Below are 56,104 nucleotides of genomic sequence, written 5' to 3' on the forward strand. Positions count from 1 at the left end.
CAGGTCTTTTTCAAAGGAACCTCATCCACCGAAATGGACGGGGTATCAACTTTTGGCGTTGATTTTTGGCACGCTGTTGAGTTCTCAAGGAACGGGCGCTTCCTTTGTACTCACCCTCGCGGGTTTTCCTCCGGGCTTTCGTTCTGTGTTCTTGCGTTTCCGACTCTATCAGACTCTTTCGTGTCCGACTTCCTCGGTGCTTTCCAGTTCCAACGCTTTCGCGCTTTCCCTTTCCGGCGATTCCGACTCTATCAGCGATTTCCCGGCCCCTTGACCACTCGCCGTATTACCGAAAGGGCATACGAAAAGACAGAAAGGAGTTCAAGATCGTTGATGAAGAGGAGGAGGCCCGTCCATCTGCCGTTCGCGAGAAGTTCACACGAGGCGTCCTGGCGGGAGTCACGACAGTACAGGCCCCATGGTGCCCAAGCAAATCGATTCAGGCGTATGGTCTAGTCCACCGGTCTAGTCCACTAGTCTCCGTGCCGAAGGGCCAGCCCGGATCAGGACCAACATCGGGCGAACCCGAACATCAAGTGACATATCCTTCAGAAGAGTACGCCGTTCGCGACAGGCAGTGACGGCGACACGATGAGCCCCACCCCTGGGAGGCCCCCATGACCAGCGTGACGTCCCCACTTGCCGGGATCGCCATCGGACTCGCGGCAGTGCCGGATCCGGTGTTCTCCGGCGCGATGGTGGGACCGGGCACCGCCATTGATCCCGTGCGCGAGCCCTCGGAGGCGGTGTCCCCCGTCGACGGTGTGGTCGTGTCCCTGCACCCGCACGCGTACGTAGTAGTCGACAGCGAGGGCCACGGCGTACTCACGCACCTCGGGATCGACACGGTTCAGCTCAACGGCGAGGGCTTCGAGCTGCTCGTGAACAAGGGCGACACCGTGACCCGCGGCCAGGCCGTCATCCGCTGGAACCCCGCTGCCGTCGAGGCCGCCGGCAAGTCGCCCATCTGTCCCGTGGTGGCACTTGAGGCGACGGCCGAATCCCTCTCCGACGTCGTCGACTCCGGCGACGTGAAGGCTGACGACGCTCTCTTCAGCTGGCAGTGACGCTTTCGCCCGCAACGGGCGAATGAGTCGGACATCCACCGCGGCGGCTCGGCCCGCCGCTCAACCGGAGACGGGTGAAATGGAGACAACGCTGCGAGGCGTCGGCGTGAGCCACGGTGTGGCGATCGGCGAGGTGCGGCACATGGGCACGGCGGTTCTCGAGCCGCCGGCCAAGCAGATCACCGCGGACGAGGCGGAGCGCGAGCAGGGGCGCGCCCGTCAGGCCGTGAGTGCCGTGGCGGCCGATCTGATCGCGCGTGGCCAGCTGGCCGGTGGCGAGGCCCAGCACGTGCTCGAGGCCCAGGCGATGATCGCCGAGGACCCCGAGCTGATGGCGGACGTCGACCGGCGGATCGCCGTCGGCAGCACCGCCGAGCGGGGCGTGTACGACGCCTTCGCCTCCTACCGCGATCTGCTCGCGGGGGCCGGCGAGTACATGGCCGGCCGGGTGGCCGACCTGGACGACGTACGGAACCGCATCGTGGCGCGGCTGCTCGGTGTACCGATGCCGGGTGTGCCCGACAGCGACGAGCCGTACGTGCTGATCGCGCGGGACCTGGCTCCCGCCGACACGGCGCTGCTGGACCCGGCGCTCGTCCTCGGTTTCGTGACCGAGGAGGGCGGGCCGACCAGTCACAGCGCGATCCTCGCGCGGGCGCTGGGCGTGCCGGCGATCGTGGCGCTGCCGGGTGCCGGTGAGATCGCCGAGGGCACGGTCATCGCCGTCGACGGCAGCACCGGTGACCTGTTCGTCGAGCCCACCGCCGAGAAGAAGGCGGAGCTGGCGGCCGCGGCCGCCGAGCGCAGGGCGGCTCTTGCCGCCTCGTCGGGTCCGGGTGCGACGTCCGATGGTCACAAGGTGCCGCTGCTGGCGAATGTCGGCGGTCCCGCCGATGTGCCGGCGGCCGTCGAGGCGGGCGCGGAGGGTGTGGGTCTGTTCCGCACCGAGTTCCTCTTCCTGGACGACAGCAAGAAGGCGCCGTCCGAGGAGAAGCAGATCGAGTCGTACCGCAAGGTGCTCGAGGCGTTTCCCGAGGGTCGTGTCGTCGTGCGGGTGCTGGACGCCGGCGCCGACAAGCCGCTGGACTTCCTGACCCCGGCCGACGAGCCGAACCCGGCACTGGGCGTCCGCGGGCTGCGCTCGCTGCTCGACCACCCGGACGTGCTGCGTACGCAGCTCACCGCGCTGGCCAAGGCAGCCGAGGGGCTGCCGGTCTACCTCGAGGTCATGGCCCCGATGGTCGCCGACCGCACCGATGCCAAGGCTTTCGCGGACGCCTGCCGTGAGGCGGGCCTCAAGGCGAAGTTCGGCGCGATGGTGGAGATCCCCTCCGCCGCGCTCCGGGCGCGCTCGATCCTGCAGGAGGTCGAGTTCCTGTCGCTGGGCACGAACGACCTCGCGCAGTACGCCTTCGCCGCCGACCGGCAGGTCGGAGCGGTGTCGCGGTTGCAGGACCCGTGGCAGCCGGCGCTGCTCGACCTCGTCTCGATGTCGGCCGAGGCCGCCAGGGCCGAGGGCAAGAGCTGCGGTGTCTGTGGTGAGGCCGCTTCGGATCCGCTGCTGGCCTGTGTGCTGACGGGTCTGGGTGTCACCTCCCTGTCGATGGGTGCGGCGTCGATTCCCTATGTGCGGGCGACGCTCGCCAAGTACACGCTCGCCCAGTGCGAGCGTGCCGCGGCGGCCGCCCGTGCGGCGGACAGCGCCGAGGAGGCGCGCCTGGCCGCGCAGGCGGTGCTCTCCGGCGAGTAGCCGGACGGGGTGTGGTGTGGATCGAGGGGCCTTCGCCGGTGGCGAGGGCCCCTCGGTCGTTCAGTGGTGCGGGCCGGGGTCGTCGACCTCGTAGCCGGGGCAGTATTCGACCCCGGATTCCGGGGCCACGGGCTCCCCGGTGTCGGCGTCGGTGCAGTAGGCGTTGAAGACGGCCGCGGCCGAGAGTGCGGTGAGGCGGCCGCGGTCCAGGCGCCAGCCGTGGACCCGGTCGCGGTGGCCTTCGGTGGTGCTCCGCACCACCAGTCCCCCGGGTCCGCCCTGGGCGAGCCCGGCGGCGAGGACCGTCACGAAGTCGAGGCTTTCGCGGCCCTCGATGCGTGGTGGGGTGTCCGGATCTCCGGTGGTGTCGGCGTGGAGGACGGCGACGAGCTGTTCCGCTTCCGTCGGGATGCTGCAGACGAAGTGGTGGTGGCCGGGTCCGGCGCCGGCCACGAGGCGTTTGAGCGCGTCGGTGGCGCGGTCGAAGGAGGCGTGCCCGATGTCCTCGCCGCAGTCCGCGCAGCGGCCGATCCCGGCGAGGAGGGTGGTGGCGTACTCCCAGGTGGCCTGGCGGACCGCCTCGTCGATGAGGAGCGGGACGATCTCGTCGACGGGCTGGCCGCTGTAGGGCAGGACGGCGCTGCCGCCGGCCAGTTCCGCGGTGAAGCGGGTACGGGTGTCGGCCGTGTCGGGATCGAGGCCGTGTTCCCCGCAGTACGCGGCGTACGCGTCGGGGTCGAAGAGGGCGACGGTGGTGTGGATGCCGCGGGCCGCGAGGGACCGGAGCAGGCCGTCGACGTGGCGGAGGTACTCGGTGTAGTCGGCGGGGTGGTCGAAGGTGAAGCTGCGGTAGCCGCACATGGCCGCGAAGTCCCCGGCGTCGGCCAGCAGGCCGAGGGTGCTGGGGACCTCGCGGCGCAGCGTGCGGCGCCTGTCGGTGTCGTGGTCGTGGTCGTTCTTGCGCGGTGGCATGGCTCCCCCTGAGTGATGCGATCTACTGCTCACTCAGAGTAATCGTCACCACTGACAGTGACGGTTGGGTCGCCTCAGCCGCGGGTGCGGGCCAGCTCCTCGTAGAAGTGGAGGAGGTCGAGGTTGTCCACGGAGCCCGGGTTGACCGCCTTGGCCAGGGGGGCGCCCTGGAGGAGCCGCTTGACCGGGACCTCGATGCGCTTGCCCGTGAGGGTGTGCGGGATGCCAGGGACCTCGATGATCTCGTCGGGGACGTGGCGCGGGGAGAGTTCCTCGCGGATCGTCGCCTTGATCCGGGCGCGCAGGTCCTCGTCGAGGGTGGCGCCGGGGGCGAGGTGGACGAAGAGCGGCATCCAGTAGCCGCCGTTCGCCTCCTCCAGGCCGATGACCAGGGATTCCTTGATCTCGGGGAGCCGCTCGACGGCCTCGTAGATGTCGGCGGAGCCCATCCGGACGCCCTGGCGGTTGAGGGTGGAGTCGGAACGGCCGTGGATGATCACCGAGCCGTGGTCGGTGATCGTGATCCAGTCCCCGTGGCGCCAGACCCCCGGGAACATCTCGAAGTAGCTGTCGCGGTAGCGGCTGCCGTCGGGGTCGTTCCAGAAGTGGATCGGCATGGAGGGCATGGGGTTGGTGACGACGAGTTCGCCGACCTCGCCGATGACGGGCTTGCCGGACGGGTCCCAGGACTGCAGGTCGGTGCCGAGGCAGGCGGCCTGGAGCTCGCCGATGTGGACGGGGAGGGTGGGGACCGCGCCGGCGAAGCAGCTGCAGACGTCCGTGCCGCCGCTGACGGAGGCGATCCAGAGGTCCTCCGCAACCTCGTCGTGGAGCCAGCGGAAGCCGTCGGGCGGGAGCGGGGAGCCGGTGGTGGCCACGCACTTCACGGCGGAGAGGTCGAAGTCGCGCGCCGGGTGGACCTCGGCCTTGCGGCAGGCCATGACGTAGGCGGCGGAGGTGCCGTAGAGGGTGGCCTTCGTCCGCTCGGCGATGCGCCACTGGGCGCCCGTGTCGGGGTAGCCGGGGCTGCCGTCGTAGAGCACGACCGTCGTACCGGTGAGCAGTCCGGAGACGAGGAAGTTCCACATCATCCAGCCGGTGGAGGTGTACCAGAAGAACCGGTCCTCCGGGCCGAGGTCGCAGTGCAGGCCGAGCTGCTTGAGGTGTTCGAGGAGGATGCCGCCCTGGGACTGGACGATGGCCTTGGGCAGGCCCGTCGTACCGGAGGAGTAGAGGACCCAGAGGGGGTGGTCGAAGGGGACCGCCTCGAAGACGGGCTCCACGTCGGCGGCGGTGAGGGCGGACCAGTCGAGGGCGCCGTCGGGGGCGGGCGTGCCGAGGAGCGGGATGTGGACGACGGCGCGCAGGGTGGGGAGCTCGGCGCGGAGTTCGGCGACGGTGTCGCGGCGGTCGTGCTCCTTGCCGCCGTAGCGGTAGCCGTCGACGGTGAACAGGACGACCGGCTCGACCTGCTGGAAGCGGTCGAGGACGCTGCGGGCGCCGAAGTCGGGGGCGCAGGAGGTCCAGACGCCGCCGACGGCGGCGGTGGCGAGGAGGGCGACGGTGGCCTCGGGGATGTTGGGGAGGTAGCCGCTGACCCGGTCGCCGGGGCGTACGCCGAGGGCGCGCAGTTCGGCGGCGAGCGCGCCGACCTGGCGGCGGAGCTCGGCCCAGGTGACCGGGGTGACCTCGTGGGTCTCGTCGACGTACAGCAGGGCCGGGTCGTCGGCGCGGGCCGGGTCCTCGGCGGCGCGCAGGGCGTGCTCGGCGTAGTTGAGGGTGGCTCCCGTGAACCAGCGGGCGCCGGGCATGGAGCGGTCGGCGAGGACGGACTCGTACGGGGTGGTGAAGCGGACGTCGAACCACTCGGCGACGGCCTGCCAGAAGGTGTCGAGCTCGTCGACGGACCAGCGGTGCAGGGCGGGGTAGCCGCCGTCGGCGGGGGCTCCGAAGCGGGTCGCGGCCCAGGCCTGGAAGGCGGTGATGCGGGCCGCGGCGATCCGGTCGGGGCCCGGCGCCCAGAGGGGTTCCGGCTGCGTGGCTGAGGTCATGGGTCGGCTCCCGGTCAAGTCTGCGGCTCGCGCTTCGTGTGCGTACGGTGCCATCGCCCGGTGGGTGTCCGCGCGACGGCTCACAGGGACGATGCCATGTGATCGACAGTCGCACCAGAGTCGTCATCGCCGCTCACGGGGTCGGCGGTATGTGGGCCGCCGCTGGTCGCGGGCGGTCGCCCCACGGGTGAACGACAGTTGAACGCAGCACCTTCGGCCGGAGGCCGGTGGCAGGGTGATCTCCATGGACGGTCGTGATCTGGTGCGTGCGGTGAAGGACATCGGTTCGGAGCGCGGGCGGCGCGCCTGGCGTGCGGCGTGGCGCCACCGGCGTGCGGATGCGGTGGGGCTCCCGCGCCGGGGCGCGGAGCGGGCGCGCGTGCCGGGGCTGCTGACCGGTACGGAGTCCCGCCCGGGCGGGGGTGTGCTGCGGTTCGCGCGCTCGGAGCTGCTGGTACGGGTCATGGCGGGCGGCGCGGTGTTCTGGGGCTGGGACGGGGCCGGGCCGACGCCCTCGTACGCGGTGGTGGGCGACGGGCCGGAGCCGGATCCGCGGGCGGTGCTGGAGCCGGACACCGGGGGCGGCTGGCGGGTGGTGTCGGAGCGGGTGACGGTGGCGGTGTCCCGGCACGGGGCGGTGGAGGTGCGCACCCCGGGCGGGACGGTGCTGCGGCGGGAGGCGCCGCCGCGGTGGTGGGAGCCGGTTCCCCTCGCCGGGGAGGCTGCGGTGGGGGCCGGATCCGCTTCGGGCGGGACGCACCGCGCCGGCCCCGGCGGGGTGGGCTCTGGTGGGCTGGGCTCTGGTGGGGGGCGGTGGGTGCAGCGCAGTGAGGTGGCGGCCGACGCGCGGTTCTTCGGACTGGGCGGGCGGGCCGCCGGGCCGCGGCTGCGGGACGGGGCGTACCGGCTGTGGAACACGGACCCGAAGGGGGGCTTCGGGCCGGGCGTCGATCCGCTGTACCTCACGATGCCGGTGCAGATGGTGGTCGCGGACGCGGGCACGCACCTGGTGTTCCACGACAACTCGTGGGACGGGCGGGTGGTGCTGCGGGAGGGCGAGGAGGGCGCGGGCTCGGGCGCGGACCGCCCCGGGGCGAGCGAACTGCGCATGGAGGGCGGGCCGCTGCGGTGCTGGGTGCTGGTGGGGACGCCGGCGCGGGTGCTGCAGGGCTGGTCGGGGCTGACGGGCGCGGCCGCGGTGCCGCCGGAGTGGGCGCTGGGGTACCAGCACGCGCGGTGGGGGTTCGGGAGCGCGACGGAGGTGCGGCGGGTGGTCGAGGGGTACGCGTCGCGCGGGCTCGCGCTGTCGGCCGTACACCTGGACATCGACCACTACGACGGGCACCGGGTGTTCACCGTGGACGAGGAGGCCTTCCCCGATCTGCCCGGGCTGGCCGGGGAGTTGCGGGAGCGGGGGGTGCGGCTGGTCTCGATCGTGGATCCGGCGGTGAAGGCGGGGGACGCGGTGCACGCGTCGGGGCTCGCGGTGGGGGCGGAGGGCGCCTTCGTGCGGGACGCGCGGGGCGAGGAGGTGCGCGGTGAGGTGTGGCCTGGCGAGTGCGCGTACCCGGACTTCACGGATCCGGCGGTACGGGAGTGGTGGGGCGGGCTGTACGAGGAGCGGCTCGCGCAGGGCTTCGCGGGTTTCTGGCACGACATGAACGAGCCGGTGTCGTTCGCGCCGTTCGGGGACGCCACGCTGCCGCGGTCGGCGCGGCACGCGATGGACGGGGCCGGCGGGGACCACCGCGAGGGGCACAACGTGTACGCGCTGGGGATGGCGCGGGCGGGGTGGGAGGGGCTGGTACGGCTGCGGCCGGCCGAGCGGCCGTTCCTGTTCTCCCGGTCGGGCTGGGCGGGCATGCAGCGGTACGGGGGCACCTGGTCGGGCGATGTGGAGACCAGCTGGGAGGGGCTGCGGGCGTCGCTGGCCCTGGTGTTGGGACTCGGGCTGTGCGGGGTGCCGTACTCGGGGCCGGACGTGGGCGGGTTCGGCGGGTCGCCGTCGCCGGAGTTGTACGTTCGATGGCTGCAGCTGGGGGCCTACCTGCCGCTGTTCCGGACGCACTCGGCGATCTGGGCGGGGCGGCGGGAGCCGTGGGAGTTCGGGCCCGAGGTGGCGCGGCAGGCGGCGGAGGTGATGGCGGAGCGGGAGCGGCTGCGGCCGTACTTCGTGACGCTGGCGCACCTGGCCCGGCGGACGGGTGCCCCGTACGTACGGCCGCTGTGGTGGGGGGCGACGGAGGACCGGCGGTTGCGGGACTGCGAGGACGCGTTCCTGCTGGGTGACGCGCTGCTGGTCGCCCCGGTGCTGGAGTGCGGGGCGGACCGGCGGGCGGTACGGCTGCCGCGGGGCCGGTGGTACGACACGGCCACCGGGGCGGCGTACGAGGGTCCGGGCCAGATCCTGCTGGACGCACCGCAGGGGCGGATCCCGGTGCTGGCCCGTGCGGGGGCCTTGTTGCCGGTACGGGCCGCCTCCGGCGGCGGGGTGGAGCTGGAGGTCTGGGCGCCGGCGCGGGGGCGTACGGGTGGCGGGGTGGTGATCCGGGACCCGGGGCCGGGGTTCGAGGCGGGCACGGTCGAGCGGTACACCGTGCGGTGGGCGGGGGACGAGGTGGTGGTGGAGACCGAGGCGGGCGACTCCGTCGAGGGGGTCACCGTGCGGGGGTTGTAGGGCGGTCGCCGGGGCGAGGGGGTGGGTGCCGGTGCGGGATCGGGGCTCCGCCCCGGGCCCCGCGCCTCAAACGCCGGCGAGGCTGGATTTGCGCCCGGCGGCGCTGGAACGGTGCCGACGGGGCTGGATTGGTGGCCGGGGTGAGGGGGCGGGTGCGGGTTCAGGAGCGGGGCTCCGCCCCGGGCCCCGCGCCTCAAACGCCGGCGAGGCTGGAATGGCGGCTACGAGGTGTATTTGCCTGCGAACCAGGCGGTGGCGGCCTGGGTGTGGAGGGGGAAGGCCAGGGGGGACGGGGTGTGGAGGATGTGCCAGCCCGTGGTTTCGTCCGTCGGCTTGGAGGCCGGGAGGTCGGCGGCGGGGCGGGGCGGGAGGAGGCCGAAGAGGAGGAGGTGGCCCGCCGGGGAGCTCAGGGCGTCGGCCAGGGTGACCTCGGAGGCCGGGGCCGTGATGCCGGTCTCCTCGCGGAGTTCGCGGACGACGGCGTCGCGCCAGTCCTCGCCGAAGTCGATGAAGCCGCCGGGCAGGGCGATGCCGCCGAGGGCCGGTTCGATGGTGCGGGTGATGACCACGAGGCCGGTGCCGTCAACATCCTCGACGGGCAGGAGGGTGACGGCCACCGGGAGCGGGTTGCGGTAGGCGGTCGCCCCGCAGGCGGTGCAGGTACGGGGCCACGCATGGGTGGAGTACGGCGCTCCGCAGGTGGAGCAGTGCGAGTCCTTCAGCTGTGCCGGCATCCGGCGATGGTATGCCAAGGGGTATGCGGATGACGGCTGTTGTGGGTGTGCTCGCGGTGCTGGCCGGCGGGGCGGCGCCCTCCGGGCCCGGTGCCGGTTCCGGCTCGGGGCCCGGGTTCGTGGCGCTGCGCGAGGTGGATCCGAGTGTCCGGCAGGACATGCGGTACGCCGGTGCGCGGAATTTCACCGGCGCGGTGGTGGACGGGTACGAGGAGCCGGTGTGCCTGCTCGCCCGGCCCGCCGCCGAGGCGCTGCGGCGGGCGCAGCGGGGGCTGCTGCGGCGCGGCTACGCGCTGCGGGTGTACGACTGCTACCGGCCGCAGCGGGCGGTGGACCGGTTCGTGCGGTGGGCGCGGGAGGCGGACGGCCCGCAGGACCGGGCGCGGAAGGCGGAGTTCTACCCGCACGTGGAGCGGGACCGGCTGATTCCGGAGGGGTACATCGCGGAGAAGTCCGGGCACAGCCGCGGGAGCACCCTCGACGTGACCCTGGAGGAACTCTCGGGCCGGGAGGTCGGCATGGGGACGGCCTTCGACTTCTTCGATCCGCTCTCGCACACCGACGATCCACGGATCACGGGCGCCGCCCGCGCCAACCGGCAGTTGCTGAAGGGGGCGCTGGCCGAGCAGGGGTTCGTGAACCTTCCCGAGGAGTGGTGGCACTTCACGTACAAGCCTGAGGCGTATCCGGACACGTATTTCGATTTCCCCGTCACTGTCGCCGCCGTGCGGCCGTGAGTACCGTGCCCGCATGACTTTCAGCTCGTACGAGGAATTCTGGCCGTATTACGTCGCGATGCACTCCCGGGCCGCCACCCGCTGGATCCACCTCGCCGGCACGCTCACCGGTCTGGCCATGACGGCCTACGGGCTGGCGCGCGGCCGCAAGCGCTACCTCGCCGCGCTCCCCCTGATCGGGTACGGGACCGCCTGGCCGGCGCACTTTCTGATCGAGGGGAACAACCCGGCCACCTTCGGCAATCCGGGGTGGTCGCTGCGCGGGGACGCGCAGATGATCCGGATGATGCTGGCCGGGCGGGACGCGGAGCTGGGCGAGATCGCCCGGAAGTGGCTCGCCGAGAACCCGTGCCAGGGGTGCCCGCCCGTGACAGACTTCTGACGATCCGTCAGAAGTCTGGCTTGGGAGGGGTCTTGGCACGCACACGCACACCCGTCGTGAACGGGTGGTTCACCGAGAACGGTCCGGACGGCGGCTTCCGGCTGCTCGGCACCCGGTGCTCGGCCTGCACCGCGGTGTTCTTCCCGCGCGAGGACGCGTACTGCCGCAATCCGCACTGCCCGGGCGGCGGCGAGCTCGCCGAGGTGCCGCTGTCCCCGCGGGGGCGCGTCTGGTCCTACACCGACGGGCGCTACCGGCCGCCCGCTCCGTACGTGTCCGACCCGGACGCGCCCTGGGAGCCGTACACGCTGGTCGCGGTGGAGCTGGAGGCCGAGGGGATGGTCGTGCTGGGTCAGGCTGCGCCCGGAGTGGGGGTCGCCGATCTGGCGGTCGGGACGGAGGTCGAGGTGGTGGGCGGCGTACTGAACGAGGACTCCGGCACCGTCTGGACCACCTGGCGGTTCAAGCCGGTGGGAGGGACGGCATGAGCGTCGCCGACATCGCCGTCCTCGGGGCGGGCATGCACCCCTGGGGCAAATGGGGCCGCAGCTTCGTCGAGTACGGACGGACCGCCGCTCGGGCCGCGCTCGCGGACGCCGGGCTGGACTGGACGGACGTGCAGTCGATCGTCGGCGCCGACACCGTGCGCTCCGGATATCCGGGCTACGTGGCCGGTGCGACCTTCGCGCAGGCGCTGGGCTGGCAGGGCGCGCGGGTGACCAGCGTGTACGCGGCCTGCGCCTCCGGGGCGCAGGCGATCGGCGCGGCCCGCGCGCAGATCCTGGCCGGCCTGGCCGACGTGGTCCTCGTGGTGGGTGCGGACGCGGCGCCCAAGGGGTTCTTCGCCCCGGCGGGCGGCGATCGGCCGGACGATCCGGACTGGCTGCGGTTCCGCGTGCTGGGCGCCACCAACCCGGCGTACTTCGCGCTGTACGCCCGGCGCCGGATGGCGGTCCACGGGGACACCCCGGAGGACTTCGCGCAGGTCAAGGTGAAGAACGCGGCGGCCGGGGTGCTCAATCCGAACGCCCGCTACCGCAAGGCCGTCACCGCCGAGGAGGTCGCGGCCTCGGCGATCGTCGCCGATCCGCTCCGGCTGCTCGACATCTGCGCCACCTCCGACGGGGGTGCGGCGCTGGTGCTGAGCAGCATGGACTTCGCGCGCTCGCGCGGGGTGGCCGATCCGGTGCGGATCCGGGCGGTGTCCACGGTGACGCCCACGTATCCGCGGACGGTGCTGGACCTGCCGGACATCGCCACCGACTCGGCGGTGGCCGTGGACCCGGCGGCCGGCTCCTTCCGGGCCTCGATCGCGCGCGCCGCGTACGAGGAGGCGGGGCTCGGGCCGGACGAGCTGTCGCTCGCCGAGGTGTACGACCTGTCCACCGCCCTCGAACTGGACTGGTACGAGGACATCGGGCTGTGCGCGGAGGGCGAGGGGGCGAAGCTCGTCCGGGAGGGGGCGACGGCGCTGGGCGGCCGGATTCCGGTCAACACCAGTGGCGGGCTGGCCTCCTTCGGGGAGGCGGTGCCGGCGCAGGCCATCGCGCAGGTGTGCGAGCTGACGTGGCAGTTGCGCGGGACGGCCGGGGACCGGCAGGTGCCGGGGGCGAGGGCCGGGATCACGGCCAATCAGGGGCTGTTCGGGCACGGGTCTGCCGTCGTCGCCGTGCGCTGAACAGCTCGTGTTGTCCGAACGCTTGACGGCCCCCTGCGGCAGGTTCACACTCGCTCCACAGTCCCGCGCCGCGACCGGGACCCCGAACCCCCCGTGAGAGCTGCGGCCCGTACCCCAGTCGGCGGGGGTACGGGTCGCCTCGATGTCGGGCCCCTCGTACGGGCCGCCCGTCAGGCGCCCGCCGAGAGGCTGCGGCGCCGCTCGCGCGCCAGGGACATCGCGTGTTCCACGACCCCCACCAGCACGTCCTTCACGGACTCCCGGTCGCGTGCGTCGCACAGCAGCACCGGCACCCCGGGGTCGAGGTCGAGTGCGGTCCGTACGGTCACCACGGGGTGCCGGTCGGCGCCGTCGAAGCAGTTGACGGCGACCACGAACGGGATCCCGCGCCGCTCGAAGTAGTCGACGGCCGCGAAGCAGTCGGCGAGGCGGCGGGTGTCGGCGAGGACCACGGCGCCGAGCGCGCCCTGCGCCAGCTCGTCCCACAGGAACCAGAAGCGGTCCTGTCCGGGCGTGCCGAACAGGTACAGCACCAGGTCCTCTCGGAGGGTGATGCGCCCGAAGTCCATGGCCACGGTGGTGGTGCTCTTGCCCTCCACTCCCCCGGTGTCGTCGACGCCGACGCCCGGCTCGGAGAGCCGTTCCTCGGTCCGGAGCGGTCTGATCTCGCTCACCGCACTGACCAGGGTGGTCTTGCCCACCCCGAAGCCGCCCGCGACCAGGATCTTCAAGGTCAGCGGTTCGACCGGCGACACCGCGTGCATGGCACCGGTGCGGCTAAAGCGCCCGAAGGCCATCGATCACCTCACGCAGAATGGATTCATCGGGCAGTTCGGCCGGTGGTACCGGCCTGGTCACGTGGACCAGTTCCTCGTCGACCAGGTCGCCGATCAGGACGCGTACGACGCCGACCGCGAGGTCGAGGTCGGCCGCGAGTTCGGCGACCGACTGGGGTCCGCCCCGGCACAGCCCGAGGATGTGGGCGTGTTCCGGGGAGAGGGTCATGTCCCAGACCGGATCGTCGGCCGCCGTTTCGGCGACGACGAGCGCGATCAGGTCGAGGCGGTGCTGACCCGCGTGGCTGGTCCGGCCGCGGGTCATGGCGTACGGGCGTACGACGGGACCCGCGTCGTCGTCGAACCAGTGCGCGTGCTCGGGTCCGTCGGCCGACGGGTCGACGGGGAAGCCGAAACCGTCGGCGATGTCGGTGTCCGTATCCGTGTCCGTGTGGGTGGAGTGGTCCTGGCCTGATTCGCTCATGCCGTACGACTCACCCTCCGGCTGGCAGCCCGGTGCGCGGGGCGGTCGCCAGGTGGTCGCCCACTCGCTTGACCATCAGCGTCATCTCGTACGCGACCTGCCCGACGTCCGAGTCGGCGTCGGCCAGCACGGCCAGGCAGCTGCCGTCGCCCGCGGCCATGACGAAGAGGAAGGCCTCGTCGAGCTCGACCACGGTCTGGCGGACCCGGCCGGAGTCGAAGTGCCGGCCCACGCCCTTGGCCAGGCTGTGGAAACCGGAGGCGACGGCCGCGAGGTGCTCGCTGTCCTCACGGGTCAGGTCCTTGGAGCTGCCGGTGGGCAGGCCGTCGCCGGAGAGGACCACCGCCTTGCGGATGGAGCCGACCCGGTCGACGAGCTCGTCGAGGAGCCAGTTGAGCGGGCCGGAGCCGCGGCCCCTGGTGTCGTTGCCGGTCTGCGGTGCGGTCATCGACCGTCCCCTTCGTTCTCGAATCCGGGGCCTTCGGCGGCGGAGGTGCCTGCCTCGGTGCCGGACTGCTGCGGTGCGTGCTGGTTGCGGCCGGCCGTCCAGCCACGCTGGAGTGCGGACATGCGCGTGCGTACGTCTTCCGCGTCGCGGTCGGCCACCTGGTCGGCGGCGGCTTCGGCGGGTGCGGCGGACGGGGACTTCTTGAGCTGGGGTGCCAGGCTGGCCTGGCGGACCCGGCGGGGAAGCCCGCCGGTGCCCGGTCCGGGTGCGGGGTCCGTGTCACCGGATCCGGCCGCCGAGGCGGGGGTGGGCTGCGGGACCACCGACACCGGACGCTCCACCCGGCGGCCGTGCTCGGCGACCAGGGTCGGCGCGGGGCGGCGGCGCGGCAGCGGTACGGCCCCCGCAGAGCGGGGGCCGTCGGATCGCGAGGCCTCCACGCGCTGGGTCTCCACGCGCTGGGTCTCCAGCCGGACGGGTCCGGTGGGAGCGAGCGAGTCGCGGTCGCGGTCGCCCTTGCGGGCGCCGTTGCGTTCGGTATGCCGGTCCGTGTGCGGCCGGTCGGCCGGGCGCAGGCCCAGCAGGGCGCTGCGGGGGGTGCCGTTCGGCGGGGTCTCGTCGTCGAGGGTGGCCATGACGGGGCGGCCGGCGGCGCCGGGGCGGCCCGCGATCCCGGCGGCGGCTTCGTCCGGGGCCGCGGGGTCGTCGAGGCCGTCCAGCGGGTCCAGGCCGCGGCCCGCGAGCGGGGCCTCCAGCTCGACCGGGCCGCGCAGTTCGGCGGCGGGCAGCGGGCGGCCGGAAGCGGCACGCTCCACCGCGGCCGGCGCGGGCCCGCCGGCCCGTAGGGACGGGGCGGCCTCGCGGGGGCCGTCGAGGCGCACGCCGTTGCCGTTGGTCTCGGGGGCCTCGGTGAGCAGCGCCACGGGGAGGAAGACCACCGCGGTGGTGCCCCCGTACGGGCTGGGCTGGAGGACCACCTTGACGCTGTGGCGCTGGGCGAGGCGGCTGACGACGAACAGGCCGAGGCGGTCGGTGTCGGAGAGTTCGAACTCGGGTGTCTCGGCGAGCCGGAGGTTCGCGTCGAGCAGCGCCTCCGGGGTCATGCCGAGGCCGCGGTCGTGGATCTCCAGGGTGAATCCGTTCGCCACGCGCTCGCCGAGCACCTGGACCGCGGTGTGCGGCGGCGAGAACACCGTGGCGTTCTCCAGGAGTTCGGCGATGAGGTGGGTGATGTCGGCGACGGCGGGGCCGACGATGCCCAGGCGGGTGAGCCGGCGCACCTCGATGCGCTCGTAGTCCTCGACCTCGGCGACGGCGGCCCGTACGACGTCCATGAGCTGGACGGGCTTGCGCCACTGACGGGAGGGCGCGGCGCCGGAGAGGATCACCAGGCCCTCGGCGTGGCGGCGCATGCGGGTGGTCATGTGGTCGAGGCGGAAGAGGTCGGCGAGCTCCTCGGTGTCCTCGGTGCGGCGTTCCATGGTGTCGAGGAGCGTCAGCTGGCGGTGCAGCAGCACCTGGTTGCGGCGGGCCAGGTTGACGAACACCTCGGAGACGCCGCGGCGCAGGTCGGCCTGTTTGACGGCGGCCTCGACGGCGGCGCGCTGGAGGGTGTTGAGGGCCTGGCCGACCTGGCCGACCTCGTCCTTCTCGTATTCGAGGTGGGGCGACTCGGTCTCCACGTCCACCTGCTCGCCGGCGGCGAGGCGGCGCATCACGCTGGGCAGCCGGACGCCGGAGGCCTCGTGGGCCTCCTTGCGCAGCCGGGACAAGTCGCGGACGAGGTCGCGGCCGATGCGGACGGAGAGGACCAGGGAGACGATCAGGGCTATGAAGCCGAGCACTCCGGCGGCGGCGGCCTGGACCATGACGTCCATGGCCACGGGTTCAATGCGCTGCTGGTAGCGGTCGCCGGCGGCGGTGTTCATGGCCGCGAGGTCGTCGAGGACCTTGAGGGCGGCCTCGTCCCACTGGGCGGCGGTCACGCTGCGCGGCTTGTTGACGGCGCCGCCCGCGATGAACCGTTCCTCGGCGTCGCGCAGGGGCTTGCTCTGGGCGTCCTTCCAGTACAGCTCGAACCGCTCCCGGTCGTCGGCGGGGAGGGTCACGAGGTTGAACTCGTAGAGCAGCGTGCGGTTGGCGGCGAGGTCGGAGACCTGGCGCACGTCGGGTGCGGTGACGTTGCGCGCGGCGAGGGCGGAGGCGACGACGGCGTCCTCGCGGGCGAGCAGTTCGCGGGCGCGGCTGATGCCGACGAGGGCGCGGCCCTCCTTGTCAACCTCCACGTTGTCCAGGCCGTGGAGGTTCATGAGGAAGTCGTAGCAGGGGTCGATGAGCCGGCTGTAGAGCTCCAGGGCCTGGGTGGGGTCCAGGGCGTTCTGGTCGACGGAGCGGCGCATGGCGCCGATGCCCTGGAAGGCGGCGACGATGGAGCTCAGGCGCTGGGAGCTCTGCGAGCTCAGCTCGTCGATGACCTTGGGGTCGCGCGCGCTCACGCTGATCTGCTCGACGGCCTGGTCGGTTTCGGCGCGGCGCTTGGTGAGTTCGGCGGTGGCCGTGGCGGCCCGGGGGTCGCCGAGGACGACGAGGGTCTGGCGCCGTTCCTTCTGGATGACGCGGACGACGTCCTCGACGGGGTAGCCGACCTTGTCGATCACGTAGGCCACGTCGAGGAGTTGGAGTGCCTCACGACCGGTGATGACCGTGGCGAAGCCCCAGAGGGCGGTCAGGGAGACGAGCGGCACAAGGAGCAACGCCACGATCTTCCGGCGGATGGACTTCCCGCGAAAGCGCATGGCCTCCCCAGCCTCCCCCAGGTCAACCCCGTTACCGGGGGTCGGTGTTCCGTCATTTAAACGGCGTGAGCCTACTACTGCTCCGCAGCAGGTTCGAAGGCGTGTCCGGACGTTTTCGGCCTGACCCCCGGAGGAAGATCACCAGTTGTCCGACACTTCCGGTCAAGTGCGGCCCGATATGTGGCAGATGACACTTGGTGGGGCGTCAGTTCCCGCAACCTGATGGATGGCTGGAATTGTTTGTTCCGCGATCATCGCGGCCTGTGGAGGGATCCGGGGCGGTTCGGGAATCTCTCGGCGCCGTCGGACGTCTGTCTGTGCGAGGGCCGCGTCGGGGGTAGACGTGGTGGATGGACATGGCGAACCGCGGCGTGGGGAGTGAGCGGACCATGAGCAGTGACGAGGGTGGCGGCGGGGCGGGTTCGGGGGCGTACGCGGGGGTGGCGGGGCGGGGGCTGTGGGTGGAGGAGCCGGCCCGCCGGCGCCGGATGCCCGATCCGGTACGGACATCCGCGGTGCGGGCGGTGGTGATCGTGGCCGTGACCCTGACCCAGGCGACGATCACGTTCTTCCTGACCCTGACCGGGTCCTGGCTGGCCCTGCCGATGGCGCTCTGCGCGATCGCGGGGACGATCGTGGCCACCTGGGGCGTGCTGGACGTGTTGATCACCCGGCAGATGTGGAACCAGCGGTACGGGGTCCTCTCGGCGCCGAGCAGCACGGCGCGCCGGCGCCGCCGCGAGGCCCGCAGGGCGGCCCGCGGCGCGCGCGAGGCCGCCCCGGGGCGAATACCCCGCGAGGACGGCCCCTTGGCCGCCTCCGGGCCGTACACCACGCGCTGACGGCGGCCCGGCCTCTGCCCGCCTGCGGCGGGGCCGGCCGAGGTCACCTGCCCGGCGCGGCTGCCGCCCGCCCTCCGGAGGACGGAGTCCGGCGCAACGGGCCGAAGCCCGTGAGGCGCCCCGGCGCCGAGCGGTGCGAGGTGCGCCTCAGGAAGCGACGCCGCTGCGGCGGAACATGCGGGTGGCCGTGATCTCGCCGTGGATGGTCTCCTCCTCCGGGGACTGCTGCGGCAGACCCGGGCGCAGGTGTTCCTCGACGCTGATGTACTTCAGACCAGCCCGCAGGTCCGCGTCGTTGCGCAGCCGGATCACCAACGGGAACTCGGCGAGGGCGGTGGTGTCGAACAGGCCCGTCGTGTAGAGCAGCTGGACGCCCAGCGCATCGGAGACGGCCCGCTGGAGCTCCAGCAGGTACGTGGCGTTCGCACGGCCGATCGGGTTGTCGAGGAACAGCGTGCCCGCGTGGCGGTGCTTGTCGCGGCCGCGGTCGTTGCTGCGCAGCGCCGCCATCGTGCAGTAGAGGGCGATCGCGGCGGTCAGCAGCTGCCCGCCGGAGAAGACGTCTCCCATCTGGCCGACGGGGACGCGTTCGGCGCGCAGCACCGCGTCCGGCTTGAGGATCTCCACGGAGATGCCCTTGGGTTCGAGGGCCGCCTGGACGCCCCGCAGCAGCAGGGACATGCCGTCGCGGCGGCCCTCGCCGAAGGAGGCGGTGCTGTTCTTCTTCACGGCCGCGCGGGTGGCCTCGTCGACGACCTCGCCGAGCCGTTCCGTGAGCGTGGCCTGGTCCGGCTCCTCGAAGCGGATCCGCAGGAACTCCTGGCCCGACCATTCGCCCAGGCCCTCGGGGAGCTGGGAGAGGCGCTGCGCGGAGCGGAGCGTGGCCAGGGCGGATTCGACGAGGCCGCGCAGGCGGTCGACGATGCTGTCGCGGTTGCGCTCCAGCTGCGCCAGCTCGTCGGTGAGGACGCGCAGCCGGGGGGCGAAGGCCGCCGCCCAGGCCGCCGCGTGCTCGGGCAGGGCCGCGGCGGGCAGTTCCCGGATCTGCTGGCGCGCGGGGGTGCGTACCTGCTCGTAGCGGGTGGCGTTGGCGTGCCGGACCAGGATGTCGCTCGCCTCGCGCACCGCGGACTCGGCGGCCGAGAGGTCGGCCGCGCAGCCGCGCAGGGAGCGGCGGGCCTCGGTGGCCGACTGGCGGGCCTCCTCCAGGGTGCCCGGGTGCGCCACCGGCTCCTGCTCGTCCTCGGCGTGCGCGTGGTCGCGCAGGAGGTCGCGCAGCAGGGTGGCGGTCTCGTCGAAGCCGCCGGCGCCGTCCTCGGCGGTGCGGTGGGCGCGCAGCAGGTCCGCGTGGGCGGCGCGGGCGCCCTCCACGGCCGCGGTGTGGGCGGCGAGCTGGGCGGTGGCCGTACGGAGCAGGGCCTGGGCCTGTTCGACGTCTCCGGGGATCAGTTCCTCGGGCAGTTCGGTGTGCGCCTCGCCCTCGGCGGGGGCGTGCCGCTCGGCCTCGCCGCGCAGCCGGCCGAGCTGCTCGCTGGCGGTGGACGCGCGGGTCTCCAGCATCTGCACGAGGGACTCGGCGCGGGCGGCGGCGGCCTGCCGGGAGGGGCCGTCGGCGCCGTCGGTGCCTTCGAGGAGCTGGGCGGCGCGGGTGCGGACCTTGTTGGTGAGGCGGTCGAGTTCGGCGAGGGCGGCGCTCTCGTCGCTCTCGGCGCGGGCCTGTTCGGCGCGCAGGTCGGCGCCGACGCCCACCTTCTCGTAGAGCTGGGAGGCGGCGCGGTAGGCCTCGCGGAGGTCCGGGAGGGGTACGCGCGGGCCGTCGGCGTCGGGCAGCTGGTCGGGGGCGCCGGCGATCTCGGCGCGCTCGGCGCGCAGGGCGCGGGCGGTGCGGCGGGCGTCGTCGGCCGCGCGCTGGGCGGCGCGGCGGTCCTCGTCGGCGGCGCGGGCGCGGTCCAGGCAGACCTCGGCGCGGGCCTCGGACTCGGCGGCCTCGTCGGCGAGTTCGCGGAGCCTGGCCTGCCAGCCGGCCCGCTCGCGCAGGCGGTAGGCGAGGCCGGCGAGGGCGTCGGCGACGCGGCGGGCGCGCTGGGCGGTGTCCTGGCGCTCGTCGCGGACGCGGGCGGCGTCGGCGGCGGCCTCGTCGGCCTCGGCGCGTACGGTACGGGCCTCCGCGAGCTCGGTGTCGGCCTCCTCGGCGAACGCCCGGGCGGCCGCGGCCTGTTCGGCGAGTTCGGAGAGGCGGCCGGGCGGGCAGCCGGTGCGCCAGGAGGCGAGGCGGGCGGCGAGTTCGCGGTCGCCGGAGAGGCGGGCGGCGAGCTCGCGGATCTCGGTGTCGCGGGCGCCGGCGCGGGTGCGCAGCGCCTGGCGCTCCTCGTCGGCGGCGTGCTCGTCGTGCATGGCCGGGTTCGGCGGGACGAGAAAGACCGCGGTGTCGGTGTCGGCCGCGGGCGGTACGGGCGCCAGCAGGGCGGCCGCGGTCCCGACGGCGACGGTGGAGCGGGGCAGCAGGGCGGCGCCGGAGAGGACCTCGCGGGCCCGGCTGTGGGTGTCGGGGTCGGTGATGACGACGCCGTCGACGAGTTCGGGGCGGGCGGCGAGGACGGCGGCGTGGTCGGCGGGGTCCACGGACTGGGCGAGGTAGCGCCAGCCGGGGAGGGCCGGGATGCCGTGCTCGCCGAGGTACTCGACGGTGGCGAGGACGTCGGGGCCGGGCGGCAGCAGGCCGCCGTCGCCGAGCGCGCCGAGGATGCGGGAGTCGTCGGCGGCGGCGGTGCGCAGCTCGAACAGCTGGCGTTCGGCCGCGGCGACCCCGTCGGTGAGCAGGGTGCGCAGGTCGTCGGCGTTCCGGTCGAGGTCCGCGACGGTGAGCCCGCCGCCCGGGGCGGCTTCGGGACGGCCGGCGGGCCCGGCCTGGGCCGGACCGTGTCCGCCGGAGCCGTGCGCCGCCCCGGCCTGGGCGGCCTGCGACGCGGCGGTGCCCGCGAGGGCGCCGGAAGTGCCTCCCTGCGTGCGCGGGTGCGGGACGAAGGTGTCGGGGACCGACGGGAGCCCCAGCAGCTCCGCCAGGCGCGGGGCCGCGGCGAGGGAGGCCGCCGCCCGGTACTCGGCGTCGTGCGCGGCCTCGGCCGCCTCGGCGGCGTCCGCCGCGCGGGCGGCGGTGAGTTCGGCGCGGGATTCCGCGGCGGCGGCCTCGCGGGCGGCTTCGGCGCCGGCGCGCGCGGCGTCCCGGGCCTCGTCCCAGGCGGCCACGGCGGTCTTCTCGGCGTCGGTGGCGGCGAGGGCCGCGCGCGCCGGGTCGGCGTCGGGGGCGGAGTCGTCGAGCCAGCCGGCCCGGACGGCTTCGGCGGTCTCCTGCTGGACCTCGGCGAGGCGCGAGCGGAGGTGTTCGGCCTCGCTGCGGGCCCGCTGGGCGGCCGTGGCGGCGGCGGTGGCGTCGCGGTGGGAGTCCTCGCCGGTGGCCTGGAGGGCGGCGGAACGCTCCTCCTCCTCGTTGGCGAGCCGTTCGCCGTGCTCGGCGGCGGTGTGCAGGGCCCGTACGAGCTCACCTGCGGCCGTGGCGCGCGCGGCCAGCGCGGGGGCGGCGTCCCGCTCGGCCTCGCGGATGGCGACGGCGACGCGGGCCGAGCGGTCGGCGGCGGCGCGGTGGCGCAGCACGGTCTCGGCGGCCTGCCAGGCGGAGTGCAGCGTGCGGGCTTCGAGGAGTTCGCGGCGCTGGGCGGCGGCGGCCTTGTCGGCGACGGTCAGGGCCAGCGAGGCGTGCCGGTAGGCGAGTTCGGCGGAGACGGCGGCGCTGCGGGCGCGGGCGGAGTCGGCGGCGGTGACCTGGTGGGCGGCGGCGGTGACCCGCTGGGCGAGGTCGGCGGCGCGGCCGCGCTCGTCGGCGGCGCGGGCGGACAGCCGCCGGGCGAGGGTGCGCGTACGGCGTTCCGCGCCCGCGTGGACGTCGCGCAGCCGGGAGCGGGCCCCCGCGGCCTCGACGATCTTGGTGAGCAGGTCCACCGAGCCCGCGGTGAAATCGCGTTCGGCCATGAGCTCGGCGCGGCGGCCGAGCTTGTTGCCGAAGCCGTGGACGAGGTCGGCGAGGCCGTCGGTGTCGCGGGTGTCGGTGACGGCGCGCAGCAGGAGGTCGGTGAAGTCGGAGTCCTTCTTCACCGCGAAGAGGCCGGCCGCCTCGCCCTCGTCGGCGTTCATCTCGCGCTGGTAGCGGAAGAGTTCGGGGTCGAGGCCGAGCTCGGTGAGGTGCTCGTTCCAGCGGTCGTGGATCTCCTCGAAGTACACCTCGAGGTGCGGGTACGCCTTGCCCGCCTCGGTGAGCGCGTCGCGGAAGCCCTTCATCGTGCGGCGGCGGCCCTGGGCGCCGGAGGCGCCTTCGACGGGCGGGCGCACGGCGGTGGCCTCGGCGACGGGCAGGTTGTCGAGGCCGAGGCCCGGGCCGGGGCGGAAGGAGTACCAGGCCTCGGCGAACTTGCGCGGGTCGTTGGAGACCTGGCGGCCGCGCCATTCGCTGACCTTGCCCACGACCACGCACTCGCCGGTCTGGGTGTGCTGCCACTCCAGGGCGACGTGACCGCAGTCGTCCGCGAGCAGGAACTTGCGCAGGACGCCGGAGCTCGCGCCGCCGAGGGTGTTGCGGTGGCCGGGGAGCATCACCGAGAAGATCAGTTTGAGGAGGACGGACTTGCCGCCCCCGTTCTCCAGGAAGAGCACGCCGGCGGGCGCGGGGCGGCGCGGCGGGCCGGTGGGCTCGTCCTCGAAGAACTCCGCCTGGGCCGGCGCCGGGTAGGGCACCGGCTCGCCGACTCCGCGCAGGTCGAGCACGGTGTCGGCGTAGCGCGCACCGGCGGGCCCGATGGAGTAGAGGCGGATCCGGGACAGCTCGTACATGGCGGCGGACTCTCGTGGTGTCTGGTGACTCAGGGCGTACGGAGGACGGGTGGCTCAGGCGTGGAAGGGGAGCCCGGCATCGGCGGCCAGGTCCAGGTCGTCGCCCTCGGGCGGCGGCAGGAGGGTGGCGGAGCCGTCGCTGACGGGGACCACGCCGAGTTCCAGGAGTTCGGCCATGGCCGCGCTGCCCGCCATGTCGCGGACCTGGAGCTGGTAGCGGGGGGTGGTGCGGTAGGTGCCGCCGGACTCGTCGCCGGTGCGCTGGAGGAAACCGGAGTCGGTGAGGAAGGCGGCGGCCTTGCCGACGATGCCGGTGGTGGAACCGGCGAGGCGGCGGGCGTCCTTGGTTGCGCCGGTCGCGCTGCGGCGGGAGTAGACGCGCCAGGCGGCCTCCAGGCCGGGGGCGTCGGAGGCCGGGTCGGTGTTCTCGCCGGTCTCCTCGGCACGCTCCTCCAGGCGGCGGCAGGTCTGCCGGACGAAGGAGTCGACGCCGTTGACGGTGATGCGGCCGATGTAGCCGTCGTCGGCGAGGTCCTCGGGGCGGGGGAAGGCGAGGGCGGCGACGGCGAGGTGGGCCAGGCCGTGCAGGAACCGGTCGGCGGAGTCGGCGGCGGTGCGGCGGGCGTAGTCGCCCATCCGGACGGCGAAGACGGAGTCCTCGCCGGCGGCCACGGCCATGCCGGCGCGCGGGGACACCTCCAGGACGACGAGGCCGAGGCCGGTGGCGACGGCGTCGGCGAGGCGGCCGAAGGCGGGGTCCTCGCGGTAGCGGCGCAGCAGCTCGGCGTACTCGGCGTCACGGGCGGGGAGCAGCTTGGGCTGCAGCCCGAAGGCGACGAGCCGGGCCGCGTCGGCGGCGTCCGCCGGGGTCACCGGGGCGGGGCCCTGCGCCGGCGCGGCCGTCACCGGCTGCACGGGCTCGCTCCACGCGGTGGGCTCGGCGTGGTGGTCGCTCACGGGTGGGTCTCCTCGGCGGTGCGGATGGTGCGGGCGGCTTCGGCGGTGGCCCCGGGTCGGGCTCGGCCCGCCGCCCACGCGAGCGCGGGGCGACCGGCCCGATTCAGCCTCGCCGGCGTTTGAGCAGGGGGCACCTCCCAGCGGTAGCTGGGGGAGGGTCCGGGCAGCGCCCGGTGCCCGGCGGAGCCGGGTTTCCTGGGGCTCCGCCCCAGACCCCGCTCCTCAAACGCCGGAGGGGCTGGATGGGGAGCCGGCGAGGCTGCGAGGGGCTGGGCCGAGGCGACGGCGGTCATGAGGCCTCCGCGCGGTCCGCGGCCATGCCGGCGGCGTCGAGGAGGGCGGTGCCGACGATGAGGTCGGCGCCGCCGAACTCGGGGTCGTCGAGCTGCGTGCCGTCGTCCACCGCGAAGAGCAGCCGCTCCTCCCCCTGCCGGTACGCCGTGCCGACGGCCGGGCTCGCCGCGTGCACGGCCAGCAGGGCCACCAGGTACGGCAGGTCCGGATCGCTGCGGCGGGCCTGCGCGAGGAGCCCGGACAGCCGTCGGGGTGCGTCGTGCGGGAGGTCCAGGAGCTCCTTCGCGGCGGCGAGCTGCTCCTCGCTGAAGCGGCTGTCGTCCGGGGTCGCGATGAGGTCCGGCTCCGGCATCTCCGCGCCGAGGTGCTCGCGCTCCACGGGCGGGGTGAGCAGGATCTCGACCAGGTCGGTCACCCGCACCGAGACGGGTGTGCGCAGCCCCGCGCCGGAGGCGAAGAAGGCGGCGGTCACCCGGCTCGCCTGTTCCAGGGGCAGCGGCAGGAGCGGGGCCACGAGCTGGCCGTACAGGTCGATGCCGGAGTGCGGCGCCGGGGCGGCGAAGGCCTGGCGGTCCTGCTCGGCGCGGAACAGCGGGCCCGCGTCCAGCAGCCGGGACTGGAGCTGGGTGTGCCGGCGGATGCAGTCCTTGACGATGTCGACGAGCTCGGCGGCGCGGCGCTTGCTCTCCGGCTCCTCGGCCTCGTCGCGCGCCTTGCGGATGTTGGTCAGGATCGCGTTCTCGTGGCGGTAGCGGTCGGCGACGTGGTCGAGGGCCTCGGCGATCATGTCGGGCACGGCCTGCAGCCAGTCCACCGCGCGGACGTTGCGCCGGGTCGCGTCCAGGGTGCGGCGCAGGGTCTCGGCGTACTGGACGGTCCGGTAGCGGGCCTGTTCGGCGGCCAGCTGGGCGTCCGCCAGCCGCCCGCGGCTGATCAGCACCTCCAGCTTGACCTCGGCGGCGATCTGGGCGCTGGTGACGTCGGTGTCGAGGGCTCCGACCAGGACGTTGACGGCTTCGTCGGTGGTGCGCAGGTAGACGACGCCGCCGTAGCCGGGGACCTCTTCGATCAGCTTGAAGTCGTAGTCGCGGCGGACGTAGACCCCGTCCGGGCCGAAGGTGCCGTAGATCGCGCGGAAGCCGCGGTCGACGCTGCCGACGTTGATCAGGTTCTCCAGCACCCAGCGGGCCACCCGCTCGTGCTCGGCCGCCGGGCGGGAGGGGGCCTGGGCCGCGACGCGCGGCAGCAGCCTGGCCACTATCTGTTCGTGGTCGGCGCCCGTGTCGAAGTCCATGTTGAGCGTGACCAGGTCGATCGCGGCCAGCGCGACCTCCGCCATCGCGTAGATCCCGTACTCGCCCGCCAGATTGGCCTTGCGTACGTCGAGGTCGTGCAGCGGGGCGGTGCAGGCGAGGGCGCGAAGCCGCCGGGCCAGGCCCTCGTCGGCGGCCGGGCCCGGCGCCGGGGACGGGAGGGTCTTCGCCGGGGCTGGGAGAGTCACGGACAAAGACTAGGCGCTGTTGCTGACAACATCCCAAACGGCATGGTTCGGCCGGATCGTCCCCGGCCTGACCGTCGGACGTCTGCTCTACGCTCGGCGCATGGATTCCATGATCGCATCCTCGTCGGTGGTCGACCTCAACGCCGACCTCGGCGAGGGATTCGGGCGCTGGACGCTCACCGACGACGAGGCCCTGCTCTCCGTCGTCACGAGCGCCAACGTGGCCTGCGGTTTCCACGCCGGCGACCCGTCCATCATGCGCCGGGTCTGCGAACTGGCCGCCGAGCGGGGCGTACGGATCGGCGCGCAGGTCTCCTACCGCGACCTGGCCGGCTTCGGACGGCGCGCGATGGACGTCCCGGCCGCCGAGCTGGCGGACGAGGTGGCCTACCAGATCGGCGCGCTGGAGGTGTTCGCGCGGGCGGCCGGCTCCCGGGTGTCGTACGTGAAACCGCACGGTGCGCTCTACAACCGGACCGTGCACGACGGCGACCAGGCCGCCGCCGTGGTCGCGGGCGTCCGGCTGGCCGCCGGGTCCGGTGCCACCGGGGGCCTGCCCGTCCTGGGCCTGCCCGGATCGCTCCTGCTCGCCGCCGCCGGCGAGGCCGGGCTGGCCGCCGTACCGGAGGCCTTCGCCGACCGCGCCTACACGCCCGCCGGGACGCTGGTGCCGCGCAGCGAGGCGGGAGCGGTGCTGCACGACCCGGACGCGGTGGTGGCGCGGGCCGTGCGGATGGCCGCCGAGCGGACGGTGGCGGCCGCCGACGGGTCGCCGGTCCCGGTGGCCGCGCGTTCGCTGTGCCTGCACGGGGACACCCCGGGGGCGGCGGTGCTCGCCCGGCGGGTCCGGGAGGCGCTGGGCGCGGCCGGGGTCCGGGTGGAGGCCTTCGCGTGAGGACGCTCGTGGTGGGCGGTGAGGCGCTGCTGATCGAGCTGGACTCGGCGGCGGAGGTGGCCGCGCTCCACGCCGAGCTGTTGCGCCGCCGGGACGCGGGCGGGCTGGGCCCCGTACGGGACCTCGTACCGGCGGCGCGGACGGTGCTGCTGGACGGGGTGCGGGACCCGGCCGCGCTGGGGGCCCGGATCGCCCGGTGGGAGGTGCCAGCGCTCGCGGAGGCGGAGGGTCCGCTGGTCACCGTCCCGGTGCGGTACGACGGCCCGGACCTGGCGGAGGTGGCCCGGCGGTGGGGGGTGCCCCCGCGGGAGGTGCCCGGGATCGTGGGCCGCACCGGCTTCCGGGTGGCGTTCTGCGGGTTCGCCCCCGGCTTCGGCTACCTGACGGGGCTCCCGGAACGCTTCCACCTGCCCCGTCGGGACACGCCCCGTACGGCCGTCCCCGCGGGCTCGCTGGCGCTGGCCGGCGAGTACGCGGGGGTGTACCCGCGCTCCTCCCCCGGCGGCTGGCAGCTGATCGGCTCCACGGACGCGGTCGTGTGGGACCCGGAGCGGGAACCGGCGGCGCTGTTCGCGCCGGGCGTCCGGGTGCGGTTCACGGAGGCGGGCCGTGACTGAGCTGCTGGTGGTGCGGCCGGGCGCGCTGACCACGGTCCAGGACCGGGGGCGCCCCGGGTACGCGCACCTGGGCGTGCCCCGCTCGGGAGCGCTGGACACGGCGGCGTACGCGCTGGCCAACCGGCTGCTCGGCAACCCGCCGGACGCGGCGGCGCTGGAGACGACCCTGGACGGGACGGGGCTGCGGGCGCTCGCCCCGACGGTCGTGGCGGTCACGGGCGCGCCCTGTTCCGTACGGGTCTCCGGTCGCCCGGCGGCCTGGGGAGCGGCGGTCCGGCTGCCGGCCGGGGCGGAGCTGGAGGTGGGCCCGGCGGAGTCGGGGCTGCGCGGCTACGTCGCGGTGCGGGGAGGCCTGGCCGTCCCGCCGGTCCTCGGCAGTCGTTCGGCGGACCTGCTGTCGGGCCTGGGGCCGCCCGTCCTGTCGGCCGGGATGCGGCTGCCGGTGGGCCCGGCCGGGCCGGATCCGGTGCCCTGGGCGGACGTCTGCGGCCTGCCCGGGCCGCCTGCGGAACTGCTGCTGCCGCTGCGCCCGGGGCCGCGCGCGGACTGGTTCGCGCCGGCTTCGCTGGCCGGGCTGTGGCGTGCGGAGTTCCGGGTGTCGGCGAGGTCCAACCGGATCGGCCTGCGCACGGAGGCGGGCCCGCCGCTGGTCCGCGCCCGGTCCGGGGAACTGCCGAGCGAGGGCATGGTGCTGGGCGCGGTCCAGGTCCCGCCGGACGGCCTGCCGGTGGTGTTCCTGGCCGACCACCCGGTGACGGGCGGCTATCCGGTGGTCGGCGTGGTCCCGCCGGGCCCGGCCCTGGACGCGGCGGCGCAGGCCCGGCCGGGGACTCCCGTGCGCTTCCTCCGGTCCCGGTGAAACGTTTTCGGGGGCTCCGGCCAAGTACGGAGTGAGGGGGCCGACCGGGCCCCCGGCGCAGGGGAGGAACCAGGGTGCGAAGCCCAGGACGACAGAAGACCGGGCCACCGGATCTCACGACGCACGAGGGATTCGGCGCGTTCTACGAGGAGCACATCGACGCCGTGCTCGGCTTCGTCACCCGCCGGGTCGCCGACCCGCACCTGGCGGCGGACCTGACGGCGGACATCTTCCTCGCGGCGATGGGCTCGGCTTCCGGATATCGGCCCAACAGGGGGGCGCCGATCGCCTGGTTGTTCGGGATAGCCCGCAACGTCCTGTCGGGGCACGCCCGCGGGCTCGCCCGCGAGAGCGGCGCCCTGGCGCGGCTGAGCGGCCGCCGCCTCCTCGAGGACGAGGACGTCGCGGCCCTGGAGGAACGGATCGACGCCCAGCGGGCCTTCAGGGCCCTGGCGGAGCGTCACGCCGCCCTTTCCGAGCCGCTGCGCGCGGCCCTCGACCTCGTGGTGGTCGACGAACTCACCCCGGCCGAGGCCGCCCAGGCCCTCGGCGTCACCCAGGCGACCGTCCGCGTCCGCCTCCACCGGGCCCGCCGCGCGCTGCGCGGGACCGGGCCCGCAGCCGGCACCGAAACGCAGTTGGAGGCAGCCCGATGAGCACCAGGCCCAGCGGGTTCGAGGACCGGCTCAAGGCGGCGCTGCTGGCCCGCCTCCCGGAGGAGGCCCCGGCCCCGGCTCCCGCCCGTTCCTTCGCCCGCCGCTACGGCATCCCGCTCGCGGTGGGTATCGCCACGGCCGCGGTCGTCGCGGTGATGACCCTGGCCGGGGACAGCGGCGGCAACGGCTCGCTGCCCTCGGTCGGTCCCACCGGCTCGCCGAGCCCTTCGGCCACGGACGCGCCCGAGATCAAGAAGGACCCGGACGGCTCGCTCCGGTTCAAGCTGCCCGAGCAGCGGCAGGTCCCGGCCCTCGCTGCCCGGCTGAAGGAGCTGGGGGTGCAGGTCGCGCTGGTCCCGAAGCGGCCGCCGTCCCAGTGCGACTCCGAGCTCTACGGCGGGGTCCGGGGCTTCGATCCGATGGACGACCCCGAGGCCCGCATCGGGCAGCAGGGCGATGACGGGTTCTTCCTCAAGGTCAACGCGAAGACGGTCCCGCCGGGCTACGCGCTGGCGTTCGCGTGGGCGGAGCACTACCCGCTGGGCGATCGGGCGTTCAGCTTCAACGTGGTCGAGAAGGCCAGGGTCCCGTCCTGCACGATCGACAACTCGGAGGGCCTGGAGGAAGCACTGAAAGCGCGCACCGAGCCCCCGAAGGACCCCGGCAGGACCATCGAGATCCGCGCGCCCAGGCCCGCCGACCTGTCCGAGGTGGTCCGGAGCCTCCAGGAACAGGGGGTCAGCGTCGCGCTGACCGAGCTGAAGCCCCGGTCGGAGTGCACGCACCTGGGCGTCGGATACCGCCTTCGTATGGCCGACCCCGAGGCCGAATTGGCCTCGGGGCGGGAGAAGGACACGTTGAGGATCAACTCGAAGACGGTCCCTCCGGGGTACACGCTCGTCCTCACGAAGCCGACGAGCGCGTCGGACCCCGACGCCCCGGTCAGGTACGGCGTGAAGGAGACGTCCAAGGTCACGCCCTGCGAGATCGACCCCACGGCGGGCAGATAGGGCACAGGCCGGGTGAACGCCTGGCGGCAGGCCGAGCGCACGGATCGGCGGGGGTGTTCCCGGACCCCCGCCGCACCGCCCGCCACGTCGCCCCGGTGAGCCCTCGCCCCGGCCCCGTCAGGGCCGGGGCGTCCGTGCGCCCGCGACGAGGCGGGCGACGATCAGGTGGTGGAAGGGCTCGATGGCGCGGAAGTACAGGCGGCCGACCGGCTTGTTGAAGCGGACCACGGTGGTGCAGACGCCCTCCGTGCCCGCCGAGCCGGCCATCGGCCGCACGGCGAACGAGGCGCGGAAGTCCAGGTGTTTGTCGTCGTCCCCGCAGAGGACCTCGTCGTCGCCCACCGACAGCACCCGGAACGGGCCCACCTTCAGGCCCGGTTCGATCCGTGTGTCCCGCGCCGGGCGCTCCCGCTCCTGTACGTGGAGTCCGAAGGGCGCGACGAGGCGGTCGCGCAGCGACATCAGCCGGCCGGTCCACCCGGGGCGTCCCGTGAAGACCAGCCGGGCGAACTCCACCGCGTCGGTGCCGGGCGGCAGTTCGACGGACACGGCGTCCACGTGGTCGAAGGACCCGAGGCTCGCTCGTGCCGCCTCGACCACGGGTACCGCGCGTCTGCGCACCGCCTTGCCCATCACGCGCCCCCTACACGGCCGACTCCGGGGCGATCCTGCTCCGGACGGCCGACTGTACGTCCTCTTCCTCGGCCGGATCCGTCGCCAGGCGGCGCAGCCGGGGTGCGACCCGGGCGTCGGCGGTCTCGGCGTGGTGGGCCGCCACCTCGCGGGTGGTCTCCTCGCAGTCCCAGAGGCATTCGACGGCGAAGCCCGCCGCGAAGGAGGAGTCCGTGCTGGCGAGGGCCCGCGCGGCCCGGCCGCGCAGGTGGGACGAGGCCGTCTCGCGGTAGATGTGGCGCAGCACGGGGGCGGCGCAGCCGATGGCGAGGCGGCCGGCGCCGTCCACGAGGGGGTAGAGGTGCCGGGTGTCGGGGCCCGAGCCGCGGACCGTGGAGCGCAGGGCGCCGAGGACCAGTTCCGCGTCCTCGGCTCCGCCGCGGGCGGCCAGGGTGGCCGCGGCGGCCGCGCCCAGGGCGTCGGGGCGGTGGATCCAGCGCCGGGCCCGTTCGACGGCCTCGGGGCCGCACATGCGTTCGTAGGCGGCCACGGCGGGTTCGTCGGCGGCGGCTTCGATGAGGTCCAGCACGGCGGGGTTGTCCGGCTCGGCGAGGACCAGATGGTGCAGGGCGGTGGCGCGGGCGGCCTCGCCGGAGGCTCCGGCGGCGGCCGCGAGGATCGCGGAGCGGTCCTCGGGCGCGGCGACCGCGGCCAGGCAGCGCGCGGCGGGCACGTGCAGCGGGGTGCCGCGGCGCAGGCCGTCGGCGGCCCAGTCGAAGACGGCCTGGACTCCCCAGCCGGGCCGGGGGCCGCTGGGGGTCAGCTGGCGCTGCCAGCGGTCGAAGGAGCCCTGCTGGCGGGCGGCGCGCAGGCGCTCGCCGTGCTGCGGGGTCTCCTCCCACAGGCACCACGGCCGGGGCTCGTAGGCATCGCGGACGGCGGCGGCCAGCCGCGCCTCGCCCTCCGCCGTGGCGGGGAATCTCGCAAGGATCGGCGCGGCCAGGGACCGCAGGCCTTCGTCGTCGTCGCGCAGGGCGAGTTCGTCGAGGGCCCAGGCCCAGTTCGCCCCGGAGGCGGCGTACCGGCGCAGCAGCATGAGCGCGTCGTCGCGGCCGTACGAGGCCAGGTGGCCCAGGACGGACAGGGCGAGGCCGGTCCGGTGGTCCTCTTCGTCGACGAGGTCGTCGGCGCTGAAGAGGTGGTGCTCGATCTCGCCCAGCGGACCGTTGAGGTCGAGGTAGAGCCGGGCGTAGTACAAGGAGCGGTTCTCGACCTGCCAGTCCTGGCGCGGATCGCGGAGCACGCACTGGTTGAGGGCCTCGAGGGCCTCCGCCCTGGGTGCCGCGAGTGCGTGCAGCGTGCCGTCGCCACGGCCGCGCTGGAGGAGCCCGAGCAGGGTACCGCTCGGTGCTATGACTGGTTCGAACATGGGAATGGCCTCATATCAAGCTGGGGACGCAACCGGGAATCGGGATTCACAAGGCCGCGTAACAGCATGTGAGGACGTCCGCCGTCATGTTCCGCTCGATGTAGACCATTGCCTTCTCACTCTCGTCAGTTCTTCGTGATCATGGTGGCCGGCTCGGGTCGGGACACCCTTCGTGTCCCACCCGTTCCGGCCCGCCCCCCGTGCTCGCGAATCGAATCCGACGCCATGATGGCCCAGCCGGTTTGTGCACCGCGACCACATTTACGGCCGCCGTGACCAATCTGTGAGGTCGGGAACCGGCCGGGCCCGGCCAGATCCGAGGCAAAAACGGACTACTCAGCTCCGAAAAGTTCCAGCAGGTCGGCCTTGGCGAACATGCGCGCGGTGTCCACGGCGGAGGGAGTTCCGGCCGTCGGATCGGCCCCGCCGGCGAGCAGGGCGCGGATGACGGCCTCCTCGCCCTTGAAGACCGCCCCGGCGAGCGGGGTCTGGCCGCGGTCGTTGGCGCGGTCGGCCTCGGCGCCCCGGGCCAGCAGGGCCGACACGGCGTCGGCGTGGCCGTGGTAGGCGGCGAGCATGACGAGGGTGTCGCCGCGGTCGTTGGTGAGGTTCGCCGGGACCCCGGCGTCGAGGTAGGCGGTGAGCGTCTCGGTCTCACCCTGACGGGCGAGGTCGAAGATCTTGGTGGCCAGTTCGATGACGTCCTCGTCGGGGACGTCCTGGGAACCGGCGCCTTCCGCGGCGTGCTCGCTCATCGTTCGTTACCGCCTTTCACTCGTTGCTGACATGGTCCGCCCCGCAGCCCCGTCCCCAGGACGGGCGGGCAGGGGGGTGCACGGCACTGCGTCCGTACGGGTGAATCGCCAGAGTAGCGCCCTGGCCTGCACATGTCCGGGTCGGGCCGAGGCAAGGATCACCCTCGCCCCCCGGTGCGCCGGACGCGCCAGCCGGGCTGAGCCGGTCAAGTGAAAAACTCGCGGATTCACCCGTATGCACCTTTTGTCGCATTGATACTTCCTGTGAGCCTGGAAGAACTGATGGTGACTGTCCCCACCAACCAGGAGAACTCCTCATGGTCCTGTCCATCTCAGGCGTGGTCCTGCTCGGCATCATCTGCTTCCTCTTCTTCAAGAAGGACGGGATGAAGCTGACGCACGCGTTCGTCTGCGCGCTCTTCGGCTTCTTCCTCGCCGGCTCCGCCATCGCCCCGAGCATCACGGCGAGCACGGCGAGCCTCGCGAGCCTGCTCGGCGGGATCAAGCTCTAGCCCGGCCATCGCGCAGCACCACCAGCAGCACCCGAAGCACCCGTCACACCCACAACTCCAGGAGACGCCCGTGGCCCGGCGCCCACTTCCCCGCATCCTCAGCAGCGGCACCGCGTCGCTGTCCCGGGGCCGCGACCTCGCTCGCACGGCCGCCGACACCGCCACGGACGTCCTCCATCCGCTCCTCACCATCGGACGCGGCCTGCGCGTCCTGGCCTCGGCCGGGCGCCGCAGATGGTCCGAGACCCCCAAGGACAAGCGTGGTCCCGCGCTGTTCCTGGGAGCCGCCTGCGTCCTCGTGGTCGCGCTCGTCCCCTACGGTCCGCTCCTCGCCCTGATCACCCTCATGGCGGCCGCGGCCTGGCAGGGACGCGACCGCACCCCGGTGAAGACCGGGCCCAGCGATGCCGAGACCGAACGGCTCGGTTCCCTCTACGAAGCCCTCGTGCCGTACTTCTCCATCCCGGAGGACCCGAACCCCCTCTTCGCCCACGGCGGGGACTGGGACAAGGCCTTCAGCGGCTACGAGTTCGACGAGGCGGGCCGCATCACCCGGCTCCACATCCGCTACCCGGCCTACTTCACCGATGGCGAGGCCGCCTCACGGGCCCGGATCGAGGCACTGCTGCACGCCAAGTCCGGGCGCGGACGGGAGTATCTCTTCGACTGGGACGAGGAGGGCAACCAGCTCGACCTGAGCGTGCTGGCGGCGCTGCCGACGGGCATCGCCGCCCAGCCGTTCGTCACCTCGCCCGGCGAGACCGTGCTCGGCTTCACCGACGCGGGCGGCGTGCAGCGCACCCTGCCCGTCCTGGAGGGCGACGAGCCCCGCGACGTGCCGCCGGTGATCTGGCGCACCGGGTCCCGCTCCACCGAGCCCCACCTGCTGGCCGTCGGCCAGCCCGGCAGCGGCACCTCCACCCTGATCCGCTCCCTCGCCCTGCAGGCCCTGCGGCACGGCGGCGACGTGCTGATCGTCGACGGCGGCGGCAGCGGCGAGTACGCCTGCCTCTCGGGCCGCGCCGGCGTCCTCGCCGTGGAATGCGGGCCGATCGGGGCGCAGGCCACCCTGGAGTGGGCCGCGCAGGAGACCGAGCGGCGGCTCATCGCCAGCCACCGGGCCCGGGAGTCCGGCCGGCCGGCGCCCGAGGACACCCGGCGCCCGCTGTGGATCCTGCTGGACCAGCCGAGCGTGCTGGCCCACCTCGCGATCGCCGAAGGGGGCCCCGACCCGCTGGCCCAGTTGCAGGTGCCGCTGCGGCACGGGCGGCCCGCGCACGTCACGGTGGTGGTGGCCGAGCACTTCGACCACCTGGAACTGCTGAACGACTCCGTCTGGCAGCACACCCGCGCCCGGATCGTCCTCGGGCCCGCCGGGATCCAGCAGATCGCCGACGTGCTGGGGCTGCCGCCGCACACCACCCCGACGGCCCAGGTGCCGCCCGGCCGCGGGTACGCCCGGCTCGGCACGGGTCCGGTGCACCGGCTGCAGGTGCCCGCCACCCCGGACCCGTACGACGAGGCCACGCACCCGGCGTACCGACAGGCCGTCCTGGAGCTGCTGCCGGGTCGGCTCGCGCCCGGCGGGGGCGGCGGACGGGACCACGGCACGCCGGACAAGCCGCTCCACGGGCACCCGCCGGCACAGGGCTCGGCCCTGGGCGCCCCGGAGATCCCGGCCGAGGCCCCCTAGGCCGGTCCCGCCTGGTCCGGGCGCGCGCCGGGGCCGGCGGGTTACGCCACGAACGTGCGCGGCGGTTCCGCGCCGCTGCTGCCGGCGCCCGTGCCGACCAGCCGGGCCGCCGCCGCGAGCCGGGAGGCGGCTTCCTCCGCCACCGGCCCGCCCACGGTGAACGGCAGCCGGACATAGCCCTCGAAGGCCCCGTCCACGCCGAACCGCGGCCCCGAGGGGACCCGTACGCCGACCCGCTCCCCCACCTCAGCCAGCCGGGACCCGGACAGGCCGCCCGCGCGGGCCCACAGGGTGAGCCCGCCCTGCGGAACCTCGAACTCCCACTCCGGCAGCTCCCGGCGGACCGCCGCGACCAGCGAATCGCGGTTCTCCCGGGCCTGGTCGCGGCGGATCCCGACGGCCTCCCGCCAGCCCCCGGTGCGCATCAGCCAGTTCACCGCGAGCTGTTCCAGCACGGGCGTGCCCAGGTCGGCGTAGGCGCGGGCGGCGACCAGGCTGCGGATCACGTCGGGGGCGGCGCGGACCCAGCCGATCCGCATGCCCGCCCAGAAGGCCTTGCTGGCGGAGCCCACGGTGATGACCGTGCTGCCGGCGGGGTCGAAGGAGCAGACCGGGCGGGGCATCTCCAGCTCCGGGTCCAGCTGCAGTTCCACCATGGTCTCGTCGGCGACGAGGACGGTGCCGGCCGAGCGGGCGGCCGCCACCATGGCGCGGCGCTGCTCGTCGGAGGCCAGGGCCCCGGTGGGGTTGTGGAAGTCGGCCACGACATAGGCGAGGCGGGGGGCCGAGTCGCGCAGCACCTGCCGCCAGACGTCCATGTCCCAGCCGGCCAGCCCGTCCGCCATGGCGACGGGCACCAGGCGCACCCCGGCGGCGCGCATGAGCTGGAGGATGTTGGCGTAGGACGGCGACTCGACGGCGATCCGCTCCCCGCGCCCGGCGAAGAGGCTGCAGATGGCGTCGATCGCGCCCATCGCGCCGGTGGTGACCATGATCTGCTCGGGCATGGTGGGAATGCCCTGCTCGGTGTAGCGCTCGGCGAGCATCCGGCGCAGCGCGGGCAGGCCGGCCGGGTAGTCGCCGTGGGTGTGCGCGTACGGGGGCAGCTCCTCCAGTGCGCCCTGGACGGCCTTGGTGAGCCAGGGCTCGGGGGCGGGGAGGGCGGCGCAGCCGAGGTCGATCATCGAACCGAGTGACTCGGGCGGCAACGGTTCCAGGCCGCGCGCGGGCAGCGGGTTCCCGGCCGGTACGGAGGTCCAGCTGCCGGCGCCCCGGCGGGACTCCAGGAACCCCTCCCCGCGCAGGGCCTCGTACGCGGCGGCGACGGTGGTGCGGCTGAGGGAGAGGGCGACGGCCAGCTCCCGCTCGGCGGGGAGCCGGGCGGCGACCGGGACGCGGCCTTCGAGGACGAGGAGCCGGATGCCGTCCGCGAGGGTGCGGTACGCGGGCAGTTTGCGGGCGCCGGGGACCGCGGGGCGCTCCTGCTGCGAGGTGATGAGGCGGGCGAGCTGGGCGGCGCCGACCGCCGAGGTCCATTCGGCCATTGCGTCCGGTCCACCTTCGTCGGATTGGCCTCTACGGCGGGTGCCGGAAGCCGGGATTGGATTGATGCCTGCGGGCCCAGACTGTCACGCGCCAGTCCACTTGCACCAGGGGCCGCCACACGGAGGGGGTCGGACGGGGCCGGATCGACCTCCTGTGTGTCCGCCGCCGTGTCCCCCGTTCACCTCGCGGACCACCGTCCCCTCACGTCACGGGGGATACTGCCGCCGTGACGCACGTACGCCTTCGCCATCCGTATCTGGACCACCCGGCTCCGATCCCCTTCGCACACCGGGGAGGTGCCGCGGACGGGCTGGAGAACACCGCCGCCGCCTTCCGCCGGGCTTCCGAAGCGGGCTACCGGTACTTCGAGACCGATGTGCACGCCACGGCCGACGGGAAACTCGTCGCCTTCCACGACTCCACGCTGGACCGGGTCACCGACGGCCGGGGCCGGATCGCCGAGCTGCCCTGGAAGCAGGTCCGCGAGGTGCGCGTGGCGGGCACCGAGCCCCTGCCGCTCTTCGAGGAGCTGCTGGAGGAGTTCCCGGACGCCCGCTGGAACATCGACATCAAGGCCGAGTCGGCCCTGCACCCGCTGGTCAACCTGATCGCGCGGACCGGGATCTGGGACCGGGTCTGCGTGGGTTCGTTCTCCGAGAGCCGGGTGGCCCGCGCCCAGCGGATCGCCGGCCCCCGGCTGGCGACCTCGTACGGCGTACGCGGGGTGCTGGGCCTGCGGCTGCGCTCGTACGCGATCCCGGCGGCGCTGCGCGTGGGCGCGGTGGCGGCCCAGGTGCCGGAGACCCAGGCGGGCATCCGCGTGGTCGACCGGCGCTTCGTGCGGACCGCGCACGAGCGGGGTCTGCAGGTCCACGTGTGGACCGTGAACGAACCGGAACGCATGGAGGCTCTCCTCGACCTGGGAGTCGATGGCATCATGACCGACCGGATCGACATCTTGCGCACGGTGCTGGACCGGCGCGGGGCCTGGGCCTGACACGCTCTTCGGCCGCCGCCCGGGCCCGATGGCCGCTGCGGCACGGGGACCAGCGAGGGGGACACCAGGTGAGCGCGGAAGACAGCAGGACGACCGAGGAAGCGGAACCAGCGGAACCGGGAGCCGAGGACGGCAGATCGGCCGCGGCGACCACGGCGGTCGCGGCCGCAGAGGCCGGGGAGACCGGAGAGGCCGGGGCAGCCGCGCGCAAGCGTGAGCAGCGCGGCTGGTACTTCTACGACTTCGCCGTGTCGGTGTACTCGGCGAGCGTGCTCACCGTGTTCCTCGGGCCGTACCTGACCTCGGTGGCCAAGGCCGCCGCGGACGCCGAGGGCTTCGTGCACCCGCTGGGCATCCCGGTGCGGGCCGGGTCCTTCTTCGCCTACTCGGTGTCGGCCTCGGTGATCCTGGCCGTGCTGCTCATGCCGCTGGTGGGCGCCGCGGCGGACCGGAGCGGGCGCAAGAAGCCGCTGCTGGCGGTGGCGGCGTACACGGGCGCCGCGGCGACGGCCGGGATGTTCTTCCTGGGCGGTGAGCGCTACCTGCTGGGCGGGCTGCTGCTCATCGTCGCGAACGCCTCGCTGTCCGTATCCATGGTGCTCTACAACGCGTACCTGCCGCAGATCTCCACGCCGGACGAGCGGGACACCGTCTCCTCGCGGGGCTGGGCCTTCGGTTACACCGCGGGCTCCGTGATGCTCGTGCTGAACCTGGTGCTCTACATGGGCCACGACTCCTTCGGGCTCACCGAGGGCATGGCGGTACGGATCTGCCTGGCCTCCGCGGGCCTGTGGTGGGGGGCCTTCGCCCTGATCCCGCTGCGCCGGCTGCGGGACCGGGCCGTGGTCCGGGAGCCGGGGGCCGGGCCGGCGGTCAGCGGCTGGAAGCAGCTCGTCGCCACCCTGAAGGACATGCGGCGCTATCCGCTGACGCTGTCGTTCCTGCTGGCGTACCTGATCTACAACGACGGCGTGCAGACGGTGATCTCCCAGGCCTCCATCTACGGATCGGAGGAGCTGGAGCTGGACCAGTCCACGCTCATCGGGGCGGTGCTGCTGGTGCAGGTCCTCGCGGTGGGCGGGGCGCTGGGGATGGGCCGCCTCGCGCGGATCTACGGCGCCAAGCGGACGATCCTGGGCTCGCTGGCCGCGTGGGGCGTGACGCTCGCGGTCGGCTACTTCCTGCCGGCCCGCACCCCGGTCTGGTTCTTCGCGCTCGCGGCGATGATCGGACTGGTGCTGGGCGGCAGCCAGGCGCTGTCGCGCTCGCTCTTCTCGCACCTGGTGCCGGCGGGCAAGGAGGCCGAGTACTTCTCGGCGTACGAGATGAGCGACCGCGGGCTGAGCTGGGTGGGTCCGCTCGTCTTCGGCCTGACCTACCAGCTCACGGGGAGCTACCGGGACGCGATCATCTCGTTGGTGGTCTTCTTCGCACTGGGATTCGTGCTCCTGGCGAGAGTGCCGGTGCGGCGCGCGGTGGAAGCGGCAGGCAATCCTGTACCGGAGCGGATCTGAGAGCGGGTCCGCGAGTGCGCACGGCCCGGATCCGCGAACGAATTCCGAACGAATTTAGACGTTGAAGCAAAGGGCCGGTAGTGTACGCCCTTGGCCTGCCAGGCGGACCGTTACTGCGCGCCCAAGAAGCATGGACGTTGGGTGACATCTGCTGCCAGATGTGACAAAACGGGCATTGGTGGGTACAACAAGGGGCGGCACGACGGGCGACGCACGACCCGGAGCGGGAATCTATACCGCCGACCGGACGTTGACCGGATGACGACGACAGCGACACCTGTCCTGTGGGCGACAAAGCCCGGGAGGCACGATTCATGAGTGAGCGAGCTCTCCGCGGTACGCGCCTCGTGGTTACCAGCTACGAGACGGACCGCGGCATCGATCTGGCCCCGCGCCAGGCGGTGGAGTACGCATGCCAGAACGGACATCGATTTGAGATGCCGTTCTCGGTTGAGGCAGAAATTCCGCCGGAGTGGGAGTGCAAGGCGTGCGGCGCCATGGCACTCCTGGTGGACGGGGACGGGCCCGAAGAGAAGAAGGGCAAGCCTGCGCGAACGCACTGGGACATGCTCATGGAGCGACGCACCCGCGAGGAGCTGGAGGAAGTGCTGGCCGAAAGGCTGGCGGTCCTTCGTTCCGGCGCCATGAACATTGCCGTGCATCCGCGGGACAGCCGCAAGTCCGCCTGACAGCCGGACACGGTTTTAAACCGGATACAGTCACAAGCCGAGGGGCCCCGCCACACATTGTGTGGCGGGGCCCCTCGGCTTTGTCCTGTGCTGCGCCCGGTGTCCGGCGGCGCAGCAGCGCCCGGCGCCGGCCGCACCGAGCGGCCTGCGGCGGGCGGCGGTCCTACGGGGTCAGGGGCGGGCGGTGGCCCGTGTCCGGGCCGGCTGGCCCCTCGGGCCGGTCCTCGCGGATGACCTCGCCCTGCACGACCTTGCCGTCGGGGTAGTGGATCCGGGCCTGCTGGAAGGCGTCGCCGAAGCTCCCGGCCGGAGCCGAGGCCATCTTGCGCTCCAGCGAGCGGGCCGCGCGGCGGCCGATCCACGCCCGGACCGGCGGGAGCAGGAGGAACAGGCCCGCCACGTCGGAGAGCAGCCCCGGCATCATCAGGAGCAGCCCCGCCAGCATGGTGAGGCCGTTGCCCTGGCCGGGCTGTTGCGGGGTGGGCTGGCGCCCCTGCTGGGCCTGCTGGAAGGTGTCCGACAGGTTCTTGAATGCGCGCCGCCCGGCGCGCTTGATGACCACCGCGCCCAGGACGATCCCGCCCGCCAGCAGCGCGGCCACGGCGAGCCCGCCGGCCACGTCCGCGACCACGGTGAGCAGCCAGATCTCCAGGATCAGCCAGGCGGCGATGGCCAGCGGAAGGAAGGTTCGGGCGGGCGAACGCCGCCGGGGGGCCGTGGAAATACCGGTCGTCATACCACCCAGTGTGCCTGGGGCCGCGTAAAAGCGGCCTCAGCCGGAGGTACCGGACATCCCCTAGGGGCTTCCCCAGGGGCTCACCGCTTGTCGCCGTCCTTGCCCAGCAGCCTGGCGGCCTGGGCCTTGAGGCCCCACTGGGTGACCCGCCACAGGGCCTCGACCACGATGTCCTTGCTCATCTTGCTGTCGCCGAACTCACGCTCGACGAACGTGATGGGCACCTCCACCACGCGGAAACCCTTCTGCACCGCCCTGCGGGCCAGGTCGACCTGGAAGCAGTAGCCCGCCGAGGCCACCTCGTCCAGGCCCAGGCCCTCCAGGGTCTCGCGGCGGAAGGCGCGGTAGCCGCCGGTCACGTCGCGGATCGGGACGTTCAGCATGAGCCGCGAGTACGTCGAACCGCCGCGCGAGAGGATCTCCCGGCTCTTGGGCCAGTTGACGACGCGGCCGCCCGGCACCCAGCGGGAGCCGAGGACGAGGTCGGCGCCGGCCAGTGCGGTGAGCAGCCGGGGCAGCTCCTCCGGCTGGTGCGAACCGTCGGCGTCCATCTCGACGATCACTCCGTAGCCGGCGTCCAAGGCCCAGAGGAAGCCCGCCAGATAGGCGGCGCCGAGCCCCTCCTTGCCCTTGCGGTGCAGCACGTGCACGTGGTCGTCGCCGACCGCGAGCTCGTCGGCGAGCTTGCCGGTGCCGTCGGGGCTGTTGTCGTCGGCGACCAGGATGTGGGCCTCGGGCACCGCCGCCCGGACGCGGCCGACGATCAGCCCGATGTTCTCCGCCTCGTTGTAGGTCGGAATGATCACCAAGGCCGTACCGAGCGGCCCGTAGGTCCGCTGTCCGCCGTCGCTCACTGAGTCCCCTTTTGTGCTCTTGCACGTCCTGTACGTCTGGTCGCAGAGGATGACTTTAGAACAGTGATCGGGGCCCGCGGTCCTTCGGGCCGGTCAGACGCCCGCTGGCTGCGGGCCGCCGTGACCGTTGTCTACTGGACCGCAGGGCCCCGACCCGGGGCCACCCTCCCCCAACTACCACTGGGGGTGCCCCCACCGGCGAAACCTTCCCTCGCCCCCGAGGCGCGGGCGCGCTGAGCAGACGGATCCGTCCGGCACGGACGTCCTGTGGTGGACCCGGCCGAACTTATCCGGGTCCGACCGCCGGTACCGAACCGAGGCACACCGGATCACCCCTGTGGGCGTACGAATACCTCCCGCCCGCCGACGACGGTGGCGAGGCACACCGGCAGTTCGGATCCGGGGGTCAGATCGGGCAGTCCGGGGGTGCCCGAGCGGGGATCGGTGGACCAGCGGGCGACCCTGTCGTCGGGGGCCTGGACCACCAGTTCGCCGGTCTGCCAGACCGCGTAGTCGGCCGGGGCGCCGGGTACGAGGGTCCCCGCGTCGTCGCGGCCCAGCGCCCGCCAGCCGCCCCGGGTGTGGGCGGTGAAGGCGGCCCGTACGGAGATGCGGTGCCCGGCGGTCCGGTGGAAGGCGGCCGCGCGGACCGTGCCCCAGGGGTCGAGCGGGGTGACCGGGGCGTCCGAGCCGAAGGCCAGCGGGACCCCGGCCTTGAGCATGGCCGCGTACGGGTTGAGGGTGCGGGCGCGCTCCGCGCCGAGCCGGTCGGCGTACATGCCGTCCTCGCCGCCCCAGGCCGCGTCGAAGGCGGGCTGCACGGAGGCGGTGAGCCCCAGCTCCGCGAACGCGGCGATGGCGGCGGGGGTCATCATCTCGGCGTGTTCGACCCGGTGCCGGGCCGCGCGGACCCGGGCCAGGCCGACCTTCTCGGCGGCCGCCCGGACGCCCTCGACGACGGCGGTGATCGCGGCGTCGCCGATGGCGTGGAACCCGGCCTGGAGGCCCTTCTCGGTGCAGGCCGTCACGTGCTCGGCGACCGCGACCGCGTCCAGGTACTCCGTACCGGTGTGCGAGGCGTCGGCGTACGGGGCGTGCAGGCAGGCGGTGTGCGAGCCGAGGGCCCCGTCGACGAAGAGGTCGCCGGCGGCTCCGACGGCCCCGAGCTCCCGGGCCAGCTCCAGGTCGCGGTCGGCCCAGTACCCGAAGACGCGCGGGCCGGGCCGCTCGGCGGCCAGGGCGAGCAGGCCGGTGAAGTCCTCGGCGGAGGAGATGTCGGGCCCGCCGCACTCGTGCAGGGAGCCGATGCCGAGGGAGGCGGCCCGGTCGAGGGCGGCCCGCTGGGCCTCGACGCGCTGGGCCGGGGTGACGGCGGCCAGGGCCGCCCGTCGTACGGCGTGGTGGTCGTCGGCGGTCAGCGGCTGGTCGCCGACGACCAGCACGCCCGGGACGAGGTCGAGCAGGGCCGTGGTGACCACGGCCGAGTGCACGTCGATACGGCTCAGGTAGAGCGGGCGGCCGCCCGCGGCCTCGTCGAGCTCGGCCCGGCGCGGCGCCCGGCGCTCGGGCCAGCGGGCGGCGTCCCAGCCGTGCCCGAGGAGCACCCGGTCGGCCGGACGGCTCGCGGCGTACGCGCGTACGAGGTCCAGCGCGGCCGTCAGGGAGCGCGCTCCGGAGAGGTCCAGCCCGGTGAGGGCCAGACCCGCGGAGGTGGTGTGGACGTGGGCGTCGGTGAAGGCGGGGGTGACGAGCGCGCCGCCGAGGTCGACGACCTCGTCCACGCCCTGCGCGAAGGCGTCGGCCGCCCCCTCGGAACCGACCCAGGCGATGTGGCCGCGCTCGACGACCATCGCGGTGGCGAAGGGGTCGGCGGGACTGTGGACCTCGCCCCCGCGGAGGAGGACGGTCCTGGTCGGTGCTCCGGCGGCGTCGGCGGAGTGGGCGGTGCGGTCGGTCATGCCGACCAGTGTCCCGCGTCGCCCACCCCGGGCCGACCACCGGGTCCCCGCTCAGACGCGGGGCGGCCGGGCTTCGTACGGAGTGGAGAGGACGACCGTCGTACGCGTCGAGACGTGGGCGAGGGCGCGCAGGCGGCCCAGGAGGTCCTCGAGCTCCAGGGGGGTGGCGACGCGCACCTTCAGGATGTAGTTCTCGTCGCCGGCGACGCTGTGGCAGGCCTCGATCTCCGGGACTCCGGACAGCCGGTCCGCGATGTCGTCCGGGGCACTCGGGTCGAAGGGCTTGACCGAGATGAACGCCGTCAGCGGCAGGCCGACGGCCTCCGGGTCGACGACCGCCGCGTACCCGCGGATCACCCCTCGCTGTTCCAGACGGCGTACTCGCTGATGGACTGCCGACGTGGACAGTCCCGTGGCCTTGCCCAGATCCGTGTAGCTCATCCGCCCGTCCCGTACGAGCAGATCCACGATCTGGCGGTCCAGCTCCTCCATTGCGCTCATAGCCGCTCAACTTAAGGCCCAAGGGCACTCCAGGCCCAGTGGTGTCCGCCCACTGGAGGCATCTGCGCCAGGCATGTGACCAAGGCCACAGGGGTATGCAGGTGCAGGCCGGTCTGTTGTGGTTACTCGTGACGCTCGACGGGAAGTGCTTGCTGTGGCCGAGGCCGCAGAACCTGCCCGCCCGGCCCACCCAAGGGGGAGTACATCCATGCTGAACACCAAGCGCGCCGGTCGCACCGAACCGGGGCCCCTCGAACCGCTCGATTCCGGGGACGGCCCGTACGCGGTGGACACCGCATACGCCGAATACCCCGAAGACCTCGACGGATTCGAGATCCACCACGCGATCTGCCCCGACTGCGGCCAGTCGATCGCCCTCGTCGCGGACGAGGAGTACCTGCCGCAGCACGCGCTCTGCCTGACCCCGTGGAACCCCTTCGGACTCACGGTGTGCGCGGGCACCGGGCGGCCGGCCACGGACGCGCTGCCGACCGTCGGCATGATCCAGCCGGTGGAGGCCCCCGAGCCCGTCGTCCTGTCGACGACCCTGCCCCAGGGCCTGGACTGGCGGACGCAGCCCTTCTCGCACGTGGGAGGCCCGGGCTCGCGTCCGGTCCGCGTGGTGAGCCCCGTACTCCCGCGGCCGCAGGCGCAGACGCGGCAGCAGCACGCCCAGGCGGCCTGACGACCGCCAGGGCCTCCCGCTCGACCCCCTACCAGTACGTTCCCTGCACCATGGCGGCCAGGCTGGCGTGGTGCAGGATCAGGCTGTCCGGGTCCGCCGGGATCTCGACCTCCCCGAAGTGCGCCTGCCGGTAGGCGATGCGCAGCATCACGATGGCGTGCCGCAGGGCCGCGTAGAGGGTGTGGAACTCCATGTCCCGCGGGGTGTGCCCGGTGAGTTCGGCGTACCGGCGCTCCAGGTCCTCCCGGCGCAGGAAGTCCGGGAGGCCGGGCTGTCCGAAGCTCACCGTCAGGTCCTGGAAGAAGCAGTGCAGGTAGATGCTCCAGCCCAGGTCCACCTCGCGCGGGGCGTAGGCGGCCATCTCCCAGTCCAGGACGGCGACCGGCGTGAAGCCGTCGTAGATGACGTTGCCGATGCGGGCGTCGCCCCAGTTGAGGACCGCGGGGCCCTCGTCCGCCGGCCACAGCTCCTCCAGGCGGGCGAAGGCCCGCTCGATGAGCGGGGACGGGGCGAGTCCGCCCACCACCCAGGCGTAGTAGGCGCGTTGGCCATCCACGTGCCGGCGCAGGGGCGTGCCCACACCGTCCGGGAGGAGGAACTCGGCCTCCTCGGCCGGGAACTGTTCGTGCAGGCGGGCCAGCAGCGAGATGCTCGCCTCCTGCAGGACGGCGCGCTCGGCGTCGGTGGCGGCGTGCAGCCAGTTGCCCTCGTAGGTATAGGGCATCACATCGGGCGGGACACGTCCCTCGGCGCGGGCCATCACGAAGAACGGCGCCCCCAGCGGCCCCGGATCCTCCTCCAGCCACTGCACCCGCGGGACGGGCAGGTCCGTGTGCTCGGCGACCAGACGCATCACCCGGTGCTGGCGCGGCATGTCGTACGTCGGGAAGACGGTGTAGGCGGCCGGGTCGGCGGCGAGCCTCAGCGCGCAGGCGCGGACCGGGGTGTCGGGGTGCTCTATGTCGAAGAGCAGGGTCTCGCTGGACATCCCGTTGGATCCGGGAACGGAAACGCCGGTGACCTTCGCGCCGGGAAGCCTGCCGTCGAGCCAGGCGGCGAGCCGCCGGCCGAGCTCTTCGGGCTCCCGGGTGGAGGTACGCGGACGTGGTGCGATGGCCATGAATGAGCCCCTTCCCGCTACTGGGCGACGGAGGAGTAGTCGGTGAACCCGCTCGGGTCGTGGCGCCCGAAGCTGCCGTGCTCGAAGATGCCGTGCCCGATCTGCCCGTCGAGGGTGAAGCGGGCCGAGTGGTCGGTCACCCCGAAGGCGGCCATGGGGTGGGCCGCGGGGTCGGACAGGTCGTAGGTACGACGGTCTGTCCAGCCGCGCCCCTGCCAGGTGCCGTGCTGCCAGTCGCCGGCGGGCGGGTAGCCGGCGCCGACGGCCAGCGGCGAGGAGTTCAGGATCTCCACCCCGAGCTCGAGGGGCTTACGGGACGGATCACTCAGATGCACGACCGCCCGCTCGGGATGCCGACCGCCCGGCCGGTAACGGATCTCGGTGTGCGGCCAGCCGAGCTGCACGTCATGGCGGCCGCTGCCCTCGGGGAAGACCTGCACGGCCTCGTTGAGGGTGCGGTGCCCGTCGGCGTCCTCCTGCGCGATGACCATGACGAAGCGGTCCTCGAAGCGAACCGGGATCCAGAGCCAGTGAAACCCCTCGGGCCGGTACTCCTCAGCCGCCCGCCCCCCGTCCTCACCGGGTATCGGCCGCACCCCCCAACTCCGGTCACGGGTGCCGGTCCACTCCCCCGGCGTGAGGACGAACTCCTCCCCCTTCGCCCGGATGACCCCGCTCACGCCCCCGGCCTGGACGAATCGGCGCCCCTCCAGCATGAGGCGGTCGCCGCGCCGCTGGATGTGGTGGGGCTCCCACACGGCGGGGAACTCGGCGGTCCAGGTGACGTCGTACGAGAGCCCGTCCGGATCCTCCGGGTCCGCCGCGCAGCGGAGCGTGAGCCGCTTGAGCGGCACGTCGACGGTGATGGATAGCGGCCCCACGGACAGGTTCATCCGATCGTCGGTGAGGGCGTCGGAGGCCCGGACGGCGAGGAGCTCGTCGCCGATGCGGAGGGTGGCGTAGGCGTCGATGACCCCGGCGTTGGGGTACACGCCGAGGCCGAGGATGAGGACGGCGCGGCCCGCGTGGTCGAAGACGTGGAAGATGCAGCGGTCGTAGGCGTTGCGGTCGCCGCTGACGAGGTGCTTCATCGACAAGGGGGCCTGGTGGATGGGGTACTCGTCGAGGGCGACGGGCCGGTCGACGGACATGGCGGACCTCCTGGACGGCGGGCTTCGGGGGGCGGCTCAGGCGGATATGACGGTACGTCAGAAACCCTGCCGGGGACCACCCTTCTGGCACGTCCTGACACACCGGCACACCACGCCGCCGCCAAATCGGTAACGGAACCACGCCCCCAGGCTGTCGCCGAGGCCGGCAGCCGAAGCCGAGGCCGGCAGCCGAAGCCGAGGCCGGCAGCTGGGGGCTCCGCCCCCGCACCCCCGCGCCTCAATCGCCGGCGAGGCTGGATCGGCCGGCGGCCGGCGCAGAGGAGCACCAAGAGGCGCGAAGCGCGTAACGGATCGCGGCGGCTCATGCCCACCCCAGGGCGACCAGCAGACGCTAAGACGTGCGGGAGCACGTAGCCATCGGTGGCGGCTCATGCCCACCCCAGCACGACCAGCAGACGCTGAGACGTGCGGGAGCACGTAGCGATCGGTGGCGGCTTATGTCCAGCCCAAGACGGCCGACAGACGCTAAGACGTGCGGGACCGCGTAGCGATCGGGTGCGCGGCGGAACCCGCCCGCACCTCTGCGACGGGGCCGTTGTGGAGGTCCCGCCCGGCCCGTTCCTTTGGGGGTTTCTCGGCTGTCTTCGGTTTTCCGTGGCGGGCCGGTCGGTCAAGGGTGGCCGTAGGCCATCGCGTAGCGACGCGACGAAGGAGCGCCCTTGAGGGACCGGACCGCCACGGAAGGACGATGAGACTGACGGGAAACCCCCACCCCCACCCCCCGGGGACGGCTCGAACGGATACCCGCACCCCGGGGGCGATTACCCGGCCCTTCGCTCCCGCGTTGGCCGTGCATGACCATGCTTCAGGCTTCAACCGGCCGAAGGCGTCGGCCGACGCCGCCGGGTTTCGAAGAATCGGTTCAGCATCACCGCGACCAGCGTGATCAACGGGACCTGCGCGAGCCCCGCGACCCCCGCGACCAACGCGAGCCACAACAGCAGACGCCGGACCCGCCCATCTACCGCGATCTGCTCGCCCGGTGGGCCGATGCCGGCCGCACGCTGCCCGGACGCCGCGACCCGGAGTGGTCCCGGCTCACGTCCTCCCCGGTCTGGCCCACGACCAGCAGCGGGCTGTACTAGCCGGCCAGCCCGCCCCGCCCCCAGGGCTGCTCCGCACTCCGGTCAGCGGGTCTCCGGCCCCGCCAGGTGCCGGGCGATGACCATGCGCTGGATCTGGTTGGTGCCCTCCACGATCTGGAGTACCTTCGCCTCGCGCATCAGGCGCTCGACGGGGAAGTCCGCGGTGTAGCCGTACCCGCCGAGGACCTGCACGGCGTCCGTGGTGACGGCCATCGCCGCGTCCGTGCAGAACAGCTTGGCCATCGCCGCCTGCCGGGAGAACGGCTTGCCCGCGTCCCGCAGCCGCGCCGCCGCGAGGTACAGCGCCCGGCCCGCCTCGATCTTGGTGGCCATGTCGGCCAGCATGAAGCGCAGCCCCTGGAAGTCGGCGATCGGGTGCCCGAACTGCTTGCGGTCCAGCGCGTACGTCAGCGCCTCGTCCAGCGCCGCCTGCGCGACGCCGATGGCGCACGCGGCGATGCCCAGACGCCCCGCGTCCAGCGCGGCCAGCGCGATGGTGAAGCCCTGGCCCTCCTCGCCGATGCGGCGCGCGTCCGGCACCCGTACGCCGTCGAAGTGCAGCTGGGCGGTGGGCGAGCCCTTCATGCCCATCTTCTTCTCGGGCACGGCCGCCGTGAGGCCCTCCGCGTCGCCGGGGACCAGGAAGGCGGTGATGCCCTTGGGGCCCTCGACGCCCGTCCGTGCCAGGACCGTGTAGAAGTCGGCGACTCCACCGTGGGTGATCCAGGCCTTGGTGCCGGTGATGATCCAGTCGTCACCGTCCCGCACCGCCTTGGTGGTGAGCGAGGCGGCGTCGGAGCCGGCGGCCGGCTCGGAAAGGCAGTAGGCGCCCAGCAGGCCGCCGCCGAGCATCGCGGGCAGGTGCGCGCCCTGCTGCTCCTTGGTGCCGTAGCCGGCGAGGCCGTGACAGGCCAGGGAGTGCACGCTGACACCGAGGCCGACGGTCAGGCGGGCCGCGGCCAGCTCCTCCAGGACCTGGAGGTACACCTCGTACGGCTGCTCGCCGCCGCCGAATTCGCCGGGGTACGGGAGGCCGAGCAGGCCCGCCTCGGACAGCAGGGTGAAGACCTCGCGGGGGAACTTCCCCGAGTCCTCTTCCTCGGCGGCCCTGGGGCGGATCTCCCGCTGGGCGATCTCGCGTACGAGCGCGAGGAGGTCGCGGGACTCCTCGGTGGGCAGCTGACGGTCCACCGGCTGCGGGGCGCGGTCTGTCATGGCGGCGCTCTCCTCCCTGGTCGGGCACGGCGACGACGCGTGAGGTGTGGGACGCGACGCCGGGTCTCGGTGCTCTCACAGCCGATACTGCCCTCCCGGATCACGGAATGGGCTGTTCAGCGGCTGCGGCGGCTTGAGTATGCCCGATCAGGAGCTTCCCGTCACCGGGGCAAGATCATCACGCTGACCGAACGGTCCTTCGGTAGCGGGAGGTGCCGGACACTCCGGGACGAACTCCTCGATCACCGTCAGCGTCGCGCGCAGCTGGCGCACCAGCAGAGCCCCGAGCTCGGCACGATCAGGCCGGCCCCCCAGCTCGGCACCATCGGGCCGCCCCCCGACCGCGGATCCACCGACCGCGGATCCACCGCCGTCACCGTCACCCCCGTCGTCCCCGAGCCCGCCGATCCATTCCAGGGTGATCCCCTCCACCGCGGAGAGCCAGCCGACGAGGGCGAGCCGGGCGATCGGCGGGAGCGAGCGGTGCCCGTACGCGCCTTCGGCGATGGTGGCGACCAGCTCCTCCCGGACGGCGTCGCGGATGGCGAGCACCTCGGCGTCGGAGCCGACGCCGCCGGTGACGATGGTGCGGTAGGCCGCGCGGTGGTGCTCGGCGTAGTGCAGGTACCCGTCGACGGTGCGGCGGACGCGCTCCGCGTTCGGGAGGTCCGTCTCGCCGCCGGCGCGGGCGACGAGCTCGGCGACCGACTCCTCGACGATGGCGAGGTAATAGCCGCGCTTGCTCTTGAAGTAGTAGTAGATCAAGCCCTTGGCGACGCCGGCGTGCTTCGCTATGTCGTCCATGGAGAGGGCGTCATAGGAGGTGTCGGCGAACAACTTGCGCCCGGTTGCCATGAGTTCGGCCCGGCGCACCTGCGATCGCTCGGTCGCGCCGCGCTGTTGACCACTATGCAAATTCAGCCCCAGCCTCGAACCGCCCGACGTGCCCGACGTGCCCGAAGTATGGCAGCACTCCGTCGGCGCGTCCTGAGGCTGGAGGCCTCGCCATCCCCGGAGCGGGCTACAGCCAGCCGACCTGGGTGACGAACATGGCGACGACGACCACGAGGGTCCAGCCGAGGACGTGCTCCAGCCAGGAGGAGTCTTCCTTGGGGCCGCCGGTGCGGACGAGGTCCAGGGCGGGGGCGGTCGGGGTGGCGCTGTCGGCAGTCATGATGTCCAATGTGCCAGCGTTCGCGGCCTTCGCGGTAGATGACGATGGTCACGTGGTGGCGCGCATCACACCGCCGGGCCCCCACCACGCCTTCGGGAGCGGTGGGGGCCCGGCGGCCTGACCGGACGGTCGTCAGATGCGGGTGTCGCGGTTGCGGCCCGCCATGGCCGCCATCGCGAGGCCGAGGCAGAGGGCGACGGCTCCGGTGATCACGTTGTTGACCACCGTGCGCGTCGTGTCCATCTCTCCGGCGATGACCCACGGCGCGATGATCGTCCACGCGCCGAGCGCGACGGCCGTCCAGGCCATCGCGTGGGTGCGTTCGTAAGCGGATCCCAGACCACCCATGCACAGGCAGAACGCCAGGCCGGTGATCAGGTTGTTGATGGCCAACGGGGTCAGGACGCTGAACCCGGCTATCCACGGCGAAGCCGCCAGGTACAGGCCCGTGATCAAGGCCAGTGCCTCAACGGCCTGCGCGGCAGGGGTGCTGGTCACCCGCTCGAACCGAGTGCGCATCTCGGCAAGGTCCGGGTGGTGCTCGATACTGCTGGGATGAGTGGTCATGGCGGGCTGCCTCCTACGAGAAGCCTTATGTGCCTTTTATGCCCATATTCCGCCCGTTAAGCCATTCGGACCAGCCCAGCTTGCCCAGAACTTGCCCAGAACTTGCTCCGGACTTGCTCCGAACCTGCTCCGAGCGTGCCCAGAGCACCCCGAACACCTGCTCAGAACACGCCGACCGCCGTCAGCGCCGCCACCTGGGCCGCGGCCGGGGCCGCCGGCACGTAGAGGTAGCAGATGCCTCCGCTGCCCGAGGCGACCTTGCCGGCGGTGCCGTGACGCTTGGTCCGCAGCCAGATCGTCTCCCATTCGGCGCGCTTGTAGACGCGGCGGACGGAGGGGTTGTCGGCCGAGTTGGGGTCGTTGGCGATCACGTCCCCGGCGGCGGTGAAGCCGATGACGGTCATCAGGTGGCCCGCGGTGCCGTAGCCCGCGCCGGTGAGTTCCTCCGGGCGGAAGGACTGCGAGGTGATGGCCGGAATCCCGGCCGCGACCAGGGTCTCCAGGTCGGTCAGGGAGGTGAGCCGGGTGACCACGCCGCCGAGCCCGCGGTAGGTGGCCGCGTACGCCGCGTTGAAGGGCCAGTTGCCGCAGCCCTTGTAGGCGGCGTCGTAGGTGGAGCGGGCCGCGTGGCAGATCTGCGGGTCGGAGTACCTCGGGTTGACCCAGGTCAGGGCGGTGGCGCTGGCCTTGCCGCCCCAGTACTCGATGATCATCTGCGAGGAGGTGGGGCTGCACCAGGCCTCGCCCCCGTTGTCGTACTCGGGGTACTGCCCCGCGTGGGTCTCCTGCGAGTAGCGCGGGACCTTCAGCTCGTGGGCACGGCCGGAGGGGGCGGAGGCGGGGACGGTGAACCGGTCCGGGACGTCGGAGACCATGGCGCCCGCCAGCCACACGGTGGGGCCGCGGCCCGCGCCCGGCTTGCGGTACAGGGTCAGGCGCAGCTGCCAGTCCCTGATCCGCAGCCCGGCGGCCGCGGCCGGGGCGTCGACGGCGAGGGTGTCGGTCCAGACGGTGGACTTCCCGTCGGTCTGGCCGTCCACGGAGGTGCGGCGGATGTCGTGGTCGCCGGAGGCCCATCGCCCCATCACGTACCAGGGGGTGGCGGTGCCGTCGGTGTAGGTGCCGCGCAGTTCGATCTGGATCCAGGTGCCGGCCGGGGTGCGGGCGTTCCAGGAGGCGATCGCCTCGGTGGCGGGCACGGTGGAGCGGTGCACCGGGGAGGTCCAGGTGGCGTACTCCCAGACGCTCTTCTTCCCGGTGTGCGGGTCGGCGTACTCGGTGCGGCCGGCGGCGGTCTTGATCTCCAGGCCGGGGCGGGCTCCGGCGACGGCGGTGGTGCCGCGGTGGGTACCGGCCAGCCAGTGGGCGAGGGAGTACCAGAAGCGGTTGTCGACGGTGCGGCCCGATGCCCGCGGGGTCGGCCGGGAGGCCGCCGAGGCGTTGCCGCCGGGGATCGCGGCGGTGGCGGTGGCCGCGGTGGCGACCGCGAGCGCGGCGACGAGTACGGCCCTGCGTGGCGTGGATGCTGTCATCGCGAGGTTCCCCCAGGGGGTGGGTCGGCGCTGGGTCGGCGCTTCGGTGGCTTCACCCTTCCAGTTCCCGGCGGCCGGACGCCGAAGCGAGGGGTCGTGTCGGGCTTGTCTACGCTGGTCGGGTGGAGCCACAGCAGTCACTTGAGTCACTCGCACGGGAGCTTGCCGCGTTGCCGCCCTCCCTCGGCCCGGTGCGCCTGATCGGGATCGACGGGCATGCCGGATCCGGCAAGAGCACCTTCGCGGCGCGGCTCGCCGAAGCGCTGGGGCACCCCCGATCGGGACACGCGCCGGGACACCCCCCGCTGGGACACCCCCCGCAGGCTGCTCCCGTGCTGCACCTGGACGACGTGGCCAGCCACGAGGAGCTGTTCGGCTGGGAGGAGCGGCTGCGCGCGCAGGTGCTGGAGCCGCTCGCCGCGGGGCGGCCCGCACACTGGGCCCCGTACGACTGGGTGGAGCGCCGCTTCGGGCCGGAGCGGGTGCTGGAGCCGGCGCCGGTGCTGCTGATCGAGGGGGTCGGGGCCGGGCGGCGGGCGCTGCGCCCGTATCTGGCGCGGCTGCTGTGGATGGAGACGCCGCGTGCTCAGTCCTGGATGCGGGGGCGAAACCGGGACGGGCGTGAACTTTCCGACTTCTGGGACGGATGGGAGCGCGCGGAGCGCGCGCACTTCTCCAATGATCCTTCGCGCCCCTTCGCCGACACCCTGGTACGCCAGAGCGGTACGGGATACGAGTGGTCTTCCGGGACCGGAGCGACGGTGGGATTCACCGCTTCCGTGACCGAGGGTGACGAACTCCCCCGGGCCTGAGCCGGCCTGGAAATCCTCTCCGCCGGGCCTCCACCGACCTGCTTGACCTGGGGCCCGCACCGGCCTTACGTTCTGAATGCGCGCCTTTACCGGCTGCCGCGGACACGAAGCCCCCGATTGTTCCCCCGTGATCGGGGGCTTCGTTCTGCCCGCACATCCCTCCGTACATCCCTCCGCGTGGGCGTCACGCCCGGCGAATCCGCCCCGGTTCTTCACCCTGAGTCACCGGGTGCTCTTGGGGCGCACGCACGAACCCGGCCTGTCGCGCCCTACGTAAGGTGCGAAACCGCAGGTACGATGCAGCCCTGATTTCATCGGCGCAATGGGCAACTCGCGCGCTCGAAGCGGGGGTTGCCGCGCACCACGGGGGCAGGCTTGTGGGGGAAGTGATGGATTTCGGCACGCCGGGCAGCATGCACGCCCCGGCCGAACTCGCCTGGCTGCGCGGAGTCGACGCCTGCACCATGGGCGCGTATCCGCAGGCCGAGGAGGAGTTCCGGGCGGCCGTACGACTCGATCCCTCGATGGCCGACGCCTGGCTGGGGCTGCACGCGCTGCGGGTGGACACCGGCAACGCGTTACTCAGGATGTACGCGCACCGGGACCGCTTCGGAGAACAGCGGGCCCGGCACCGGAGGACGCTGAACTCCTGGTACTGGCTGGGCTGGTGGGTGCAGCCGGTGCTGGAGAGCCGGCGGGACCTGCTGCTCGCCCACGCCTCGCACTGGCTGGACGGCCGCCACGTGCCCGAGCTGGACCAGGCCCTCGCGGCGCTGCCGCCGGTGGACACCGACGCGCAGGTGCGGTTCCTGCACGCCTGCCGGGCCTACCTGGTCAAGGACTGGGAGCAGCTGGTCCGGCACACCGAGCCGCTGGTGAACGATCCGCTGCTGGGGATCGAGGCGGGCCTGTTCGGCGGGATGGCCCGGGTCCGGCTGGAGATGTACGGGCAGGCGGAGCCGATGCTGTCGGCGGCGCTGATGCGATGTCGCAGCGAGCAGCCGCAGCGCAAGGAGCTGCGGTACTGGCTGGCGCGGGCGCACGAGGGCACCGGGCGCAGTGCGGCGGCGCTGCCGCTGTACCGGGCGGTGCACCGGGTGGATCCCTCGTTCATGGACACCGCGGCCCGGCTGACGGCCATCGAGGACGGCGACGACACCGACGGCATGGCCGATCTGGCGGGCCTGGCGGGGTACGCCGGGTACGGGGGCTACGCCGGGCACGGCCCCTCCCCCGTCGGCGGGGACTTCGCGGCGGTCGCGCTCGGCGGCGGGCCCGTCCAGGACATCGCGGCCGACAACCAGGCCGAGCCCGACCCGCTGCCTCCTCCGACACCCCCGGCGGGCCGGGTGGAGGGCGCGCGGCGCAAGGTGCCCGTCCCGCCGCAGGGCGCGCCCGAGGGACTGCCGGCCGGGCCCTCCGACCCGGTGGCGCTCGCCGAGGCGCTCGCGGAGCTGGAGCGGATGGTGGGCCTGGAACCGGTCAAACGGCAGGTGAAGGCGCTCTCGGCGCAGCTGCACATGGCACGGCTGAGGGCGGGCCAGGGGCTGCCGGTGCAGCCGCCGAAACGCCACTTCGTCTTCTCCGGCCCCTCGGGCACCGGCAAGACCACCGTGGCGCGGATCCTCGGCCGGGTCTTCTACGCGCTGGGGCTGCTCGGCGGGGACCATCTCGTCGAGGCCCAACGGGCCGATCTGGTCGGTGAGTTCCTGGGCCAGACCGCGGTGAAGGCGAACGAGCTGATCGATTCGGCGATCGGCGGGGTGCTGTTCGTGGACGAGGCGTACTCGCTGTCCAACTCGGGCTACAGCAAGGGCGACGCGTACGGCGACGAGGCCCTGCAGGTGCTGCTCAAACGGGCCGAGGACAACCGGGACCACCTGGTGGTGATCCTGGCGGGCTATCCGGCCGGGATGGACCGGCTGCTGGCGGCCAATCCGGGGCTGTCCTCGCGGTTCACCACCCGGGTGGACTTCCCCAGCTACCGGCCGCTGGAGCTGACCGCGATCGGCGGGGTGCTGGCGGACGCGAACGGGGACCACTGGGACGAGGAGGCTCTGGAGGAACTGCGGAGCATCAGCGGGCACGTGGTGGAGCAGGGCTGGATCGACGAGCTCGGCAACGGGCGGTTCCTGCGGACGCTGTACGAGAAGAGCTGCGCGTACCGGGATCTGCGGCTGGCGGGCTTCGCGGGGGAGCCGTCGCGGGACGACCTCGCGACGCTGCGGCTGCCGGATCTGATGCAGGCGTACGGGGAGGTCCTGTCGGGGCGCGGGCCGCAGGAACGGCCGGAGCCGCCGCCGCTGTGAGCCGGGCGGCCGGCGCCGCCCTCCCTTACGGCATGTCCGGGGGTGTTCCGGAGAAGGCCGCGATGGCGTTGAAGACCAGCCAGAGGACGAGCAGGGGGATCGCGAACCAGAGGACGGAGAGCAGGGGGCCGCCGCTGCGCGCGGCCCAGGCCGCGTCCTCCGGGCTGCCGAGGTCGCCCCGCAGCAGGGCGTCGGCCTCCGCCGCGAACGCCGGATCCGCCTCGGTCAGGTCTAGGAGCGCCGCCGTGAGCCCGTCGGCCGCTTCCGGTACGGAGGGGTCACGCTCGAAGGCGGCCAGGAAGGCCAGGTCCTGTTCCGGCAACCGCTCGCGCAGCAGCGCGCGGAGCCGGCGCGCCACCGGGGACGCCACGTCCGGGTCCTCGCTCAGCAGGACCACCATCCTGGCGGCCGTCTCGCCCCGCTCCCCGGACATCCGACCGCCCCCTCCCGCGTACGGTCAGTCCTGCCCCGGTACCCGGCCGCCCAACCGGCCGAACCCGCCGCGGGACGGCGGGTTCGGCGACGGGTCGAGCGGTCAAGCGGTCAAGCGGTCAGTGTCCTTCCGGGCGGAGTCCCGGACGGCCCGCCAGGACGCGGTGGGACGGGTCACGGACCTCGCCGACCAGCATTTCCAGGACGTCCTCCAGGGCGACCAGGCCCAGGACCCGGCCGCCCGGGTCGGCGACCTGCGCCAGGTGGGTGGCGTCGCGGCGCATGACGCCGAGGGCGTCGTCCAGCGGGACGGTGGCGCACAGCGTGGTCATCCGGCGCCAGACCCGCTGGGGCACGGCCCGGTTCCGGTCCTCCAGGTCCAGTACGTCCTTGACGTGCAGGTAGCCCATGAAGGCGCCGCTGGCGGCGCGGACGGGAAAGCGGGAGTAGCCGGTGCGCACGGTGAGCTGCTCGATCTGGCGCGGGGTCACGTCGGGGCCGACCGTGACCAGGCGGTCCCGGTCGAGGAGGACGTCGGTGACGGGGCGGCTGCCCAGTTCCAGTGCGTCCTCCAGCCGCTCCTGCTCGACCGGCTCCAGGAGCCCGGCCTGCCGGGAGTCCTTGAGGAGGCGGCCCAGCTGGGCGGAGGTGTAGACGGCCTCGACCTCGTCCTTGGGTTCGACCTTGAAGAGCTTCAGGACGAGCTTGGCGCAGGCCCCGAGCGCGGTGGTGACCGGCCCGCACAGACGGGCGAAGGCGACCAGGCCGGGGCTGAACCACAGGGCGGTCTTCTCGGGGGCGGCCATGGCGAGGTTCTTGGGGACCATCTCGCCGATGACCAGGTGCAGGAAGATCACGGCGGCGAGCGCGAAGGCGTAGCCGAGGGGGTGGATCAGGCCCTGCGGTACGTGGACGGCGTGGAAGACGGGCTCCAGCAGCCGGGCCACGGTGGGCTCGGCGACCGCACCGAGGGTGAGGGAGCAGATGGTGATGCCGAACTGTGCGGCGGCCATCATGCGGGGCAGGTTCTCCAGGCCGTGGAGCACCTGGCGGGCCCGGGCGGACTCGGCCGCGAGGGGCTCGATCTGGCTGCGCCGTACGGAGACGAGTGCGAACTCGGCGCCGACGAAGAAGCCGTTGGCG

At 73.4% G+C, this 56,104-nt stretch carries 49 protein-coding genes (1 of these 49 cut by a window edge); 22 read left to right on the forward strand and 27 right to left on the reverse strand.

The window, feature by feature from the left end; translation table 11 throughout:
* From ACFYZ4_RS38785 to ptsP, 3 genes are all read left to right on the forward strand, one after another.
* Positions 1-274 (forward strand): hypothetical protein (locus ACFYZ4_RS38785; protein ID WP_390786211.1); only part of this gene is annotated, 274 nt, incomplete at its 5' end.
* 343 nt (positions 275-617) lie between these two features.
* Complete coding sequence (locus tag ACFYZ4_RS38790) at positions 618-1,067, forward strand: PTS glucose transporter subunit IIA (protein WP_351298844.1); 450 nt, start codon at positions 618-620, stop codon at positions 1,065-1,067.
* A gap of 79 nt (positions 1,068-1,146) precedes the next feature.
* Positions 1,147-2,817, forward strand: coding sequence for a phosphoenolpyruvate--protein phosphotransferase (ptsP, locus tag ACFYZ4_RS38795; protein ID WP_351298847.1), 1,671 nt, complete (start codon positions 1,147-1,149; stop codon positions 2,815-2,817).
* A 60-nt stretch (positions 2,818-2,877) separates the two neighbouring features.
* Here ptsP and ACFYZ4_RS38800 read toward each other — a convergent pair whose 3' ends face one another.
* On the reverse strand, positions 2,878-3,789 hold the full coding sequence (locus tag ACFYZ4_RS38800; protein ID WP_390786212.1) for a hypothetical protein: 912 nt from the start codon (positions 3,787-3,789) through the stop codon (positions 2,878-2,880).
* Between the two features lie 74 nt (positions 3,790-3,863).
* Positions 3,864-5,840 carry an acetoacetate--CoA ligase gene (locus ACFYZ4_RS38805; RefSeq protein ID WP_351298853.1) on the reverse strand — a complete coding sequence of 659 codons (1,977 nt, stop codon included), beginning with the start codon at positions 5,838-5,840 and terminating at the stop codon, positions 3,864-3,866.
* Between the two features lie 244 nt (positions 5,841-6,084).
* Between ACFYZ4_RS38805 and ACFYZ4_RS38810 the strand changes: the two genes are divergently transcribed.
* Entirely contained in the window at positions 6,085-8,517 is a 2,433-nt protein-coding gene (locus ACFYZ4_RS38810; protein ID WP_390786213.1) for a TIM-barrel domain-containing protein, read from the forward strand.
* A gap of 221 nt (positions 8,518-8,738) precedes the next feature.
* Here the strand turns inward: ACFYZ4_RS38810 and ACFYZ4_RS38815 are convergent, their stop codons facing one another.
* Complete coding sequence (locus tag ACFYZ4_RS38815; protein ID WP_390786214.1) at positions 8,739-9,251, reverse strand: NUDIX domain-containing protein; 513 nt, start codon at positions 9,249-9,251, stop codon at positions 8,739-8,741.
* Between the two features lie 11 nt (positions 9,252-9,262).
* On the opposite strand from ACFYZ4_RS38815, the gene ACFYZ4_RS38820 reads away from it, so the two are divergent.
* The 4 genes from ACFYZ4_RS38820 to ACFYZ4_RS38835 are packed head-to-tail and all read left to right on the forward strand — an operon-like array spanning position 9,263 to position 12,048.
* Positions 9,263-9,988: a M15 family metallopeptidase gene (locus ACFYZ4_RS38820; RefSeq protein ID WP_390786215.1), complete on the forward strand. Its 726-nt coding sequence runs from the start codon at positions 9,263-9,265 to the stop codon at positions 9,986-9,988.
* Between the two features lie 13 nt (positions 9,989-10,001).
* On the forward strand, positions 10,002-10,370 hold the full coding sequence (locus ACFYZ4_RS38825; RefSeq protein WP_390786216.1) for an Mpo1-like protein: 369 nt from the start codon (positions 10,002-10,004) through the stop codon (positions 10,368-10,370).
* 32 nt (positions 10,371-10,402) lie between these two features.
* The gene (locus ACFYZ4_RS38830) at positions 10,403-10,858 is read left to right on the forward strand and encodes a Zn-ribbon domain-containing OB-fold protein (RefSeq protein ID WP_390786217.1); all 456 of its coding nucleotides are present in this window, start codon (positions 10,403-10,405) and stop codon (positions 10,856-10,858) included.
* Positions 10,855-12,048 carry a lipid-transfer protein gene (locus ACFYZ4_RS38835; protein ID WP_390786218.1) on the forward strand — a complete coding sequence of 398 codons (1,194 nt, stop codon included), beginning with the start codon at positions 10,855-10,857 and terminating at the stop codon, positions 12,046-12,048. Before ACFYZ4_RS38830 ends, ACFYZ4_RS38835 begins: the two co-directional genes overlap by 4 nt.
* Positions 12,049-12,218: 170 nt before the next feature.
* On the opposite strand, the gene ACFYZ4_RS38840 is transcribed toward ACFYZ4_RS38835, so the two are convergent.
* From ACFYZ4_RS38840 to ACFYZ4_RS38855, 4 genes are read right to left on the reverse strand one after another with little or no spacing between them, the layout of a single operon-like run.
* Positions 12,219-12,845: an ATP/GTP-binding protein gene (locus ACFYZ4_RS38840; RefSeq protein ID WP_030706636.1), complete on the reverse strand. Its 627-nt coding sequence runs from the start codon at positions 12,843-12,845 to the stop codon at positions 12,219-12,221.
* Entirely contained in the window at positions 12,826-13,308 is a 483-nt protein-coding gene (locus ACFYZ4_RS38845) for a DUF742 domain-containing protein (RefSeq protein WP_351298873.1), read from the reverse strand. Before ACFYZ4_RS38845 ends, ACFYZ4_RS38840 begins: the two co-directional genes overlap by 20 nt.
* Positions 13,309-13,318: 10 nt before the next feature.
* A complete protein-coding gene (locus ACFYZ4_RS38850; RefSeq protein WP_030016314.1) occupies positions 13,319-13,756 on the reverse strand; it encodes a roadblock/LC7 domain-containing protein in 438 nt (145 codons plus the stop codon).
* Positions 13,753-16,551 (reverse strand): nitrate- and nitrite sensing domain-containing protein, encoded by a 2,799-nt coding sequence (locus ACFYZ4_RS38855; RefSeq protein ID WP_390786219.1) that lies wholly within the window; start codon positions 16,549-16,551, stop codon positions 13,753-13,755. The genes ACFYZ4_RS38850 and ACFYZ4_RS38855 overlap by 4 nt, the downstream gene beginning before the upstream one ends.
* Positions 16,552-16,940: 389 nt before the next feature.
* On the opposite strand from ACFYZ4_RS38855, the gene ACFYZ4_RS38860 reads away from it, so the two are divergent.
* Positions 16,941-17,393, forward strand: a complete 453-nt coding sequence (locus tag ACFYZ4_RS38860) for a hypothetical protein (protein ID WP_390786220.1) — start codon at positions 16,941-16,943, stop codon at positions 17,391-17,393.
* Positions 17,394-17,540: 147 nt separating this feature from the next.
* Here the strand turns inward: ACFYZ4_RS38860 and ACFYZ4_RS38865 are convergent, their stop codons facing one another.
* From ACFYZ4_RS38865 to ACFYZ4_RS38875, 3 genes are all read right to left on the reverse strand, one after another.
* Positions 17,541-22,274: a hypothetical protein gene (locus ACFYZ4_RS38865; protein WP_390786221.1), complete on the reverse strand. Its 4,734-nt coding sequence runs from the start codon at positions 22,272-22,274 to the stop codon at positions 17,541-17,543.
* Positions 22,275-22,328: 54 nt separating this feature from the next.
* Positions 22,329-23,231, reverse strand: coding sequence for a hypothetical protein (locus ACFYZ4_RS38870; RefSeq protein WP_351298884.1), 903 nt, complete (start codon positions 23,229-23,231; stop codon positions 22,329-22,331).
* 289 nt (positions 23,232-23,520) lie between these two features.
* Complete coding sequence (locus tag ACFYZ4_RS38875) at positions 23,521-25,026, reverse strand: hypothetical protein (RefSeq protein ID WP_390786222.1); 1,506 nt, start codon at positions 25,024-25,026, stop codon at positions 23,521-23,523.
* A 127-nt stretch (positions 25,027-25,153) separates the two neighbouring features.
* Here ACFYZ4_RS38875 and ACFYZ4_RS38880 point away from each other — a divergent pair, with 127 nt between their 5' ends.
* From ACFYZ4_RS38880 to ACFYZ4_RS38900, 5 genes are all read left to right on the forward strand, one after another.
* On the forward strand, positions 25,154-25,921 hold the full coding sequence (locus ACFYZ4_RS38880) for a LamB/YcsF family protein (RefSeq protein ID WP_390786240.1): 768 nt from the start codon (positions 25,154-25,156) through the stop codon (positions 25,919-25,921).
* A complete protein-coding gene (locus ACFYZ4_RS38885; protein ID WP_390786223.1) occupies positions 25,918-26,538 on the forward strand; it encodes an allophanate hydrolase subunit 1 in 621 nt (206 codons plus the stop codon). The genes ACFYZ4_RS38880 and ACFYZ4_RS38885 overlap by 4 nt, the downstream gene beginning before the upstream one ends.
* Entirely contained in the window at positions 26,531-27,397 is an 867-nt protein-coding gene (locus ACFYZ4_RS38890) for a biotin-dependent carboxyltransferase family protein (RefSeq protein WP_384351923.1), read from the forward strand. The genes ACFYZ4_RS38885 and ACFYZ4_RS38890 overlap by 8 nt, the downstream gene beginning before the upstream one ends.
* Positions 27,398-27,471: 74 nt before the next feature.
* Positions 27,472-28,053: a sigma-70 family RNA polymerase sigma factor gene (locus ACFYZ4_RS38895; protein WP_351302043.1), complete on the forward strand. Its 582-nt coding sequence runs from the start codon at positions 27,472-27,474 to the stop codon at positions 28,051-28,053.
* Entirely contained in the window at positions 28,050-29,063 is a 1,014-nt protein-coding gene (locus ACFYZ4_RS38900) for a hypothetical protein (RefSeq protein WP_390786224.1), read from the forward strand. The genes ACFYZ4_RS38895 and ACFYZ4_RS38900 overlap by 4 nt, the downstream gene beginning before the upstream one ends.
* Before the next feature lie 117 nt (positions 29,064-29,180).
* Here the strand turns inward: ACFYZ4_RS38900 and ACFYZ4_RS38905 are convergent, their stop codons facing one another.
* The 3 genes from ACFYZ4_RS38905 to ACFYZ4_RS38915 form a co-directional block, all read right to left on the reverse strand.
* Positions 29,181-29,696 carry a DUF2867 domain-containing protein gene (locus tag ACFYZ4_RS38905; protein ID WP_390786225.1) on the reverse strand — a complete coding sequence of 172 codons (516 nt, stop codon included), beginning with the start codon at positions 29,694-29,696 and terminating at the stop codon, positions 29,181-29,183.
* Between the two features lie 10 nt (positions 29,697-29,706).
* Positions 29,707-31,104: a HEAT repeat domain-containing protein gene (locus tag ACFYZ4_RS38910; RefSeq protein ID WP_351302034.1), complete on the reverse strand. Its 1,398-nt coding sequence runs from the start codon at positions 31,102-31,104 to the stop codon at positions 29,707-29,709.
* Positions 31,105-31,436: 332 nt separating this feature from the next.
* Positions 31,437-31,859 carry an ankyrin repeat domain-containing protein gene (locus tag ACFYZ4_RS38915; RefSeq protein ID WP_362812437.1) on the reverse strand — a complete coding sequence of 141 codons (423 nt, stop codon included), beginning with the start codon at positions 31,857-31,859 and terminating at the stop codon, positions 31,437-31,439.
* 317 nt (positions 31,860-32,176) lie between these two features.
* On the opposite strand from ACFYZ4_RS38915, the gene ACFYZ4_RS38920 reads away from it, so the two are divergent.
* Entirely contained in the window at positions 32,177-32,371 is a 195-nt protein-coding gene (locus ACFYZ4_RS38920; RefSeq protein WP_007262923.1) for a hypothetical protein, read from the forward strand.
* Between the two features lie 70 nt (positions 32,372-32,441).
* A complete protein-coding gene (locus ACFYZ4_RS38925; RefSeq protein ID WP_390786226.1) occupies positions 32,442-34,064 on the forward strand; it encodes a hypothetical protein in 1,623 nt (540 codons plus the stop codon).
* 41 nt (positions 34,065-34,105) lie between these two features.
* Here the strand turns inward: ACFYZ4_RS38925 and ACFYZ4_RS38930 are convergent, their stop codons facing one another.
* Positions 34,106-35,608, reverse strand: a complete 1,503-nt coding sequence (locus ACFYZ4_RS38930) for a PLP-dependent aminotransferase family protein (protein WP_390786227.1) — start codon at positions 35,606-35,608, stop codon at positions 34,106-34,108.
* 227 nt (positions 35,609-35,835) lie between these two features.
* Between ACFYZ4_RS38930 and ACFYZ4_RS38935 the strand changes: the two genes are divergently transcribed.
* The 3 genes from ACFYZ4_RS38935 to ACFYZ4_RS38945 all read left to right on the forward strand — a co-directional run bounded on the left by ACFYZ4_RS38935 (position 35,836) and on the right by ACFYZ4_RS38945 (position 38,809).
* Positions 35,836-36,606 carry a glycerophosphodiester phosphodiesterase gene (locus ACFYZ4_RS38935; RefSeq protein WP_384351902.1) on the forward strand — a complete coding sequence of 257 codons (771 nt, stop codon included), beginning with the start codon at positions 35,836-35,838 and terminating at the stop codon, positions 36,604-36,606.
* Positions 36,607-36,674: 68 nt separating this feature from the next.
* Positions 36,675-38,120: an MFS transporter gene (locus ACFYZ4_RS38940; protein ID WP_390786228.1), complete on the forward strand. Its 1,446-nt coding sequence runs from the start codon at positions 36,675-36,677 to the stop codon at positions 38,118-38,120.
* 314 nt (positions 38,121-38,434) lie between these two features.
* Positions 38,435-38,809: an RNA polymerase-binding protein RbpA gene (locus tag ACFYZ4_RS38945; RefSeq protein WP_007262928.1), complete on the forward strand. Its 375-nt coding sequence runs from the start codon at positions 38,435-38,437 to the stop codon at positions 38,807-38,809.
* A gap of 163 nt (positions 38,810-38,972) precedes the next feature.
* On the opposite strand, the gene fxsA is transcribed toward ACFYZ4_RS38945, so the two are convergent.
* From fxsA to ACFYZ4_RS38965, 4 genes are all read right to left on the reverse strand, one after another.
* Positions 38,973-39,545: an FxsA family membrane protein gene (gene fxsA, locus ACFYZ4_RS38950; RefSeq protein WP_351304073.1), complete on the reverse strand. Its 573-nt coding sequence runs from the start codon at positions 39,543-39,545 to the stop codon at positions 38,973-38,975.
* Positions 39,546-39,625: 80 nt separating this feature from the next.
* Complete coding sequence (locus tag ACFYZ4_RS38955; RefSeq protein ID WP_351304070.1) at positions 39,626-40,399, reverse strand: polyprenol monophosphomannose synthase; 774 nt, start codon at positions 40,397-40,399, stop codon at positions 39,626-39,628.
* 329 nt (positions 40,400-40,728) lie between these two features.
* Positions 40,729-42,357, reverse strand: a complete 1,629-nt coding sequence (locus tag ACFYZ4_RS38960) for an amidohydrolase (RefSeq protein ID WP_390786229.1) — start codon at positions 42,355-42,357, stop codon at positions 40,729-40,731.
* A gap of 51 nt (positions 42,358-42,408) precedes the next feature.
* Positions 42,409-42,849, reverse strand: coding sequence for an Lrp/AsnC family transcriptional regulator (locus tag ACFYZ4_RS38965; RefSeq protein WP_326593949.1), 441 nt, complete (start codon positions 42,847-42,849; stop codon positions 42,409-42,411).
* A 217-nt stretch (positions 42,850-43,066) separates the two neighbouring features.
* Here ACFYZ4_RS38965 and ACFYZ4_RS38970 point away from each other — a divergent pair, with 217 nt between their 5' ends.
* Complete coding sequence (locus ACFYZ4_RS38970) at positions 43,067-43,543, forward strand: hypothetical protein (RefSeq protein ID WP_351304065.1); 477 nt, start codon at positions 43,067-43,069, stop codon at positions 43,541-43,543.
* Between the two features lie 28 nt (positions 43,544-43,571).
* Here the strand turns inward: ACFYZ4_RS38970 and ACFYZ4_RS38975 are convergent, their stop codons facing one another.
* The 7 genes from ACFYZ4_RS38975 to ACFYZ4_RS39005 all read right to left on the reverse strand — a co-directional run bounded on the left by ACFYZ4_RS38975 (position 43,572) and on the right by ACFYZ4_RS39005 (position 51,408).
* Complete coding sequence (locus tag ACFYZ4_RS38975; RefSeq protein WP_351304062.1) at positions 43,572-44,663, reverse strand: phosphotransferase family protein; 1,092 nt, start codon at positions 44,661-44,663, stop codon at positions 43,572-43,574.
* 17 nt (positions 44,664-44,680) lie between these two features.
* Positions 44,681-45,814 carry a hypothetical protein gene (locus ACFYZ4_RS38980; protein WP_390786230.1) on the reverse strand — a complete coding sequence of 378 codons (1,134 nt, stop codon included), beginning with the start codon at positions 45,812-45,814 and terminating at the stop codon, positions 44,681-44,683.
* A 1,148-nt stretch (positions 45,815-46,962) separates the two neighbouring features.
* Entirely contained in the window at positions 46,963-48,135 is a 1,173-nt protein-coding gene (locus tag ACFYZ4_RS38985) for an acyl-CoA dehydrogenase family protein (protein ID WP_351299281.1), read from the reverse strand.
* 147 nt (positions 48,136-48,282) lie between these two features.
* Positions 48,283-48,990, reverse strand: coding sequence for a TetR/AcrR family transcriptional regulator (locus ACFYZ4_RS38990; protein WP_390786231.1), 708 nt, complete (start codon positions 48,988-48,990; stop codon positions 48,283-48,285).
* A gap of 166 nt (positions 48,991-49,156) precedes the next feature.
* Complete coding sequence (locus tag ACFYZ4_RS38995) at positions 49,157-49,309, reverse strand: SCO1431 family membrane protein (RefSeq protein WP_351299284.1); 153 nt, start codon at positions 49,307-49,309, stop codon at positions 49,157-49,159.
* A gap of 132 nt (positions 49,310-49,441) precedes the next feature.
* Entirely contained in the window at positions 49,442-49,876 is a 435-nt protein-coding gene (locus tag ACFYZ4_RS39000; protein WP_351299287.1) for an SPW repeat protein, read from the reverse strand.
* Positions 49,877-50,037: 161 nt separating this feature from the next.
* Positions 50,038-51,408 carry a peptidase C39 family protein gene (locus ACFYZ4_RS39005; RefSeq protein WP_351299290.1) on the reverse strand — a complete coding sequence of 457 codons (1,371 nt, stop codon included), beginning with the start codon at positions 51,406-51,408 and terminating at the stop codon, positions 50,038-50,040.
* Positions 51,409-51,530: 122 nt separating this feature from the next.
* On the opposite strand from ACFYZ4_RS39005, the gene ACFYZ4_RS39010 reads away from it, so the two are divergent.
* Both ACFYZ4_RS39010 and ACFYZ4_RS39015 read left to right on the forward strand, forming a co-directional pair.
* Entirely contained in the window at positions 51,531-52,220 is a 690-nt protein-coding gene (locus tag ACFYZ4_RS39010; RefSeq protein WP_390786232.1) for a uridine kinase, read from the forward strand.
* A gap of 389 nt (positions 52,221-52,609) precedes the next feature.
* Positions 52,610-54,529, forward strand: coding sequence for an AAA family ATPase (locus tag ACFYZ4_RS39015; RefSeq protein WP_351299296.1), 1,920 nt, complete (start codon positions 52,610-52,612; stop codon positions 54,527-54,529).
* Between the two features lie 25 nt (positions 54,530-54,554).
* Here the strand turns inward: ACFYZ4_RS39015 and ACFYZ4_RS39020 are convergent, their stop codons facing one another.
* Positions 54,555-54,962 (reverse strand): hypothetical protein, encoded by a 408-nt coding sequence (locus ACFYZ4_RS39020; RefSeq protein WP_390786233.1) that lies wholly within the window; start codon positions 54,960-54,962, stop codon positions 54,555-54,557.
* Between the two features lie 118 nt (positions 54,963-55,080).
* Positions 55,081-56,104 carry the 3' portion of a hemolysin family protein gene (locus ACFYZ4_RS39025; protein WP_390786234.1) on the reverse strand. Its footprint extends 41 nt past the window's final position, so the window shows 1,024 of its 1,065 coding nt (coding positions 42-1,065); its start codon lies beyond the right edge, outside the window — the gene reads right to left on this strand; its stop codon occupies positions 55,081-55,083.

Source organism: Streptomyces sp. NPDC001513, from assembly GCF_042894695.1.
Classification (GTDB): Bacteria; Actinomycetota; Actinomycetes; order Streptomycetales; family Streptomycetaceae; genus Streptomyces.

Bases quoted from the DNA above. Each gene is read 5' to 3' on its own strand.
- ACFYZ4_RS38920 (WP_007262923.1), top strand. From the start codon at position 32,177: ATGGTCCTGTCCATCTCAGGCGTGGTCCTGCTCGGCATCATCTGCTTC.
- ACFYZ4_RS38985 (WP_351299281.1), bottom strand. From the start codon at position 48,135: ATGACAGACCGCGCCCCGCAGCCGGTGGACCGTCAGCTGCCCACCGAG.
- ACFYZ4_RS39005 (WP_351299290.1), bottom strand. From the start codon at position 51,408: ATGACAGCATCCACGCCACGCAGGGCCGTACTCGTCGCCGCGCTCGCG.
- fxsA (WP_351304073.1), bottom strand. From the start codon at position 39,545: ATGACGACCGGTATTTCCACGGCCCCCCGGCGGCGTTCGCCCGCCCGA.
- ACFYZ4_RS38900 (WP_390786224.1), top strand. From the start codon at position 28,050: ATGAGCACCAGGCCCAGCGGGTTCGAGGACCGGCTCAAGGCGGCGCTG.
- ptsP (WP_351298847.1), top strand. From the start codon at position 1,147: ATGGAGACAACGCTGCGAGGCGTCGGCGTGAGCCACGGTGTGGCGATC.
- ACFYZ4_RS38810 (WP_390786213.1), top strand. From the start codon at position 6,085: ATGGACGGTCGTGATCTGGTGCGTGCGGTGAAGGACATCGGTTCGGAG.
- ACFYZ4_RS38970 (WP_351304065.1), top strand. From the start codon at position 43,067: ATGCTGAACACCAAGCGCGCCGGTCGCACCGAACCGGGGCCCCTCGAA.
- ACFYZ4_RS38805 (WP_351298853.1), bottom strand. From the start codon at position 5,840: ATGACCTCAGCCACGCAGCCGGAACCCCTCTGGGCGCCGGGCCCCGAC.
- ACFYZ4_RS38930 (WP_390786227.1), bottom strand. From the start codon at position 35,608: ATGGCCGAATGGACCTCGGCGGTCGGCGCCGCCCAGCTCGCCCGCCTC.
- ACFYZ4_RS38815 (WP_390786214.1), bottom strand. From the start codon at position 9,251: ATGCCGGCACAGCTGAAGGACTCGCACTGCTCCACCTGCGGAGCGCCG.
- ACFYZ4_RS39000 (WP_351299287.1), bottom strand. From the start codon at position 49,876: ATGACCACTCATCCCAGCAGTATCGAGCACCACCCGGACCTTGCCGAG.
- ACFYZ4_RS38905 (WP_390786225.1), bottom strand. From the start codon at position 29,696: ATGGGCAAGGCGGTGCGCAGACGCGCGGTACCCGTGGTCGAGGCGGCA.
- ACFYZ4_RS38860 (WP_390786220.1), top strand. From the start codon at position 16,941: ATGAGCAGTGACGAGGGTGGCGGCGGGGCGGGTTCGGGGGCGTACGCG.
- ACFYZ4_RS38825 (WP_390786216.1), top strand. From the start codon at position 10,002: ATGACTTTCAGCTCGTACGAGGAATTCTGGCCGTATTACGTCGCGATG.
- ACFYZ4_RS38960 (WP_390786229.1), bottom strand. From the start codon at position 42,357: ATGACCGACCGCACCGCCCACTCCGCCGACGCCGCCGGAGCACCGACC.
- ACFYZ4_RS39020 (WP_390786233.1), bottom strand. From the start codon at position 54,962: ATGTCCGGGGAGCGGGGCGAGACGGCCGCCAGGATGGTGGTCCTGCTG.
- ACFYZ4_RS38855 (WP_390786219.1), bottom strand. From the start codon at position 16,551: ATGCGCTTTCGCGGGAAGTCCATCCGCCGGAAGATCGTGGCGTTGCTC.
- ACFYZ4_RS38850 (WP_030016314.1), bottom strand. From the start codon at position 13,756: ATGACCGCACCGCAGACCGGCAACGACACCAGGGGCCGCGGCTCCGGC.
- ACFYZ4_RS39015 (WP_351299296.1), top strand. From the start codon at position 52,610: ATGGATTTCGGCACGCCGGGCAGCATGCACGCCCCGGCCGAACTCGCC.
- ACFYZ4_RS38800 (WP_390786212.1), bottom strand. From the start codon at position 3,789: ATGCCACCGCGCAAGAACGACCACGACCACGACACCGACAGGCGCCGC.
- ACFYZ4_RS38865 (WP_390786221.1), bottom strand. From the start codon at position 22,274: ATGTACGAGCTGTCCCGGATCCGCCTCTACTCCATCGGGCCCGCCGGT.
- ACFYZ4_RS38945 (WP_007262928.1), top strand. From the start codon at position 38,435: ATGAGTGAGCGAGCTCTCCGCGGTACGCGCCTCGTGGTTACCAGCTAC.
- ACFYZ4_RS38840 (WP_030706636.1), bottom strand. From the start codon at position 12,845: ATGGCCTTCGGGCGCTTTAGCCGCACCGGTGCCATGCACGCGGTGTCG.
- ACFYZ4_RS38995 (WP_351299284.1), bottom strand. From the start codon at position 49,309: ATGACTGCCGACAGCGCCACCCCGACCGCCCCCGCCCTGGACCTCGTC.
- ACFYZ4_RS38975 (WP_351304062.1), bottom strand. From the start codon at position 44,663: ATGGCCATCGCACCACGTCCGCGTACCTCCACCCGGGAGCCCGAAGAG.
- ACFYZ4_RS38835 (WP_390786218.1), top strand. From the start codon at position 10,855: ATGAGCGTCGCCGACATCGCCGTCCTCGGGGCGGGCATGCACCCCTGG.
- ACFYZ4_RS38980 (WP_390786230.1), bottom strand. From the start codon at position 45,814: ATGTCCGTCGACCGGCCCGTCGCCCTCGACGAGTACCCCATCCACCAG.
- ACFYZ4_RS38990 (WP_390786231.1), bottom strand. From the start codon at position 48,990: ATGGCAACCGGGCGCAAGTTGTTCGCCGACACCTCCTATGACGCCCTC.
- ACFYZ4_RS38965 (WP_326593949.1), bottom strand. From the start codon at position 42,849: ATGGAGGAGCTGGACCGCCAGATCGTGGATCTGCTCGTACGGGACGGG.
- ACFYZ4_RS38915 (WP_362812437.1), bottom strand. From the start codon at position 31,859: ATGAGCGAGCACGCCGCGGAAGGCGCCGGTTCCCAGGACGTCCCCGAC.
- ACFYZ4_RS38790 (WP_351298844.1), top strand. From the start codon at position 618: ATGACCAGCGTGACGTCCCCACTTGCCGGGATCGCCATCGGACTCGCG.
- ACFYZ4_RS38820 (WP_390786215.1), top strand. From the start codon at position 9,263: ATGCCAAGGGGTATGCGGATGACGGCTGTTGTGGGTGTGCTCGCGGTG.
- ACFYZ4_RS38845 (WP_351298873.1), bottom strand. From the start codon at position 13,308: ATGAGCGAATCAGGCCAGGACCACTCCACCCACACGGACACGGATACG.
- ACFYZ4_RS38910 (WP_351302034.1), bottom strand. From the start codon at position 31,104: ATGTTCGAACCAGTCATAGCACCGAGCGGTACCCTGCTCGGGCTCCTC.